Origin of the sequence: Cohaesibacter celericrescens (genome assembly GCF_002866925.1) — a bacterium.
Lineage (GTDB): Bacteria > Pseudomonadota > Alphaproteobacteria > Rhizobiales > Cohaesibacteraceae > Cohaesibacter > Cohaesibacter celericrescens.
In genome coordinates this window covers 1-57,671 of record NZ_PKUQ01000055.1, presented here as the reverse complement: position 1 = coordinate 57,671, position 57,671 = coordinate 1, and the positions used below count along the sequence as shown (strand labels likewise).

53 protein-coding genes and 3 pseudogenes (1 of these 56 running past the window's edge) are annotated in these 57,671 nt (G+C 50.2%); 37 read left to right on the top strand and 19 right to left on the bottom strand.

The window, feature by feature from the left end:
- The 4 genes from recQ to C0081_RS21275 form a co-directional block, all read left to right on the top strand.
- Nucleotides 1-1,516, top strand: partial view of a DNA helicase RecQ gene (gene recQ / locus C0081_RS21290; protein ID WP_245418018.1) — the 3' portion only. 437 nt of this gene lie to the left of the window's left edge; the window shows 1,516 of its 1,953 coding nt (coding positions 438-1,953); its start codon lies off the left edge, out of view; it ends in the stop codon at nt 1,514-1,516.
- A 130-nt stretch (nt 1,517-1,646) separates the two neighbouring features.
- Complete coding sequence (gene msrA / locus C0081_RS21285; protein ID WP_101535755.1) at nt 1,647-2,288, top strand: peptide-methionine (S)-S-oxide reductase MsrA; 642 nt, start codon at nt 1,647-1,649, stop codon at nt 2,286-2,288.
- A 138-nt stretch (nt 2,289-2,426) separates the two neighbouring features.
- Nucleotides 2,427-2,768: an arsenate reductase gene (locus tag C0081_RS21280; protein WP_101535754.1), complete on the top strand. Its 342-nt coding sequence runs from the start codon at nt 2,427-2,429 to the stop codon at nt 2,766-2,768.
- A gap of 49 nt (nt 2,769-2,817) precedes the next feature.
- Nucleotides 2,818-3,906, top strand: a complete 1,089-nt coding sequence (locus C0081_RS21275) for a DUF1176 domain-containing protein (RefSeq protein ID WP_101535753.1) — start codon at nt 2,818-2,820, stop codon at nt 3,904-3,906.
- Between the two features lie 109 nt (nt 3,907-4,015).
- Here C0081_RS21275 and edd read toward each other — a convergent pair whose 3' ends face one another.
- On the bottom strand, nt 4,016-5,860 hold the full coding sequence (gene edd, locus C0081_RS21270) for a phosphogluconate dehydratase (RefSeq protein WP_101535752.1): 1,845 nt from the start codon (nt 5,858-5,860) through the stop codon (nt 4,016-4,018).
- Between the two features lie 582 nt (nt 5,861-6,442).
- On the opposite strand from edd, the gene C0081_RS21265 reads away from it, so the two are divergent.
- The 4 genes from C0081_RS21265 to C0081_RS21250 all read left to right on the top strand — a co-directional run bounded on the left by C0081_RS21265 (nt 6,443) and on the right by C0081_RS21250 (nt 11,563).
- Nucleotides 6,443-7,576 carry a DUF1972 domain-containing protein gene (locus C0081_RS21265; RefSeq protein WP_101536042.1) on the top strand — a complete coding sequence of 378 codons (1,134 nt, stop codon included), beginning with the start codon at nt 6,443-6,445 and terminating at the stop codon, nt 7,574-7,576.
- Nucleotides 7,577-7,722: 146 nt separating this feature from the next.
- The gene (locus tag C0081_RS21260; RefSeq protein ID WP_180966999.1) at nt 7,723-8,859 is read left to right on the top strand and encodes a glycosyltransferase family 4 protein; all 1,137 of its coding nucleotides are present in this window, start codon (nt 7,723-7,725) and stop codon (nt 8,857-8,859) included.
- Nucleotides 8,860-8,922: 63 nt separating this feature from the next.
- Nucleotides 8,923-10,224 (top strand): hypothetical protein, encoded by a 1,302-nt coding sequence (locus C0081_RS21255; RefSeq protein WP_101535750.1) that lies wholly within the window; start codon nt 8,923-8,925, stop codon nt 10,222-10,224.
- A gap of 55 nt (nt 10,225-10,279) precedes the next feature.
- Entirely contained in the window at nt 10,280-11,563 is a 1,284-nt protein-coding gene (locus C0081_RS21250) for an MATE family efflux transporter (RefSeq protein WP_101535749.1), read from the top strand.
- Nucleotides 11,564-11,630: 67 nt separating this feature from the next.
- Here C0081_RS21250 and C0081_RS21245 read toward each other — a convergent pair whose 3' ends face one another.
- The 7 genes from C0081_RS21245 to C0081_RS21215 all read right to left on the bottom strand — a co-directional run bounded on the left by C0081_RS21245 (nt 11,631) and on the right by C0081_RS21215 (nt 18,217).
- Nucleotides 11,631-12,380 carry an ABC transporter ATP-binding protein gene (locus C0081_RS21245; RefSeq protein ID WP_101535748.1) on the bottom strand — a complete coding sequence of 250 codons (750 nt, stop codon included), beginning with the start codon at nt 12,378-12,380 and terminating at the stop codon, nt 11,631-11,633.
- Nucleotides 12,374-13,144, bottom strand: coding sequence for an ATP-binding cassette domain-containing protein (locus tag C0081_RS21240; protein ID WP_101535747.1), 771 nt, complete (start codon nt 13,142-13,144; stop codon nt 12,374-12,376). Before C0081_RS21240 ends, C0081_RS21245 begins: the two co-directional genes overlap by 7 nt.
- Nucleotides 13,138-14,001, bottom strand: coding sequence for an ABC transporter permease (locus C0081_RS21235; protein WP_101535746.1), 864 nt, complete (start codon nt 13,999-14,001; stop codon nt 13,138-13,140). Before C0081_RS21235 ends, C0081_RS21240 begins: the two co-directional genes overlap by 7 nt.
- Nucleotides 13,991-14,932, bottom strand: a complete 942-nt coding sequence (locus C0081_RS21230; protein ID WP_101535745.1) for an ABC transporter permease — start codon at nt 14,930-14,932, stop codon at nt 13,991-13,993. The genes C0081_RS21235 and C0081_RS21230 overlap by 11 nt, the downstream gene beginning before the upstream one ends.
- 54 nt (nt 14,933-14,986) lie before the next feature.
- Nucleotides 14,987-16,528, bottom strand: coding sequence for an ABC transporter substrate-binding protein (locus C0081_RS21225; protein ID WP_101535744.1), 1,542 nt, complete (start codon nt 16,526-16,528; stop codon nt 14,987-14,989).
- A gap of 39 nt (nt 16,529-16,567) precedes the next feature.
- Nucleotides 16,568-17,062: a DUF2946 family protein gene (locus C0081_RS23120; RefSeq protein WP_146006511.1), complete on the bottom strand. Its 495-nt coding sequence runs from the start codon at nt 17,060-17,062 to the stop codon at nt 16,568-16,570.
- An 81-nt stretch (nt 17,063-17,143) separates the two neighbouring features.
- Nucleotides 17,144-18,217, bottom strand: coding sequence for a LacI family DNA-binding transcriptional regulator (locus tag C0081_RS21215; protein WP_101535742.1), 1,074 nt, complete (start codon nt 18,215-18,217; stop codon nt 17,144-17,146).
- Nucleotides 18,218-18,392: 175 nt separating this feature from the next.
- On the opposite strand from C0081_RS21215, the gene C0081_RS21210 reads away from it, so the two are divergent.
- From C0081_RS21210 to mgrA, 8 genes are all read left to right on the top strand, one after another.
- Nucleotides 18,393-19,406 carry an ABC transporter permease gene (locus C0081_RS21210; RefSeq protein ID WP_101535741.1) on the top strand — a complete coding sequence of 338 codons (1,014 nt, stop codon included), beginning with the start codon at nt 18,393-18,395 and terminating at the stop codon, nt 19,404-19,406.
- A gap of 46 nt (nt 19,407-19,452) precedes the next feature.
- Nucleotides 19,453-20,463, top strand: coding sequence for a substrate-binding domain-containing protein (locus C0081_RS21205; protein WP_101535740.1), 1,011 nt, complete (start codon nt 19,453-19,455; stop codon nt 20,461-20,463).
- Between the two features lie 123 nt (nt 20,464-20,586).
- Nucleotides 20,587-22,134 carry a sugar ABC transporter ATP-binding protein gene (locus tag C0081_RS21200; protein ID WP_101535739.1) on the top strand — a complete coding sequence of 516 codons (1,548 nt, stop codon included), beginning with the start codon at nt 20,587-20,589 and terminating at the stop codon, nt 22,132-22,134.
- A gap of 2 nt (nt 22,135-22,136) precedes the next feature.
- Nucleotides 22,137-23,162: an ABC transporter permease gene (locus C0081_RS21195; protein WP_101536041.1), complete on the top strand. Its 1,026-nt coding sequence runs from the start codon at nt 22,137-22,139 to the stop codon at nt 23,160-23,162.
- Nucleotides 23,163-23,190: 28 nt separating this feature from the next.
- Nucleotides 23,191-24,192, top strand: coding sequence for a dihydroxyacetone kinase subunit DhaK (locus tag C0081_RS21190; RefSeq protein ID WP_101535738.1), 1,002 nt, complete (start codon nt 23,191-23,193; stop codon nt 24,190-24,192).
- A 10-nt stretch (nt 24,193-24,202) separates the two neighbouring features.
- On the top strand, nt 24,203-24,853 hold the full coding sequence (locus C0081_RS21185; protein WP_101535737.1) for a dihydroxyacetone kinase subunit L: 651 nt from the start codon (nt 24,203-24,205) through the stop codon (nt 24,851-24,853).
- A 178-nt stretch (nt 24,854-25,031) separates the two neighbouring features.
- Entirely contained in the window at nt 25,032-25,970 is a 939-nt protein-coding gene (locus C0081_RS21180; RefSeq protein ID WP_101535736.1) for a LysR family transcriptional regulator, read from the top strand.
- A gap of 192 nt (nt 25,971-26,162) precedes the next feature.
- Nucleotides 26,163-27,194 carry an L-glyceraldehyde 3-phosphate reductase gene (gene mgrA / locus C0081_RS21175; RefSeq protein WP_101535735.1) on the top strand — a complete coding sequence of 344 codons (1,032 nt, stop codon included), beginning with the start codon at nt 26,163-26,165 and terminating at the stop codon, nt 27,192-27,194.
- Between the two features lie 145 nt (nt 27,195-27,339).
- On the opposite strand, the pseudogene C0081_RS21170 reads toward mgrA, so the two are convergent.
- From C0081_RS21170 to C0081_RS21150, 4 genes and pseudogenes are all read right to left on the bottom strand, one after another.
- Nucleotides 27,340-27,576 (bottom strand): annotated as a pseudogene (locus C0081_RS21170) (PfkB family carbohydrate kinase); the annotation flags it as partial.
- Nucleotides 27,536-29,028 (bottom strand): annotated as a pseudogene (locus C0081_RS23920) (DDE-type integrase/transposase/recombinase). The pseudogenes C0081_RS23920 and C0081_RS21170, both read right to left, overlap by 41 nt.
- 1,018 nt (nt 29,029-30,046) lie before the next feature.
- Nucleotides 30,047-31,129, bottom strand: a complete 1,083-nt coding sequence (locus C0081_RS21155) for a P1 family peptidase (RefSeq protein WP_180966997.1) — start codon at nt 31,127-31,129, stop codon at nt 30,047-30,049.
- A 767-nt stretch (nt 31,130-31,896) separates the two neighbouring features.
- On the bottom strand, nt 31,897-34,353 hold the full coding sequence (locus C0081_RS21150) for a heavy metal translocating P-type ATPase (RefSeq protein ID WP_101535731.1): 2,457 nt from the start codon (nt 34,351-34,353) through the stop codon (nt 31,897-31,899).
- Nucleotides 34,354-34,507: 154 nt separating this feature from the next.
- On the opposite strand from C0081_RS21150, the gene C0081_RS23315 reads away from it, so the two are divergent.
- The 14 genes from C0081_RS23315 (at nt 34,508) to C0081_RS21085 (ending at nt 43,145) form a co-directional block, all read left to right on the top strand.
- Nucleotides 34,508-34,684 (top strand): hypothetical protein, encoded by a 177-nt coding sequence (locus C0081_RS23315; protein WP_180966996.1) that lies wholly within the window; start codon nt 34,508-34,510, stop codon nt 34,682-34,684.
- A complete protein-coding gene (gene cueR / locus C0081_RS21145; RefSeq protein ID WP_101535730.1) occupies nt 34,681-35,076 on the top strand; it encodes a Cu(I)-responsive transcriptional regulator in 396 nt (131 codons plus the stop codon). The genes C0081_RS23315 and cueR overlap by 4 nt, the downstream gene beginning before the upstream one ends.
- Complete coding sequence (locus tag C0081_RS21140; protein ID WP_101535729.1) at nt 35,073-35,489, top strand: c-type cytochrome; 417 nt, start codon at nt 35,073-35,075, stop codon at nt 35,487-35,489. Before cueR ends, C0081_RS21140 begins: the two co-directional genes overlap by 4 nt.
- A gap of 2 nt (nt 35,490-35,491) precedes the next feature.
- Complete coding sequence (locus C0081_RS21135; RefSeq protein WP_101535728.1) at nt 35,492-35,851, top strand: hypothetical protein; 360 nt, start codon at nt 35,492-35,494, stop codon at nt 35,849-35,851.
- Nucleotides 35,852-35,894: 43 nt separating this feature from the next.
- Nucleotides 35,895-36,497, top strand: coding sequence for a c-type cytochrome (locus tag C0081_RS21130; protein ID WP_101535727.1), 603 nt, complete (start codon nt 35,895-35,897; stop codon nt 36,495-36,497).
- Between the two features lie 2 nt (nt 36,498-36,499).
- Complete coding sequence (locus C0081_RS21125; protein ID WP_101535726.1) at nt 36,500-37,390, top strand: cytochrome c; 891 nt, start codon at nt 36,500-36,502, stop codon at nt 37,388-37,390.
- Nucleotide 37,391: 1 nt separating this feature from the next.
- On the top strand, nt 37,392-38,795 hold the full coding sequence (locus C0081_RS21120) for a multicopper oxidase family protein (protein WP_101535725.1): 1,404 nt from the start codon (nt 37,392-37,394) through the stop codon (nt 38,793-38,795).
- Nucleotides 38,796-38,803: 8 nt separating this feature from the next.
- Nucleotides 38,804-39,175: a hypothetical protein gene (locus tag C0081_RS21115; RefSeq protein WP_101535724.1), complete on the top strand. Its 372-nt coding sequence runs from the start codon at nt 38,804-38,806 to the stop codon at nt 39,173-39,175.
- A 183-nt stretch (nt 39,176-39,358) separates the two neighbouring features.
- A complete protein-coding gene (locus C0081_RS21110) occupies nt 39,359-39,643 on the top strand; it encodes a hypothetical protein (RefSeq protein WP_101535723.1) in 285 nt (94 codons plus the stop codon).
- Nucleotides 39,594-40,118, top strand: a complete 525-nt coding sequence (locus tag C0081_RS23755; RefSeq protein ID WP_342587679.1) for a c-type cytochrome — start codon at nt 39,594-39,596, stop codon at nt 40,116-40,118. The genes C0081_RS21110 and C0081_RS23755 overlap by 50 nt, the downstream gene beginning before the upstream one ends.
- The gene (locus C0081_RS21100) at nt 40,115-41,593 is read left to right on the top strand and encodes a multicopper oxidase domain-containing protein (RefSeq protein ID WP_101535721.1); all 1,479 of its coding nucleotides are present in this window, start codon (nt 40,115-40,117) and stop codon (nt 41,591-41,593) included. The genes C0081_RS23755 and C0081_RS21100 overlap by 4 nt, the downstream gene beginning before the upstream one ends.
- Nucleotides 41,594-41,626: 33 nt before the next feature.
- On the top strand, nt 41,627-42,013 hold the full coding sequence (locus C0081_RS21095) for a DUF302 domain-containing protein (protein ID WP_101535720.1): 387 nt from the start codon (nt 41,627-41,629) through the stop codon (nt 42,011-42,013).
- Nucleotides 42,010-42,714, top strand: a complete 705-nt coding sequence (locus tag C0081_RS21090; protein ID WP_101535719.1) for a TVP38/TMEM64 family protein — start codon at nt 42,010-42,012, stop codon at nt 42,712-42,714. The genes C0081_RS21095 and C0081_RS21090 overlap by 4 nt, the downstream gene beginning before the upstream one ends.
- Nucleotides 42,711-43,145: a c-type cytochrome gene (locus C0081_RS21085; protein WP_101535718.1), complete on the top strand. Its 435-nt coding sequence runs from the start codon at nt 42,711-42,713 to the stop codon at nt 43,143-43,145. Before C0081_RS21090 ends, C0081_RS21085 begins: the two co-directional genes overlap by 4 nt.
- Before the next feature lie 55 nt (nt 43,146-43,200).
- Here the strand turns inward: C0081_RS21085 and C0081_RS21080 are convergent, their stop codons facing one another.
- Nucleotides 43,201-43,728, bottom strand: a complete 528-nt coding sequence (locus tag C0081_RS21080; protein WP_180966995.1) for a Crp/Fnr family transcriptional regulator — start codon at nt 43,726-43,728, stop codon at nt 43,201-43,203.
- A gap of 116 nt (nt 43,729-43,844) precedes the next feature.
- On the opposite strand from C0081_RS21080, the gene C0081_RS21075 reads away from it, so the two are divergent.
- On the top strand, nt 43,845-44,369 hold the full coding sequence (locus C0081_RS21075) for a hypothetical protein (protein ID WP_101535716.1): 525 nt from the start codon (nt 43,845-43,847) through the stop codon (nt 44,367-44,369).
- A gap of 419 nt (nt 44,370-44,788) precedes the next feature.
- The gene (locus C0081_RS21070) at nt 44,789-45,055 is read left to right on the top strand and encodes a hypothetical protein (protein WP_180966753.1); all 267 of its coding nucleotides are present in this window, start codon (nt 44,789-44,791) and stop codon (nt 45,053-45,055) included.
- A 371-nt stretch (nt 45,056-45,426) separates the two neighbouring features.
- On the opposite strand, the gene C0081_RS21065 is transcribed toward C0081_RS21070, so the two are convergent.
- From C0081_RS21065 to C0081_RS21045, 5 genes are read right to left on the bottom strand one after another with little or no spacing between them, the layout of a single operon-like run.
- On the bottom strand, nt 45,427-46,506 hold the full coding sequence (locus tag C0081_RS21065; protein ID WP_101535715.1) for an ABC transporter ATP-binding protein: 1,080 nt from the start codon (nt 46,504-46,506) through the stop codon (nt 45,427-45,429).
- Nucleotides 46,507-46,509: 3 nt separating this feature from the next.
- Nucleotides 46,510-48,030 carry a DUF5060 domain-containing protein gene (locus C0081_RS21060; protein ID WP_425349513.1) on the bottom strand — a complete coding sequence of 507 codons (1,521 nt, stop codon included), beginning with the start codon at nt 48,028-48,030 and terminating at the stop codon, nt 46,510-46,512.
- 8 nt (nt 48,031-48,038) lie between these two features.
- Entirely contained in the window at nt 48,039-48,899 is an 861-nt protein-coding gene (locus C0081_RS21055) for a carbohydrate ABC transporter permease (protein ID WP_101535713.1), read from the bottom strand.
- A 1-nt stretch (nt 48,900) separates the two neighbouring features.
- Entirely contained in the window at nt 48,901-49,794 is an 894-nt protein-coding gene (locus C0081_RS21050) for a carbohydrate ABC transporter permease (RefSeq protein WP_101535712.1), read from the bottom strand.
- A 56-nt stretch (nt 49,795-49,850) separates the two neighbouring features.
- A complete protein-coding gene (locus C0081_RS21045) occupies nt 49,851-51,083 on the bottom strand; it encodes an ABC transporter substrate-binding protein (RefSeq protein WP_101535711.1) in 1,233 nt (410 codons plus the stop codon).
- Nucleotides 51,084-51,217: 134 nt separating this feature from the next.
- Between C0081_RS21045 and C0081_RS21040 the strand changes: the two genes are divergently transcribed.
- Complete coding sequence (locus C0081_RS21040; protein WP_101535710.1) at nt 51,218-52,450, top strand: ROK family protein; 1,233 nt, start codon at nt 51,218-51,220, stop codon at nt 52,448-52,450.
- A 300-nt stretch (nt 52,451-52,750) separates the two neighbouring features.
- Here the strand turns inward: C0081_RS21040 and C0081_RS23610 are convergent.
- Nucleotides 52,751-52,900: pseudogene (locus tag C0081_RS23610) on the bottom strand (IS3 family transposase); the annotation flags it as partial.
- 723 nt (nt 52,901-53,623) lie between these two features.
- On the opposite strand from C0081_RS23610, the gene C0081_RS21035 reads away from it, so the two are divergent.
- From C0081_RS21035 to C0081_RS23430, 4 genes are all read left to right on the top strand, one after another.
- The gene (locus tag C0081_RS21035) at nt 53,624-56,254 is read left to right on the top strand and encodes a MobA/MobL family protein (protein ID WP_180966994.1); all 2,631 of its coding nucleotides are present in this window, start codon (nt 53,624-53,626) and stop codon (nt 56,252-56,254) included.
- Nucleotides 56,255-56,448: 194 nt separating this feature from the next.
- The gene (locus C0081_RS23750) at nt 56,449-56,574 is read left to right on the top strand and encodes a hypothetical protein (protein WP_280952902.1); all 126 of its coding nucleotides are present in this window, start codon (nt 56,449-56,451) and stop codon (nt 56,572-56,574) included.
- Between the two features lie 162 nt (nt 56,575-56,736).
- Nucleotides 56,737-57,201 (top strand): hypothetical protein, encoded by a 465-nt coding sequence (locus C0081_RS21030; RefSeq protein ID WP_101535708.1) that lies wholly within the window; start codon nt 56,737-56,739, stop codon nt 57,199-57,201.
- Between the two features lie 286 nt (nt 57,202-57,487).
- The coding region (locus C0081_RS23430) for a hypothetical protein (protein ID WP_210200584.1) at nt 57,488-57,671 on the top strand (184 nt) is incomplete at its 3' end.

Sequence of the window (57,671 nt, the reverse complement as noted above, 5' to 3'; positions counted from 1 at the left end):
GGCTGCGGGCGAGATCTCTTTGCTTTATATCGCGCCGGAACGGCTAATGACCGAACGGATGTTGTCAGCCCTTGCCAAACTGCCGGTCAATCTGATCGCCATTGATGAGGCCCATTGTATCTCGCGTTGGGGTCCAAGTTTTCGGCCTGACTATGAAGGCCTGACACGGCTGTCGGATTTTTTCCCAAAGGCTCCCATTGCAGCGCTGACGGCCACCGCCGATGAGGCGACGCGCGAGGACATCGCAGAAAAGCTCTTCCCTCGTTCCGCTGACGGGGTTCGGCAAGGCAAAGTGATTGTTTCCGGCTTTGACCGGCCCAACATTCGCCTGACGGTTACTCAGCGCAATGATTGGAAAAAACAACTGCTTGATTTTGTCGAAGCCCGACGAGATCAAGCTGGCATTGTCTATTGTCTGTCGCGTAAAAAAACCGAAGAAATCGCCGAATTTCTTAAAGAGCATAATATCCGCGCCCTGCCTTATCATGCGGGACTGGACAGTGGCGTGCGCGCCGCCCATCAGGCGCTTTTTATGCGCGAGGCCGGTGTCGTGATGGTCGCGACCATTGCCTTTGGCATGGGTATCGATAAACCCGACGTGCGCTTTGTCTTTCACTCGAATTTGCCCGCCAACATGGAAGCTTATGCGCAGGAAATCGGCCGCGCAGGACGCGATGGGGCCCCTGCAGAAGCGATGATGCTTTACGGCCTTGACGATATCCGTATGCGGCGCAGTTTCATTGATAATGAAGGCGGCGATGAGGATCATTCCGCCCGCGAACACAAACGCCTTGATGCCCTGCTTGCCTATTGCGAAGCGCCCACCTGCCGCCGCCAGTCTCTGCTGGTCTATTTTGGTGAAGAGATAGAGCCCTGCGACAACTGCGATATTTGCATTGACCCACCCACCTTGAAAGACGGCACTGTCGAAGCTTTGAGACTGGTAGAGGTGGTGGAATCCACGGGCGAGATGTTTGGCACGGTTCAATTGATTGATATTCTACGCGGGTTAACCCATGAGAAGATCAAAAAATATGGCCATGATAAATTGCCGTGCCATGGCACCGGCAAGGGCACACCAAAAGAGGACTGGCGCGCCATCTTGCGCCAAATGGTCGCCGCCAATTTCCTGCGGCTCGATATTCAAGGCCACGGTGCGCTCAAACTCACCAGCAAAGCGGTTGAATTGAAAACAGGTGCGCTGCGTTTTGCCTTCCGACCTGATGTCATGGGACCATCCGAACTCTATCGCCCCAAAAAAGCCAAGAGCAATTTGCCTGATCTTGACCCAGCAGACCAAGATTTGTTTGAAGCCTTACGGGCCGCACGGTCAGAATTGGCCCGCGAGCATAAAGTGCCCGCCTATGTGATCTTCAATGACAAGACCTTACACGACATGGCAATCCAAAAGCCAACCACCCGCCCCGACTTCCTGCATATCCACGGCGTTGGCAGCTCCAAGCAAAAGAAATTTGCCGATCATTTCATTGATGTGGTTGAAGCATGGATGGGGTGAGCACGGCTTTTGTGACCTAGGCGCCTTCACATCCCATCAAACCCGCGTGAGATGGGCAATTTGGGCAGGACATCGCCACAATAAGACGTCACAAATAGGGCAATAATAATTCTGATCGGGAGTTGCCCCTATGACTGACACCAATAAGCCCAAAGCCTTAAAACGCTTTCTGACCGCACTCGTTCTTGGCTCTGCCTTGATCGCCAGTAATGGTGCGCCGAGCTTTGCCGAAGACAATCTCAAGACTGCTATTTTTGCTGGTGGCTGCTTTTGGTGCGTCGAAAGCGATTTTGACCACGTAAAGGGCGTGGTCGAGACTGTCTCTGGTTATTCAGGCGGCAGCACAACCGAAAATGTCACCTATCGCAACCATGCGGATCATCGCGAGGTGGTCAAGATCACCTATGACGCCACCAAAGTCAGCTATGATATGTTGCTGGATATTTTCTGGCGTTCGGTCGACCCCACCGACGACAGTGGGCAGTTCTGCGATCGTGGCCACACCTACACAACAGCGATCTACACATTGGATGAAGAGCAGGCCAAATTGGCCCAAGCATCAAAGGCAAAATTGGAAACGGACAAAACACTATCCCAGCCAATCAAGACCGAGATTGCGGCGGCCGGACCTTTCTTTGACGCCGAAGATTATCATCAGGATTATTACAAAGTGAATCCTGTCCGCTATAAATATTACCGTTATTCCTGCGGTCGCGATGCAGATATTGAAAAACTATGGGGCGATCAGGCGCATCTGGGAATTATGAAATAGGGCCTCATTCGAAGCGGCCTTGTTTCTCTCGATATGCTCGCCTCAGGTTCCTCGGGCGTATCTTTTAAAATTGTTGGTGCGGGGATGAGTGGGTTAGATTTGTAAAACATCCTGATTCCCCAATCCAAGGACCGATCGATGAAACTCTACGGCATCAAGACCTGCGACACCTGCCGCAAAGCGCTGAAAGCATTTGAAGCGGCAGGCAAACCCATTTCCTTTGTTGATCTGCGTGTGGATGGCTTTAATGATGCCAACCTCGACCGCTGGCTGGATGCTGTCGGCTGGGAGGCTCTGCTCAATCGTCGTTCCACATCTTGGCGGGCCCTCTCAGACGAAGACAAGGCCGAGCCAAACGCCATCAAAGCACGCGCCCTGATGCTGGCCCACCCCACCTTGATCAAACGACCGGTTTTTGAAAGTGACACAGAAATTGTGGTAGGCTTTGGCAAAGCGCAGCAGTCTCAGCTACTGGGCTAGACCATAACAGGCTGCCCGTCCCGACAGATCCCTTTTTTAGGAGTGCCGCATGCGACGCCCTCTTTTGACTGCCACGCTCTCTTTTTGCCCGTCCCTACTTTCAGCCTTACTTTTTCTTTTCTCCTTGAGTTTGCCGCTCCACGCCTCCGCCTATAAGGAAGTCAAAGACGTCAATGTCTGGTGCGACACCTCCATGCGCTGCACCCTCTCCCTGTCACCCAAGACCTTTGATGGCGTGACCAGCCTGTCCCTGCTTCGGGCCAATAAGCTGAACAATGCGCTGTCATTGAAATTCACAAGTCAGGTTGCGATTGAAGATGGGACGCGCTTCTTTTTATCCATTGACGGCAAGGACAGCCTGTCATTGATCGCCGATGCCACATCCATCCAAGACAACGGGCGCGATTATGTCGAAACCAACCCGGATGTGATTGATTGGGTTGTGACTGGCATGAAATCGGGCGCTACGATCAGCGTAAAACAATCAGGCGGCGGTCAATCTGTCACCAGCATTTTCTCCCTCTCGGGCAGCGTCGCTGGTATGATTTTTATGGATGAATATCAGGACTTGTTGAACACCCCTTACGCACTGCAGGTGAAGGGTAGTAAAGCAGCCAGCCAAAGGCTCGCGATCAGCGCGGTGGACAACAGAGAGCAAGTGCCTGCTGTGATTTGGGATAAATGGTTCCGCGATGAAAATGCCGTCTGCCACTTTTACAATAATAGTGAGCGACTGGGATTTGGTGACGGTTTCCGTTTTTCCCTTCGCGCTGGAGATCTGTATGGTCTGCCCTGCGGCTCCCCCGGAGCCTACAATCAGATTTATATCTTTTTCCATGTGCCCCTGGATGAAAGCCAATCCATACAAATGGTTCCTTTCATTCTGGATGGTAATGATACCGCTGAAGACAATGGACCGGACATCTGGAATATTGATTTTAATGCCAGCACCTACCGCCTGAACAGTTTTTTCAAGGGTCGGGGTCTGGGTGACTGTGGTACTCTGTCAAGATGGGATTTGCACGAAGAAGGCCAGAACGTATTTTTTGAAGCGGTAGAAATCCGTGAGAAGGGCGAATGCGACGGAGACTATGCCGGAGGCCCGAACAACTGGCCGATAAGCTGGCCTGTTCGCTAACCAATCCGCAAGTCAAGCCATTGCTCTATAGTATAAATCAAACCGCGCAAGATCGCTGTTAGCAGGCAGGGGAATTTTCCCCTGCCTGTCAAAGTGTCTTTGAGATGCCTCAGAAAATACTTGCACCAAATTCCGCAGAACCAACTGTCGCGCGGAAGGCATGGAACAACTCGCGGCCCATGCCCGTATAATTGCTGGACAAATCGGCGGTTACAGGGTCTCGGTTGAGCACTGTTGGATCAAGGATTTCCAGCTTGCCATTCTCAGCATCCACTCGCACGCGATCACCATCTCGCAGTTTGGCTATCGGGCCTCCATCCAGAGCTTCAGGACTGACGTGAATGGCAGCAGGCACTTTGCCAGACGCACCAGACATACGGCCGTCCGTTACCAAAGCCACTTTCAAACCGCGCTCTTGAAGGATGCTCAGCAGTGGTGTCAGATTGTGCAGTTCAGGCATTCCGTTGGCTTTTGGTCCCTGAAACCGCACCACAACCACAGTGTCGGTCGTGAATTCATTATTCTGGAACGCGGCCTTGACGATTGATTGATCATGGAAAATACGAACTGGAGCCTCAATCACAAGCCGTTCGGGAGCGACAGAGGAGACCTTCATCACGGAGGCTCCTAAATTGCCAGCAAGGCGTTTCAGGCCGCCTTTGGCTTGAAATGGATTGTCAATTTCGCGGATAATCCTGTCATCCAAAGACTCCGGCGCTCCGTCCACCCATTCGGCCGTACCATCGTCTTTCAGACGCGGTTCGCGGGTGTAGAGCTCCATACTATCGCCCGCAACATTTTTGCTGTCTGCATGCAGAAGGCCGCCAGAAAGCAATTGACCGATCACCGCCCCTAAGCCACCAGCGGCATGAAAATGGTTCACATCCGCCAACCCATTGGGATAGACCCGCGCCAGCAGCGGTGTTACTTCTGAGATTGCCTCAAAATCATCCCACAACAACTGAATACCAGCGGCCTTTGCCATTGCGATCATATGAATCAGCAAATTGGTCGACCCACCGGTCGCATTGAGCCCAACCATGCCGTTAACAAAGGCTTTTTCATCCAAAACGTCACTGACGGGCCGATAGGCTTCGCCCCGAGCCGTGATTTCAAGTGCCCGCTTGACTGCAGCCACCGTGACAGCTTCTCTCAATGGCGTGTCCGGATTGATAAAGCTGGTGCCCGGCAATTGCAGCCCCATGAACTCCATGAGCATCTGGTTGGAATTGGCGGTGCCATAAAAGGTGCAGGTGCCCGCGCTATGATAGGCCGCCATTTCAGATTTGAGCAGCTCTTTGCGACCAACCAGACCCTTTGCGAAGTCTTGACGAACTTTGGCTTTTTCCGCATTTGTCTGGCCTGAAGGCATGGGACCAGCGGGCAAAAAGATGGCCGGCAAATGACCAAACGTGGCCGCAGCAATGACCATGCCCGGAACAATCTTGTCGCAGATACCGAGAAAAACGGAACTGTCAAAAACATTATGAGACAAGGCAATGCCGCTGGACATGGCAATCAGGTCGCGCGAGAATAACGACAAATCCATGCCGTCCTGCCCCTGAGTGACCCCATCGCACATTGCAGGCACACCGCCGGCCACCTGAGCGGTCGCTCCGCATTCCCGAGCTGCCCGACGGATTATTTCTGGATAATGCTCATAGGGCTGGTGAGCCGACAGCATATCATTATAGGCGGACACGATTCCTAGATTGGGTGCATCATTTTTGGCAAGTCGATCTTTGTCGTCCGTATTTGAAGCCGCAAAGGCATGGGCAAGGTTGCCACAAGTCAAATGGGCACGCCCAGGACCTGTTTTTCTTGCAGCTTCGGTTTTCACCAGATAGGCGGCGCGGCTATCGCGACTGCGCTCTATGATCTGGTCGGTTACACGCTTCAGCGTTTCATGAAGAGGTTTGGTCAATCCAGTCTCCCATGCGTCCAAGGACAACATATAATTTCGAGCAAGTTTATAGCAAAGCCCATTCGATAGGGCTTATCGGGTGGCGCAATCGGGTCCTATTTCAAGCAGATGTGATTTCGCTACCATGCAGTCTGAACATAACTTCATACAACTTTAGTTGCAAGGCAAGAATAAATGTGCCTCACCTAAGGGATCTGCCTCGCTCCGTCATCCAAGACTGCTATGACTAGACGCGCAACCATGGGTTTGCTTGGGACAACTGGGCGTAAAAATTAAAATTTGGGTCTGAGGCAACAATGAGGATCGACCTGAATCTACAATCGGGTATAATGCTCAGATTGTATTTTATAGTTTTGATGGGATCAATTTTGTTCTCAGCCTTATATTCAACGATTGCGAAGAAGAAGCTTTATGGCATCATCTCCGGAAAACCAAGCCTCACCGCGGTCATTGTTTGACTGACACACACAAGCATTTAGAGCAGTATAGATCCAAGCACAGCATAAAAACGAACGGATAAAACAGGTCGATCAAGACTTGTGATTTTTACAAATCTCTTGGAAACACATTTCAATACAAATCTATTTTTCAAATAACGGAATGAATAATTCGATGACCCATTCAACCAAAGAGCTCACTGTAAATATTCTTGGAACACGGGGTATTCCTGAAGGCCATAGTGGCTTTGAAACATTTGTTTTGCATCTTGCGCCCTTTTTGCGCGACAAAGGCTGGAAGGTGAATGTCTATTGCCAACTTGAACCCGATGAGGACGGCCATTTGGAGCCGGACTTTGAGGATGATTGGAATGGTATTCGGCGCATACATCTTGGCTCAACCAAGACATCCTCTGCAGGCAGCATCATTTTTGACTGGCGCACCGTGAAGCATGTCTTGAACGAGCCCGGGGTTGATCTTGTGCTAGGCTATAACACCGCTGTGTTTAATTTGGTCCAGCGGCTGCGTGGGCGCTCGGTCTTGATGAATATGGATGGCGTGGAATGGAAGCGGGCGAAATGGTCCCTTCCCGTCAAAATCTGGTTTTATTTCAACGAGTTTATCGGCGCCAACTTTTCAAGCGTTCCCATTGCCGATCATCCGGAGATTGCTAAGCATCTGCATCGACACGGATGTTTCCGCTCAACGATCATCCCTTACGGCTCCTATCGGATAGATGAAACACCAGCCGAGCCCCTTGCGTCGTTAGGCATTGAGCCCAACAACTTTTTTGTCTCTATTGCACGCATCGAACCGGAGAATTCCATTCTGGATTTGGTCAAAGCCTTTTGCTCCAAGCCACGTAAGGTAAAACTGGTTGTCTTGGGTCGAATGATTGAGGGTCGTCCCTTTACCAATGAGCTAAGAGCTGCCGCTAATGAAAATGTGATTTTTCCAGGCCCTATTTTTGATCAAAAGATCGTATCGGCATTGCGTAAGTATGCATTGGGATATTTGCATGGCCATCAGGTGGGCGGGACCAATCCATCGCTAGTGGAATCTCTTGGGGCAGGCAGCGCAATTGTTGCTCATGACAACCGTTTCAACCGCTGGGTTGCCGGGCCGGATCAGTTTTACTTCTCATCCATTGAGGAGTTGTCAGATATTTATGATCGCCTGTCGGACGATCCATCCATAGCCGACAACGCCCGCGAAAAAGCGCAGGAGCGCCATGCTGAGGCGTTTGAATGGGACCATGTTCTTTCGCAATATGAGGAAATACTGCGAAAAGAAGCAATGAAGAATTGATACTATAACTATCGGAATGTCAGAAATGCTTTTGTGGTCGTAAAAACCTTAAAACGACAATGACTTTTTATTTTATATTTTTATAAAGCGAGAAGTAACCAGCTGGTCTCTTTTCGTTGATATCTACCATTATGGAGCCTTTCAAATTGTCAAACGGTAATCCAACTCGCATTTTAGCCATACATCAAGGTGCCGAGCTCTACGGTTCAGACCGCAGTTTTGCCCAATGCGTTCAGGGTATAAGAAAGGCTTTTCCTGATGCACAATTGGATGTAAAATTGGGTCACAACGGCCCATTGGAAGAGTTTTTACGCCCACATTCCGATAAAATCATCATTGATGACCTCTGGATTGCTCGAAAATCTCGTCTATTTCGCTTGGTTTTACTTGGTGGTCCACATTTGCTCTGGAATGTCATCCGCCATGCGAGAGATATTTGGAACTATGATCTCATCTATATTAATACCATCGTTGTGCTAGATTATGTCATATTGTCACTTGTTATGCCAAAATCTAGCGTCATCCATGTACGAGAAATCCCCGACGATTCAGCATTTGGCAAGCTGATGAAATTCATCGTTCGCTCAAGTAAGTCTTTGTTGATTTGCAATTCCCGAGCGACGCTCGAAGCTTACCAGCCAGTGAAAGCGGGGCATGGTCTCGTGATCCATAACGGCGTCAATGTCGAACGCGCGACAATGAAAAAAAGAGAGAAACAGGATAGCTTCAACATTGTTGTTCTGGGGCGCATCAGTTCTTGGAAAGGGCAGGATTTGTTGCTCCATGCCATTGCTCAAATGCCCGAAAAACTAAAGCAAAGAGTGAAGCTGAAAATAATTGGCAGCGCCTTTGAGGGCAACGAGCACCTTGAACGAGAATTGCACGATTTTGTTGCCGCTAACGCTCTTGAGACAATTGTTGAGTTCGTTCCTTTTACCCAGAATGTGTCCGCATTTTATGGCTGGGCCGATCTGGTAGTCAATCCATCGCGAAAGGCTGAACCTTTCGGACGCGTCATCGTTGAAGCGATGGCAAATGCTTTGCCCGTGGTCGCCGCTGCACATGGTGGCCCATTGGAGATTGTCGAGAACGATAAAACAGGCCTTTTGTTTACTCCCAACGATGCGTCATCGCTTGCTGACAGCCTCGCAAGACTTGCGCAAGATGCCGATTTATGCACCGAGTTTCGAGAGAATGGCTACAAAAAATATATCGAAGACTTTACAGAAGAAAAAATGCAAACCAAACTCGTAGACGCAATAAAGACATGGATAAAACACTGATTACAAACAGCATTCCATGATACTAGCATTCTTGAATTACTTATATAGATGGCCTAAATTTGCATGGACAATATCAGCATAGATAAATTTGGCAGTGCTTCGGGGAAGCTGGAGAGCGATCAACTTCAAGTCGCAAAATTGTCTATCTGGTTGATTTTGGCGACTTATCATAAACTGGAATTCACGATCATCATTTGTTTCGTTGTGATTTTTTTTAGAATCATAAAGTCAGGCAAAATTGATACGCGTGGCTTCAAGATGACATGGCCAATCCTTCTGCTCTGCGTTTTGGGGCTATTTGGGGCAATCTTTTCTGATGACTTTGAATTCAGAAATTATATAAGAGATTTTTTCTATACCATTAAGGTACCGTTCTTAGTGGTTGCGACAGCCATTTTTATTGATCGCAAAACATCTACCCAAACCATCCTCAGTGCGATTTTAATCGCGGGATTTGTGGTCAGTCTTTCCTATATTGCCAGATACCAATTGTGGGTGGATGCAGACACTCCTCGCCGTCTTATTCAAATTCAAGTCGGCAGAGGCTATTTGCTTGCTGTATACGCAATTCCTTTAGCATTATTTGCGGCGAGATATGACAGCGGCGTTCTGAATCATAAACTTTTTCGCCTTCTGGTTGCTGTCATAACAGCTTATGGAATATATTTATCGACATCCCGCTCACTTCCGCTGTTTCTTTTGTTTTTCGGCGGAATCTGGTTGTTGTACGAATTAAAGATTTCATTCCAACCAATATTCATCATCTACATCGTGTTTATAGCCTTATTTAGCCTGCCACCCGTTCGAGACATGACTTCTGAGTGGCTAGCGGCTTCAGATTATAAGTTTGTTCTCACGAACGGTAATGAAATATTTGCCAAAAACTTTGACTCCTTGCAATCCATTCGAGAAGGGTTCAGATCCTACGAAGCCTCAAAAGCTTGGAGTGAGTTTCAAGAGTTCAGCACTATCTCTCAATTGTTTGGCAAAGGGTTCGGTCACCTTACAGATTTGGGTGTCCAGATTTCATTGGGGGTTACTGCCACAGAGCAAGAAGGCTTGATGGCCGTTCCAACGACCCATATTTCTGCAATGGCTGCGCTATTAAAGTTTGGATGGTTCGGGTTTTTATTATATTTTTCAAGTGTTATCCCTTTTCTCTATTCAAAAAAAGTAGATAAAGGTGACAGAATCCTGCTCATTTTAAATAATTTTTCCTGCGTCATTATCGTATATGTGATTTTTTTGTTTCAGGGTCTTTTTTCTAAATTGGAAATTCTCAACACAGCGGTCGTTATTGCTTCGATGACAACTTTGCATCTGCAAACCCAGTATCGACTAAAGCAAAAAAATAAAAGCGTTTGAATTCTATCTATTTTCAAGGCGCGCCTTATCGCGCTAAACAGGCGGAAACACTCAAATGAATTTGAGTATCAACCTAGCAATTCTTAAGCCGGTAGCAACAATGCTGATTGGATCCAGTGCCGCAATGGTATTGTCCGCTCTTTCGGTTTTGGTTGCCACCCACTTTTTTTCACCCGCTGTGTATGGAACATTCCAAGCCACAGATTCCTTTGCATTGATATTTGCTTTTGGTGGAACCTTTGCGCTTGATAAAGCTTTTTACGTCAGCCGATCTAAAAGTGAAGACAGAATTATCGCCGCTATGGCTGTAAGCGCCATATTTTTTACAACGCTCGTCGCGATTGTCCTTTATGTGTTTATGGTGTCCTATGGTTTGATCGAAGCCATCGTCTCATTACCGATTGCAATTCTCTATTTGGCAATCGTTATCATGTCCCGCGGCTTGTTTTTCCTTTCACGAAGCTACCAAATCAGAGAATTGAATTATAAAATTGTAGCCATGAGCGACATCGTGCAAAGCGCAATTTTGTTCATCGGGCGCAGCCTGTCTTCTTTATACTGGCCGACCCTTTTAGGCCTACTCATTAGCGGCATTGCGGGTACGCTAGGAGGAACCTTCAAAATTTCCCAAACGGTTCGACGACTAGCCATACAAGGCCTGAGCGAAATTTCCCGACCAAGGTTTTCTTATGTTGCCTGGAAAAATCGCCGCTATTTTTTAGTTGAAAGTTGGGGGGGCTTTTTGCGTTCGATGGCTCAGAAAGGAACTGTCGTTCTGGTAACGGCAACCTTTGGCCCAAGCAAAGCGGCACTAACCTCTGTTGCGTTACTGCTTCTTTTGCAGCCGATGCAGGTCGTCATCAATCCAGCGGTAGATGTCGCACGGTCAAAACTTGCGACGCTTATTCGAAATTCTGATAAATCAAATGACTTAATCATCGCCAATTTGACACCATTGGCCGTTATTCTTATTGCACCTTTTATTCTTGCTTTTGGGATAATGGTATTGCTGTTTCTTGCACCTACCCTGATCGGAGAGAAGTGGCAAGAAGTCAACTCAGTGATTATCTATATGGCACCGGTCGTTTATGCACTACTTGTTGCCCGCGCACTGCAGTCTGTTTTCTCACAATTGTCCTTGCAAGGCCTTGCCCTGTCTGTCGACCTTCTCAGCACCCTTGTCTTGTTTGTCACCATTTATCTATCTTGGAGCTTAGGCTTTGACCTTACAACTTCATTTTTGGCGGCTGGGGTAGCATTGGTTTTGACAATGTATTTTCTTTTTGCAATTCTTCTCTTGTGGACAGGGAAATATAATAGAGTTCGCCACAGCGTTTAATGCTCATCGCGGGCTCGGCTGAGCATTTACATAAATTGCGCGACGCTTGGCAGCATCAAATGAGATTCTACAGGTTAGCATCCCCCCCCCCCCCCTGCAATTGCTCAACATAAGCGCGAGACAGGGCGTGACTGGCGCCCTTGAGAAAATCATCTTTGGGCAGTTCTTCGGCGATACGTCCTTGATCAAGGACGGCAATTCGTTTGCACAGGCGCAACAATGGCGCCAGATCATGGCTGATGATCAAAATGGTGAGCGGCCTGGTCGCATGAATTCGCTCCAAGAGCTGCATGGTTGACAGCTGGGTAACCAGATCCAGTGAAGAGAAAGGCTCATCAAGGATGAGGACATCCGGCTGTGCGGCAACGGCCCTTGCCATGGCAACACGTTGGCATTGTCCTCCGGACAGCATGTGGGGTCTCCTAGTGGACAGCTCTTTTGTTATTCCAAAACCATCCAATAGCTTCCCAGCGTGCTCGTTTCGATCTTGTTTGTCACCAATTCGAAACCCGTTCAGTGTTTCCAACACTGTTGCGTGAGCCGACAGAAACGGGCTGAGTGCCTGAACCGGATCCTGCCACAAATATTGCACCCTTCGCCGGGTTTCTACCTGACCAAATACAATCTTTTGCCCTTGCAGTAGAACCTCGCCGCTTTGCGCCGTTTCAAGACCGACCATGCAGCGTCCCAGCGTTGATTTACCGCTACCCGAGCGCCCGATAAGACCAACAATTTCGCCAGCTTCCAGTTTCAAATCAATACCCCTGAGAACAGGTTGGTCGTGAAAACTCTTGTGCAAGTTGCTAATCGTCAGCATTTTAATCCAAGATCCCTTGCCGCCATGGCCAATTCCCGCACTTTGGGTGATTCCGATACACCTATGTCTGCAACAGAGAGTGCATCCGAGATCTGGCCACAAGACAATACCAACGTGTGGTCCACGACATGGCTGACGGCCCGCAAATCATGGCTTATGAACAAAAGCGAAGCTCCTGTTTCTTTTGCCATAATGGTTAGGGCCTGAAGCACATCCCGTTCGGTGAGAACATCCAGACCAGTTGTTGGCTCGTCTGCGATCAGGATGTTGGGACGAAGGATCAGCGCCATGGCAATCAAAACACGCTGTTTCATGCCTCCACTGAGTTGATAGGGGTAATTGTCTTGTACCCAAACGGGCAATTGGACCACGTCCAAAGCGTTCGGCAAGCAGGACTTGCTATCTCGGCCAGCACGTTTTGCAGCTTCCTTTAATTGCACACCGACCTTCACAGCGGGAGACAGAGCCGTTGCCGGAGATTGAAAAATCTGAAAGATGGATGAACCTCGCAAAGACCGCCAAGCCTTTGGATCAAAGGCCAAGATATTCTGACCATCTAACAGGATTTTTCCGCTCAGCACGCGCAGCGGAGGACGCAACAGACCACAAAGGGTCGCTGCGATCATGGATTTTCCGCTACCACTGGCACCAATCAGCCCCAATTTTTCTCCTTTGCCAAGGCTAAAGCTGATTTGATCCAGCAGAAGGGTTCCGTTTGGCGCAATGACACTGAGATTCTGAACGTCGAGTAAGGCTGCTACCATCTGTAAGGCTCCCTTTTGTCCAACAAATCCCGCAGGCCTTCGCCAATCAAATTGAAAGCCAAAACGGCCAAGGTTACAGCTACTCCGGGAGCCACAAACATATGCGGTGCTTGTGCAAAGAACGATCGCGCGTCATTAAGCATCGCTCCCCACTCTGCCATTGGCGGTTGCGCTCCGATGCCAAGAAAGCTTAAACCCGACAAGGCCAGCAACACCGACGCAGTTTCGAGAGAAACAATCACAGCAAGCGGCGGCAAGATCTGTGGCAGGATATGATAGAATACGACCCGCATTCGCGATGCACCGCCAAGTCGGGCGGCTTTTACAAAATCTTTCTCCTTGGCTGAGAGAACAAGTGCACGAACAAGGCGGGCCATGGAAGGCCACCAAGCAACAGCCACGCCGATGATCGCCGCCTCCAGAGATGCGCCCATAAAACCGATGATGGCCAATGTCAGGATCAGTGTTGGGAAGGCCATGATGATATCGGCAAGCCGCATCATCAACGCGTCTATTCGTCCCTCCAGCAATCCCGCGCACAGCCCCCACGGCAACGCGATGGCAAAAATTCCAAACATGGTGAGCAAGGATGCACCCAAAGACACGGGAATTGCTGCAACAATGCGGGCCAACACATCACGTCCCAAATGATCTGTGCCTAGGAGATGCACATGAGAAGGCGCAGACAAGCGCGCCAATAAGTCCATTTTGTCAGGCCCCGGCAGGAATAGATATGGGCTGGCAAACCAGAGCAAAACATACAAAGCAAGCAGGCCTGTCCCTGCTACCAGACCGACAGAGCCAAGACCTAAAGATCCCAACGGTGTCGGCTTTGTCATCGGAATGCTATCGGCCATGACGCAGTTTCCGTTTCAATTGCGGATCAGCCAGCGTTACAACGAAGTCTGCGATAAAGCTGGTTATAAAAAAAATGAGCCCCCCAAGAATGAGGTATGCCTGGATCACCGGATAATCCCGCTGGCCGATTGCTTGCAGAATTAATTGTCCTAACCCGGGCCAGCCGAAAATGCTTTCGACGATCACTGCACCACCTAAAAGCGCTCCAAATGTACTGGCCCATGCGGTTGCGAGGGGGCCTATGATTTGTGGGGTAATATGCCGGACCAATATCGTGGAAGGTGGCACCCCCTTGGCAATGGCAAGTCGCACATAGTCCTGACACATCTCGGATCGTATTCTCTCGCGCACGACGCGCCCCAAAGTGGCTCCTGCTCCAAGGCTCAATGTGAGGGCAGGCAAAATCAGATCATGCCAACGGCCATCTCCGACCAAGCGCGCCCACCCCAAATTGAGAACAAACACATAAATCAGCACCAGCGCGAGCCAAAAAGATGGCACAGAAACCAGCAATATAGTTAAGGCACGCAGAAGCCCTGCGGCGACAGTCGCTGTGCTCACAGCGGCAATACCAAAGAAGAGAGACAGCCCAATCGCTCCTGCAAGTGATGTGAGGGACAAAAGCAATGTGGCAGGCAAATGCAGGCCAATTTCGGTCATAACCGGCCGCCCGCTTGCAATGGAATCGCCAAAATCAAATTGCAGTGCTCTTAGAAGCCAAAGAAAATACCGCTCGAAAAACGGTTTATCCAAGCCATATTGAGCCTTCAAAGCTGCAAGATCCTCAGGCGTAGGAACAACCCCGAAGGTTCGCAACTCCTGAGTGATTGGGTCCCCCGGAGCCAAGGCAACAATGGCAAAGGCCACAAATGACATACCCAACAGGGTGGGTAGCGCCGAGGCCAAACGCATTAAAACAAAACGCAACATAGCTGAATCCAAAAATGGCAGCGTCCAACAGCGGGCACTGCCAGAAGTAAGGCGTTACTTTGGGGGAGAGATAGTTGTGTGGCCATAGTCTATCCAGTCCGCATATTCGGACATGGGTACTTTGATTCCAGGGCGTGACAAAGTGAAGTTGGGCACCAACAAAATTGGAATCGAGGAAACATGATCATCCACGATTGAACGATAGGCTTCACGCACAAGGTCTATAACCTCATCACGGTTGCTGGCGACACGTGATGCCTTTGCTAATTTATCAACATTGCCGCCGGGTGCTGTCACTTTATAGCCCCAAGGGCTCATTGTCGTGAAGACATTATAGAGCAGATAGGTCGGATCAGTGTTGTTATTGGAGGCAAACTCCAGATAGAGGTCTGCGGCACCGGGGCCAAAATATGTGTCGTTATAGACACCACTATCTTCGACTTCGATTAGTTCGATATCAACACCGATGCTCGCAAACATTTGTTCAAGCATCTCTGGCATGGGTTTGACAGTTGAAACATTGGGGTAAGCAGCAACAAGGCGCAATTTCAGTTTGCGACCGTCCTTTTCGCGTATGCCATCGTCGCCCATGATCCAGCCAGCTTCTTGCAGTAGCGCCTTGGAGCGGGTGAGATCATAGGAAAAACCAACCGCGTGATTATCCCCTAGGCCAAACATCCAACCAGGCAGGATGGTCTTGGCAGGTAGACCTCGCCCACCATAAAGCACCTGCGCTAGCGTGTTACGATCAATCGCATAGGCCAGCGCCTGTCGCACTTTAAGATCTCTACCAATATCAAATGGCGCCTTCCCAAGCATGTTGAACGCAAGCGCCACATAGCGTATTGGCCGACTCTCATGCAATACAACCGAGCCATCTTGTGGCATAGACAACATCATTTGTGGCGTAACCTCGCCAATAACGTCCACTTCACCATTCTGCAACGCCAACAAGCGGGCATTGTCATCGCCGATGAAGCGGAACGTCAGTTTGTCAATTGTAGGTGCCTCGCCCCAATAATCAGGGTTACGCACAACTGTAATCAGCTTTTTAGGCTCGTATTTATCCAGCAGGTAAGGACCTGTGCCAATTGGATTTTCCGTATGGGTTTTCGACGGTAAGAACATCGAAGCTCCCCGGTGGGTCATATTCTCAATGACCAACGACGATTCTACCTCTGAACGAAAGGAGATCTGATACTCGCCAAGTTTCTTGAAACTCTCTTGATCGAGCTGTAAAAAATCAGATTTGTTCTGATCGTAAAGCTTAAAGGATGCAATTGCGGTATCTGCGTTGAACGGGGTTCTGTCAGACCAATTCACACCCTCCTGCAAGGTTACAGTATAGAGACCATCCTTGTAGGCCCACTCTTTGAACAGCAGCGGACCGGGGTTGAAATTGGCATCAGGCTTCACTGCCGTTTCAGCAATCTGCGCTGCCGGACGTCGGGTGGTAAATGTAAATTTATCAGCCTTGACGCTGTAACGGTCAGCCTTGACAGCGATGGTCAATGCGGTTTCTGCATGCACAGACGAGATGGATACAACACCAAAGAGAGCAGACGCCAGCAGCGCCGCCATAACGGATTTAGACATAGAAATTCCTCGGATTTGATTTTTCAGATGGGTGAAATATCAAGCCCGAATGGGTGGCGCTCTTGGTCCCAAGATGCCGGGGTGGATATCGATGAAGGCAAGATGCTTTCTCCGCATCAGGACGGCTTGGTCCGATACATGCAAAGCAAAATTCATCTGGATGCTGTTGGCAGCAAGTGCCTGAACATGCTTCAGACAAAAATCACAACTGCGCTGGCGATTTTTGTCGTTTGTGTCGTCAGCATCAACTGGTACTTCAATTGTCGTGGCACCATCAGCATGGCAGATCACAAAGGTGATCGTGCCATTCTGTTTCACCAACATCGCCCCAGGGGTATGGGTTGCCCCTAAGAAGACCAGCCAGAACGCTAAAAAGAGGCCAAGTGCGCGCAATAGAATTTCCAGACTAGAACAGCCGCAACGTTCGGCTCCATTCTGCGCAGCATACGTAGTAGGTACGATGGGGTCAAGCAACAGAAAACAGGACCGTTGACCCGTCCGAGCAACGCTGGGTTTGAGCTTGCCACCTCGCAAGCTTATTCATGCTGACGCACGAGCAAAATGCTATATCACGGCGCCTTGCCCGGACATCACTGTGCGCTGCTTATGAAAAAACTAGCTTCGTTTATTGACCTTGGGCAGCTCTTTAACACTATCTCGCAACACCAATTCACCCGAGACCAAAACTTTAACGGGCGGTTGCGGTTCATCAATGGCTATCAGATCGTCGAGAATGCGAACCGCCATGGCCCCTATTCTCTTTTTAGAAAAGTTTAGTGATGTTAGCGGTGGGTCGAAGGCTGCGGCCATGTGAAGATTATCAATTCCGATGACTGAAACATCATTTGGAACCGACAATCCACGCTCTCGCAGGGCACGGATGAAGCCAAACGCAATAACATCGTTCGCACAGAGGTAGGCTTCGGCAATATCGCTACTGTCGGCCAACTGTTTGACAGAATCCGAATAAGCACCGTCGATTGTCGAGGCAACAGACAATAAATACGCAGGATCAACCGGTAGCCCCAGAGCCTTCATACTGCGCCGGAATGCGTCTTGACGAAGCTTGAAGTTCATCACTGAACTGTAACTGCCGACCAGACCTATCCGAGAAAAATTCTGGTTTTTTAAATATTCCAGCGCGCTACAGACAAGCTGGTTGTTGTCCATATCGATAAAATTCCCCTTCATAAAAGGGCGGTGTGTATCGATAATCACATTAGGCAGACCGCAATCCAAAATCGTCTGGAGATCTTCGTCCGACAATTCTGTACCCAGCGCGATGATTCCTCTCAAATCAGCCCCGATCAGCCCTTCAACGATGCTACCGATGCTTTCATTTTCATGTGTGACGACCTGTAAGGAATAATCTCGGCGCGTTGCTTCGCTCGACATCCCGTCAATATAGTCGGAAATGAAGATGTTGTGATCCAGGTTCACAGTTTGACCGTGGCGCGCAATCTTGAGAAAACGAACGGTATTTTGCGCGTCCGGGCTAAGAGCCTCGCTCTTTGCGCGCGGATCCCTTGGAACATAGTTTAGCTGTTCCATCGCCTGCAAGACACGGTTGCGGGTTGCCTCCGAAATATCTCCCTTGCGGTTTAGGACAAGAGAGGCTGTCGAGGCTGAAACACCCGCCAACTCCGCGACATGTCGGAGCGTCGCCGTTTTTTTTATATCAAGTTCCATCCGCTGGCGAACCCACTCCTGTTTCCTGCATTACGCTGATACACCAAGAACGAGTGCCTATACAAGCCTATGTGAACTAGGTGCGATCATTCGTAAAAAGCTGTTGAACGTTACTAAACACTATGCTATCAGTTTACTAAATTCAACGTAATAATCACTAAATACGAGGAAGAGCATGCGCAAGCCAGATGGTAACTTGGTTCTTCTAGTCATGCTAATCGTGATCCTTCTTATCACCGGGGGAATCATGTCTGGCGGCACTTATCTGTCGCTTTTCAATATTCAATCAATGGGCAGCCAAGTCCCAGAAATCGGATTTCTTGCCATTGGCGTTATGTTGGCAATGTGTGCAGGGGATGGCGGTATTGATCTCTCCGGGATAGCCATGGCCAATATGGCGGGTGTGGCTTCGGGGCTTTTTGCCATGTCGATCTTTCCGGTCGCAGAGGCGCCAATCCTGTTCACAGTCACATTCGCTGTTGGCTGTATGGTGGTTGGTTTGATTGGCGGGGCGCTAAATGGTCTCATTATCTCACGACTGGGTATCACCCCGATCCTATGCACTCTTGGAACACAAATGCTCTTCACGGGTATTACAGTTGTTCTGTCCAGTGGGCGTGCTGTGCGCATCGGGTCACCCGAGCCATTGTATGAAATCGGCAATGGGTATTTTTACGACATTCCAATTAGCTTCCTGATGTTCATTGCGGTTGCTTTGGTCCTTGGTGTGGTGCTGCGTTACACGCCCTATGGGGTGAAGTTGATGATGACTGGGGCCAATCCCAAAGCAGCGGAGTTTAGTGGATTTTCGAGGTTTCGCATTGTCACAGTGACCTATGCTCTCTCAGGTCTTTTGGCAGGACTGGCCGGTCTCATCATCGCAGCCCGCAATGTCAACGTGAAATGGGATTACGGAACAACTTACTTGCTGATTGCTATTCTGGTTGCCGTTATGGCTGGGGTTAAACCCGATGGCGGGCACGGCCGTGTGATCAATGTCGTTCTATCGGCAATTATTCTTCAATTGCTGTCTAGCTTGCTCAACTTTATTGGGCTTTCCAACTTCGTGCGCGATTTGGCTTGGGGTGCACTTTTGCTGTGCTTCTTGTTCGTCAACCGTTTGGCGCTCGTTGACTATTTCAACACACTGCTTTCTTCGAGACGGGACCCTCACGCTTCGAAGACCTGATTACACATCAGAGGGAAATATTTCATATCGTCTGGGAGGATAACCAATGAACCAGTATCTTAAAAAGTCGGGCCTATTTGCAGCAGCTATTGTGACTGCAATGGGTATGGTCTCACACGCGGCCATTGCACAAGAAGGCAAGTCGATCACGACTGTCGTCAAAATCAGTGGCATTCCCTGGTTTGACCGTATGCATACCGGCGTAAAGAAATTTGCCGAAGCCAATCCTGACATGGACATCAAACAGGTTGGACCCGCAACAGCCGACTCCGCCCAGCAGCTTCAGATCATTCAGGATTTGATTGCCAAAGGCACCGATGCACTTGCTATCGTTCCTATGGATCCGGCCATTATCGAAGGCCTGCTTAAACGCGCCATGGATCGCGGTACAATTGTTGTTACCCATGAGGCCGACAACCAGAAAAACACCATGGTTGACGTTGAAGCCTTTGATAACTCCGCTTATGGCGCAGCAATGAATGTGCGGTTGGCTGAGTGCATGGGCGGCAAAGGCAAATGGACGACGTTTGTAGGCTCACTCGGCAGCCGCACTCACATGCAGTGGGTTGGAGCTGGCGAAGAAAATGCCAAGAAACATCCGGAAATGGTTCTGGTTGATCCAAACAACGAGTCCTTTGATGATGCCAATGGCACCTATGAAAAAGCCAAAGAAATCTTGCGTAAACATCCTGATTTGAAAGGCTTCCAGACATCCGCAGGTAACGACGTTCTTGGCGTTGGCCGGGCTATTGAAGAAGCTGGTTTGGCTGGCAAAATCTGTCTGGTTGGTACCGGTCTTCCTAATCCTTCCGCAGCCTATCTTGATAGCGGCGCAATCACCGCAATTGGTTTCTGGGATCCACAGAAAGCCGGTATGGCCATGAACTCGGTTGCCAAGACGCTTCTGGCTGGTGGCAAAATCGTTGATGGCATGGATCTTGGCGTAGAAGGTTATGAAAAAGTGACCGTCACCAAGGGTGCTGGCGACGGCCTTCTCGTAGTCGGCAACGGCATGGTTCTGGCCGACAAAGACACCTACAAAGAATATTTGTTCTAGAGGTCTGCCTAAAACCCGACCGGCCCCTTAAGTATGAGGCCGGTCGGGACCATTCCAACTCAGAAATCGCGATGGGTGACGTGGCCTGCTGGCCGCAAACCACTGTGACGGAAAATCTAAAGCATGTCCCAATTACCCTCTCTCTCTACGCATTTGTTGGAGCTTCGTGGCATTCACAAGCGCTTCGGTGGTGTGCATGCATTGCGTGGTGTCGATATGGTGATCGACCCCGGCGAGGCTTACCATCTGTTGGGTGAAAACGGCTGCGGCAAGAGCACCGTAATCAAAATCATCTCAGGTGTGCACGCGCCTAGTGAAGGCGAAATCATTCTCGACGGCAAATCCTATGGGCAATTGTCACCGATCCAGGCATTGGAGGCAGGCGTTGAAACGGTTTATCAAGATCTGTCATTGTTGCCGAACCTGACCGTTGAAGAAAATGTTGCGCTGGGCCAACAATTGGTTTCAGGCAAGGGCAGCTTATTGCGCCCGCTCGACAAAAAACTCCTTAAAGAGACTGCGCGCGAAGCAATTCTCAATGTCGGGCTGGTGCCTGACAAAGCGTTGATGAGCTCCCCCACCGCAGACTTGCCACTCGCTGTCCGGCAGCGCGTGGCGATTGCCCGTGCGATTGCATGCAAGGCGCGACTGGTCATCATGGATGAACCGACCACATCGCTGACACGCAAGGAAGTCGATGCACTGATTGAATTGGTGGCAAAACTCAGGGCACAAGATGTTGCCGTGTTGTTCGTCACCCACAAACTCGAAGAGAGCTATCGCATCGGTGGGCAGGTTATTGTTTTCCGTGACGGCCAATGCGTCGCTCAAGGCAACATCGCCGATTATTCCCGCGCTGATCTGTCCCACCTTATGACCGGTCGTGAGATCGAGTCCCAACGCTATCGTACAGGCACTCCGCAGACCAAAGAGATGCTTCGCCTGAGCAATGCAGGATCAGGTGACGCATTTTACGACATCAGTTTTTCGCTGAAAATGGGCGAAATTCTCGGCATCACAGGCCTGTCTGATTCTGGCCGCAATGAGCTGGCCTTGGCAATGACGGGCCACCTTGAGTTGACCCATGGGCAGATCGAAATCGAGGATCAGGCGACGCAGATTGCGTCTCCCGCCAGTGCGATCAAGCAAGGCATTGGTTATGTACCCGAAGACCGCTTGTCCGAAGGGCTGTTTATCGACAAGTCGATTTATGAAAACGAAGTCACGTTGATCTTTGATGATCTCCTCAATCGCTTCGGCATGATTGATGCAAAAAAGGGACGTGAAGCTGCCCGCAATATATCGGAACACATGACACTCAATACCAGCGATATCGACCTGCCTGTCGGGGCTTTGTCGGGCGGCAACCAGCAGCGTGTGCTGATAGGGCGCTGGCTCAGTATCGAGCCCAAGATACTAGTGTTACACGGCCCGACAGTCGGCGTGGATGTCGGCTCCAAAGACTCGATCTATCGTGCCGTGCAAGCGATGGCAGAACGCGGCATCAGTCTGATCATTGTATCCGATGATTTGCCAGAATTGTTGCAGAATTGCGACCGCATTCTTGTCATGAACCGAGGTCGGGTCGTCGACGAGCTTGATGCAGCCACGACCAATGAGGAACGGATCTATAATTCGATGTTAGCCAGTTACCAAGAGGTTGCGGAATGACCATGGTTCAAGAATTGCCTAATCCCGCGGCGCCCCTACCCGAGCGCAAACCCCGCAGCATAGGAGCGCTGTTCCGGCGCCGTCCAGAGTTGGTCAGCCTGTCGATCCTGATCGCCATTTGTGTGATTATCGCGACGGCCAACCCTACCTTTTTGCAAGCGTCCTCGCTGGTTGATATGGCGCGGGCAAGTGTGGTTACCGGCCTATTTGCTCTGGGGGTCTTTGCTATTTTGGCTGTGGGGGGCATCGATGTCTCCTTCACAGCGATTGCTGCCTTGACGATGTATTCCCTGACGCTGTTCGTCATCAATATTTACCCCACAGCTCCGGTAGCATTGATTATTTGTATCGCGATTGTCGGTGGGGCAATTCTGGGTGCGCTCAATGGTCGGCTGGTGCATACCCTTCAGGTGCCTTCCCTGATTGTCACAATCGGCACGCAATATCTGTTTCGTGGCGTTTTGCTGGCCTTTGTTGGAACAGTCTGGTTGATGGAGCTGCCACCGCAGATGGTGGATTTCGGCAAAGCGTCTCTATTGCACTTTGACAGCGCCAATGGTGCGACTGTGTCTCTGCCACTCTATTTTCTGTTTTTCCCCGCAGCAGCGGTGCTCACCTGGGTCATGTTCAACAAGACCATGATGGGACGGGCTATTTTTGCAACCGGCGGCAATGCCGACATTGCGGCGCGTTTGGGGTATAATCAACGTCTCGTCCACACCTTCGTCTTTGCTTTCACCGGTGCTTTGGCCGGTTTGGCAGGGATTATCCATGTGTGCGCCAACCGCATGGCCAACCCCTTTGATCTTGTTGGCACCGAGATCGAAGTCATTGCAGCGGTGGTGCTGGGTGGGGCCCGCATCACGGGCGGCACAGGCTCGGTGTTTGGTACGGTCACGGGTGTGTTGTTGATTACGGTCGTCAATAACAGCCTCGTCTTGGTTGGCATTCCAAGCACCTGGCAGCGCGTTGTGGGTGGCTTGTTTATCCTCCTCGCAGCAGCCTTCTTCGTTAAACGTCAGAAGTGACATTAGTCAAAACTCGAAAGTCAAACCGATGAAAAAATTCCTGAATAATCCCGAAGACTTTGTTGATGAGATGCTGGAGGGTATCTACCGCGCCCATCCCGAAGTCACTTATGCCAATGACGACAAGCGCTGCTATGTCACCGCCAATCCGGTTCCCGGGAAAGTCGGCATTGTAACCGGCGGCGGTTCTGGACATTTGCCAACCTTCCTTGGTTTTGTTGGCAAGAATATGCTGGATGGCTGTGGTGTTGGCGGCGTGTTCCAGTCTCCAAGTTCCGATCAGCTTTTGGAAGTCACCAAATATGTTGATCAAGGTGCAGGCGTGCTGCATCTGTATGGCAATTACACCGGCGATATCATGAATTTTGACATGGCCAGCGAATTGGCTGAACTGGATGATATCGAAACCGCTGCTGTTGTCGGTAACGATGATGTTGCTTCCTCCGTGGTGGGGGAAGAACATAAGCGCCGCGGTGTGGCAGGGATCTTTTTCCTCTATAAAGCCGCAGGTGCCGCTGCTGCTGCAATGAAACCACTGGCAGAGGTCAAGCGCATCGCCGAGAAGGCCAAAGAGCGGACACGCACCATGGGCGTCGCCCTGTCGGCCTGTATCGTTCCTGAAATTGGCAAAGCCAGTTTCCAGATCGGCGAAGATGAAATGGAAATCGGCATGGGAATCCATGGCGAACCGGGCATTTCACGCAAGAAGCTGGCCCCAGCCGACGCTGTGGTTGATGAAATGATGGATCGCATCTTTGCAGAACAAAATTATGCAAAGGGAGACGAAGTCGCTGTGCTGATGAATGGTTTGGGCGGCACACCTCTTGAAGAGCTCTACATTCTTTATCGCCGGCTTGGACAGTTGATGGATGAAAAAGGTGTCAAAATCCGCCATGTCTGGCTTGGCGAATTCGCCACCTCTATGGAGATGGCAGGCTTCTCGATTTCGGTCCTTCATTTGGATGATGAGCTGGAACCGCTGATCGCTGCTGAGACAAACACTCCTTTCTTCAAGCATTTCTCTAACTGAGGACCAAAAGATGAAATCTCTTGAGCCACAATTGGTCTCAGGCCTTTTTCCCCGCTTGGCCACACGGTTTCAGGCCGAACGGGATGCACTGATCGAATTGGACGGCAAGGTTGGTGACAGTGATCTGGGGCTTACCATGTCAAAGGCTTTTATTGCTGCGCGTGACGCCGTTGCTGCCCTTGCGGAGCCAGATTTGCCAACGCAAATGAAAGCTGCAGGAGCGGCGATTGCTAAAGCGGCCCCTTCCACCATGGGCACGCTGATGGCAACTGGCTTTTTGCATGGTTCCAAGGCTTTGGCGGATGCAAAAAATTTGGACGCAGCTGCGCTCGCTGCCTTCTGGGACGCTTATGCCAAAGGTGTTGCACACCGCGGCAAAGCAGCGCTCGGGGACAAAACTGTACTGGATGTGTTAGACCCGATTGCCCGCTGCTTTGAAGCACAGGCTGCGGACGGCGCTGATCTTGAAATGGCGACCAAGGCAAGCGCAAAAGTTGCAGCCGATGCGCTTGAGGCCACTAAGGATCTCGTAGCACAACATGGCAAAGCTGCCGCGTTTCAGGAAAAGTCCCGTGGCGTACAGGATGCTGGCGGTACGGTTGCTTTTATTCTGGTCGAGGAGTTAAACCTCTTCATGCAGGATATGGCCTCAGCAGGGTGATCGCCCTTTAATCCAATCCAGATTTTGGGTTATTTCAAATTGAACAACGGGGCGCCCTCCCTTTGTGGGGTGCCCCGTTGCTGTCTGTAACGGCCCGATACGGATTTTTGGTTTTTGTCCTCAAATCCGCTAACATATGGATATTCCACACGACTGAGTGAAACCATGAGGCTCTGCATTGCGCACATTCGACAGATCGTTGCTCGCAGATTTGAATGTTTTTGTCACCATCGTTCGGCGGCAAAGCATGAGCCAAGCCGCTATTGAGCTTGGCGTTTCCACATCGGCGATCAGCCACCGCTTGCGAAAGCTTGAAGCCACGCTTGGCGTCAGGCTGCTCAACAGAACAAGCCGATCGCTTATCCCCACACAAGCAGGCTCTGCGCTGGCAGCCCACCTTGAGATCGGTTTGCAGTCCATTGATGACGCGCTGAATGCTTTGGCGCTGCACAGAGATACACCAAACGGTCGATTGCGTTTGAACGCGCTCAGAGACGCGGCAAAACTGATCATTGGGCCAATTCTTCCCTCCTATATCGAGCAATTCCCGGACATGCAGCTGGACTTAGCCATTGACGATCATTTGGTTGACATTGTCGCCCAAGGCTTTGATGCGGGCATTCGCTATGGGGACCGGGTGCCTCAAGACATGATCGGCGTAGCACTTTCTAAACCGCTGCAATGGGTCGTGGTCGCCGCGCCCATGTTGACCAAACGCTTTGGACTCCCCGGCACCCCGCAAGACTTACTGAAAATGCCTTGCATCGAAATGCGCACTGGCGACAATCGCCGCTATCCTTGGGAGTTGGGAAACGGAGCCGATCTCGTCCAGATTGATGTACGAGGGCCTATTTGTGCTAATGAAACCGAACAGGCAATCGATGCGGCGCTTAGCGGCATTGGGTTTGCCTATTGTCTAGAGCATCGTGTGCGCCAAGAGGTCAAGCAAGGCAAACTTGAAATTGTTCTCGCAGACTGGGCTTCTGAAGGCCCCCCCTTCACTATTTACTATCCCAGCCGCAGGCAGGTGCCGTCTGGTTTGCACGAACTGATTGATCTTATTCGAGAAGATCAAGGCCTAACACGGCTGGCAACAAGCAGCTTGTCTTCCGCTTAACCCAAGAGACAAGCGCTCTACCCGCTCATTGTTGATTTTTCCTCAACGCAACATTGAGCCAATACTGACACTATTTCCATTGTTCCGATGGCCAAGAAACCTATCATGCAAACAGCATATGGTTTGAGGCGGCAGGGCAACCACGACAAGCCTGACGCGTGGCTCAAATCGAGAATTTAAAGGGTGCAAGACATGTCATACACAGCAGCAGCTGAACGTTACAACACCAATATGAACTATCGCCGGAGCGGTCGCAGCGGCATTGATTTGCCAGCGATTTCACTGGGCCTGTGGCAAAACTTCGGCGGCGTCGATGTTTTTGAAACCGGACGGGCAATCCTGCACCGTGCTTTTGATCTGGGCGTTACCCATTTTGATCTGGCAAACAATTATGGCCCTCCATTTGGCTCGGCTGAGGAAAATTTTGGGCTGGTGATGGCTCGGGATTTTGCTCCCTATCGCGATGAGATGATCATCTCGACCAAAGCCGGATGGGACATGTGGCCAGGCCCTTACGGTGGTATTGGTGGCAGCAGGAAATATCTTATCGCGAGCCTTGATCAATCACTGAAACGCATGGGTCTGGACTATGTCGATATTTTCTATTCGCATCGTGTCGACGCAACAACTCCATTGGAAGAAACGATGGGTGCATTGGCGCATTTGCACCGTCAGGGCAAGGCACTTTATATCGGCATCTCGAGTTATTCGCCGGAGTTGACCCGCAAAGCTGCGGCTATTCTGCGCGAAGAAAGGGTGCCGCTGTTTATCCATCAGCCCAATTATTCGATGTTCAATCGCTGGATTGAAGGAGATCTGCTCAACACGTTGGAAGAGCTTGGAACTGGCTGCATTGCCTTTTCGCCGCTGGCGCAAGGCCTACTGACATCAAAATACTTAAATGGCATTCCCCAAGACACCCGCGCCACCAAGGGACGCATGTTCGACGGCTCGTTCCTAACCGAGGATTTGCTGGGCCGCATCAAATCCCTCAATATGATTGCTGAACGGCGCGGGCAATCGCTTGCGCAAATGGCAATTGCTTGGACACTGCGCGATAAACGGGTGTCATCCTCTTTGATCGGCGCACGCACCGTTGCCCAGCTAGAAAACTCCTTGGGGGCTCTCGATAACTTGGCCTTCTCTTCCGAGGAACTGGCAGAAATTGATCTATATGCCACAAATAGCGATACCGATTATTGGAAAGATTCGACGTCACTCTAAGGTATAAAACAGGTGCAGCCAAAGAGTTGCTGCCACAAGGTGATGGATGAGGCTATGAACAATGTCTCGTCCATCCATTCGCAAAGACAAATTCAATGTCATGATCGACTAAGATCATACTTTGTCATCGGCTTTCTTGACGACATCAAGAGGCAATCGATTCAAGCTTCGTCCCCGAAACATGAAGATAGGCCGCTCGCGTGGCTCGCTCGCAGGCGGCACCCAGTGAAACTCCGCTTGCCAATGCCGTAGAGAGCGCTCCGGTAAACACATCCCCTGCCCCATGGCTCTGGGGGGGGGCGACCGGAATTGTTGGAACATGATGGTCAGTGCCACCAATATCACAAAATGCCAAGCCATCCCCACCTACGGTGACCAATGTCGCCGTTCCGGTATCTGCGACAGTCTTTGCGGTTAAGCAAGCGCCTTGTTTCGAGTGTTTCCCGTTTGATGATCTCTAGTTACCTCAAATTGGTTTTGTCCCTGCCCAAATAGACATCCGCTGGTGTGACGTTGTTTAGGCTCTCACCCCTCTCGGCGACGCTTCGCTTGCCTGCCGGTCAACGGATGCCGGTGATGGTTATAGTGGTCTATGAAGGTCCGAATCTGTAGTTCAAGATCGCCGGGCAAGAAGTAATTTTCCAGCAGAATTCGGTTCTTCAGGGTTTGATGCCATCGTTCAATTTTGCCCTGTGTTTGCGGGTGGTATGGAGCCCCGCGAGAATGCTTCATGCCTTTGTCTTGCAACCAATCAGCCAGACCTGACGAGACATAGCTGGAACCATTGTCACTAAGCAAACGGGGCTTGTGAACGACATGAACCTGATCGCAACCAGAAGCTTGCAATGCCAAATCTAAGATATCCGTGACATCCTCTGTCTTCATGTTGGTGCACAGCTTCCAGGAGATGATGTATCGGCTATAGTCATCCAAGATGGTACTGAGACAGAACCAGCCCCAACCAATGACTTTGAGATATGTAAAATCAGTTTGCCACAGCTGATTGATTGCGGCAGCTGTGACCACAATATAGGCTGGGCTAGTTATCATGTCGTGGGCCTTGAGAATGCGACAAACCGAAACTTCCGAGACAAAATACTGCTCCGTATCGGTAAACATCACGGCCAATTTCCGAGGCGACGGCTCGGACCCGTCCAGTGTAAGAGTGACAACTTTCTCCCGAATGTCATCAGGGATCCGGTTCCAAACTTTGGCTGGTTTGGGTGATTGATCTGCCAGAGCAGCCTCGCCACGCCGTAAATACCGATCATACCAACAATAGAGGGAGGTGCGGGGAATACCAAGTTTATCCAGCGTCAGCCGAGCCGATTGGTGTGAGCTCTCAACCAGATCAATGATCTCAAGCTACTCAGATGGGGAATATCTCAATTATTACCTGGCAGGCGGTTTTATCTCCGTAAGCGTCTGGTCTTCCCCAGTTCCTATCGCGCATTTTTGAGCAGGCGTAACTCCAGAGTCTGCTCGGCGAGCTTTGCCCGGCAGACAATTTGCGAAGTAAACGTCGAGAGGGGACTTCCTTCAACCTATGGGGTTCTCGACGCAAATCCTTGACTTCATATGTGGTCGCAGCACGCGCCGCATCACCAGAAAGACGCTTCTTGCCTGCTTCCATGAAGTCCTTGGACCACTTGTCATAAATGCCTTGGGATATGCCTTCTTTGCGGCAAAGCTCAGCAACGCTGTCTTCCCCGCGCAAGCCATCAAGAACTATCCGGATTTTCTCTTCGACTGAATACTGTTTACGGGTTGAACGCTTGACGTCTTTCACAATCTTCTCAGACGTGCTGCGCCCTTTGCCTGATGTTTGTCTCATGCCCACTCCTATGGGGTTACGATGAGACAAAAACTCTCTCTTAGCAAATTAGCCTATTTGAACCCACACGCGCTGATGGGGAACAGTCCAACTATCGAACGCCTTCAAAGAAAACCTGGGAGGTTAGCTCATGCTATAAGGAGCTTAGGACAAGCCATTTATGGGGACAAGCAAAGTGCGCAGGGAGATAAGAACAGGAATCACCCTAATGCATGCGCTAGAAACCGCGACGAAAATACGTAGAAAACGGCATAAAATATTTGCTGAAAATCAGAACTAAGTCATTGAAAAATAAGTGGAGCGGGTGAAGGGAATCGAACCCTCGTCGTAAGCTTGGGAAGCTGAGACAACATATTGATTTATTTGATGTTGGTTTCACTCGCTCCACTGAAAGTTGCTATTCAGAGCGAACCATACCGCCTTGTAACCCATTTTCTGAAGCAATAGTTTAGCGATTTGAACTGCCCGAAAAATCGGAGCTTAGAATTTCCAAGTGAGTCACACTATGAAGTAGGAGATGATGGGCGTAACTAAAATCGAACTAGTGCCCTCTTCGATGTCAAAAGACTGCCCACTTATCAAAACCGCAGGAAATCGAAGAGCGGGAAGTTCGTTTTGAACCAGCGGGAACTTCGTAAAATAGCAGCCTTCCATTGATCCTCACAAATTCAGACCAATTCAAGAAAAACCCAATATCGAATTCGGAAAGTAGCTTCCATCACATAAAAATCGTCTGCCCTCAGAAGGCAGGTAGCGTGAGCTCGAATCTCACCAGACTCACCAACAGCCCATTAAAAAAATATTGATTTAATAAGGTAATCTATTTTCCTCACCAGGGCTTCTACTCGCCCGAATCCGGCCCTCATCAGGTTAAAGCGACCCATTACTCGACGATGGGCGGTTGCTGCAATGCCGTCGCCAAAAGCGCCACTCAGGCAGCCCGCAGCATTTTCGCATCGTAGATGACGGGAGAGCGGACGGAGCGGACGTTTACTCGAATGAAAAACAAACGCCTTTTCTAGCTTCGGTTCTTTTGGGCGGAAACAGCTTTTCGGATCAAATCATGTGGCAAGGCATGGACAGTTCGCCTCATAAAACCGGTCGTTGTTTCGGCAGCGCAAAGGGCGTTTAGAATGGCTTCTTCGGTCGCCTCAACTGTGGCGTGGAACAGAGAGTTCATCTCGCGGGCTGGCACTGCTTTCAAATCATGGTGCGGCGTCTGCGACAGAACATCGAGCATGTTACCCGTCGAAAAAGAAATAGCAAAATCTCCGCTTCCGTTGTTGGCCATGGCTCCCGTCCGAGCGAGTCCAAGGGTGGCGCGGCGGCTCAAAGCCTCGCATTGCTGCGGCAACAGGGGGGCATCGGTTGCGACAACTATGATGATTGATCCGTCTTCGTTTGGCAGGACTTGCGTTCTTTCGGGCATCGGAACAATATCATGGGGTATTTGGCGGCCCAGATGCATACCATCCACCATCAGGTTGCGGCGATTGCCGAAGTTTGATTGTACCAGAACACCTAGAGTGTATTGCTCCCCTGCTACCCCAACCTTGCGCGATGATGTTCCGATCCCAGCCTTTAAATCATAGGTAGACATGCCGGTTCCGCCGCCGACACATCCCTCTGTGACAGGGCCGGATGTGGCATTGGCAATAACTTCAGCCGCATGTATTGGCTGAATAGCGCCAGACATAGGATCACTTAGCCATCCATCCCATGTTTCGGCAACAAGGTGATGTGTGTAGCCGTGCGCAGCCGTGTCGGGGCATATCGAATTCAGCCCCTGCAACAGTGCTGAGACGCCGAAATAAGACGTTAAAAGAAGCGGCCCGTTCATTAACCCGCTTTCTTGCAACCAATCTCGGCCAACGACTTGGCCATACCCGTTCAGAACGTAGGAGCTACCAAAACGCGCCTTCAGCCACAGGTCTTGGGACTCACAATGCAAGATCGAAGTCGCACCAGTGCAGATATCGCCGTCGCGAATTGTCACGTGGCCAACCTTGACGCCCGGCACGTCCGTGATGGCATTCAGACGGCCCGTGGGAAGGAACCCCGGCTCAACTCCCAGATCACGTATCCTGATCGGCAATGTCATAATGGCAAAAACCTCCATATTAGGCGGATGAAGTAACAACATTGCCGAACCGCAATGAGCATTCGCGTCCAATTACGATTTAGATGGGGATGGTCTAAAATACAAAGTCAACTAAGGGCTGCGGTTTCAACTGATCAAAGCAGTCATTGAAGAATATAGTTTTATACCTAAATGTGTCCAGTATTTTGCACACATCAAAGTGCTACAAAAGGCAAAAAGGCGGTCATTCGTCAGATATCAGCAAATTAGCAAAATGGGCTCTAGCGGCCTAGTACACCGCAACAATGCTGGTTCATCAGCGCAAAATTCAATTAGAATAGACGGCCCATAGCCGTTGTTCGCCAGATCCGAAGTATCGCAACGCAACTTCGACAAAGCAGCCATTCGCAAATGATACAGCATTTTAGTCTCTTGGATAGCAGTACCGCCGACAAAACTGCCGGTCGCTGCGCATTTTTCCAATGGCAACTACTAGCGTTACATAGCTCATTCTCGATTTACCAACTGTCGTTGAGCCAGAATATTATACTCCGTTAATCGGAGAGAATTGCGCCATCAAAAGAATTTCACCTGAGATATTTGATCAGAGCGGCGATGAGTAAAATGGCAATGATCAGCGCAAGCCACATTCCGATTCCGCCCATGCCAAATCCCATTCCATATCCATTCATCATTGTATTGCTCCTTTACCGACTTGTTCCTTTGCTGAGGAAAGAACCGGCCCTTATCAAGCGCCGGTTCAGAATTTATTGTAACGTTGTTTGGCCTCAATTCAGCACAGGCTTGATCCAACGCAGTCGCAGCGCATTGCTGAGTACAAAAATACTAGAGAGCGCCATGGCGCCCGCTGCTAGCATGGGCGATAACAAGGTACCATTGACTGGGTAGAGGACACCGGCTGCGATGGGAATGAGCACTATATTGTAACCAAAAGCCCAAAACAGATTCTGCCGGATATTGCGCATAGTCTTCTTGCTGATATCAAGCGCGTTCACAACCCCTTTGAGGTCTCCCGACATCAGAACAACATCGGCGCTCTCAATGGCGACATCAGTTCCTGTGCCAATAGCTATACCGACATCGGCGGTGGCTAAGGCAGGGGCGTCGTTGATGCCGTCACCTACAAAGGCCAACGCGGTGTTACCGCTTTGCAGGTTCTTGATTGCTGCCACTTTGCCCTCTGGTAAGACTTCTGCCACGACATGATCGATACCAAGTTCGTCAGCGATCGCCCGCGCCGTTGCCGCATTGTCGCCAGTGATCATGGCTACCTTGAGGCCTAGGTTATGTAGCGCTTTGATCGCTTCAGGGGTGTGCTCCTTGATGGGATCTGCGACCGCTACAAGAGCTGCCAATTTTTTGTCAATCGCGACATAAAGCGGCGTCTTACCCTGTTTGCCGAACGCATTCGCTTGAGGCATAAAACCGGATACATCGATGTTATGCTTAGTCATCAACCTATCTGCACCAACAAGAACGTCCTTGTCTTCGACTCGACCTTCAATACCAAATCCGGCAATTGCATTAAAGCTCTCGACCTTGTTAAGAGACAGGTTTTCTTTCTCAGATGCCCTAACAATTGCCTCGGCTACAAGATGCTCAGATTGGGTCTCTAGAGCTGCTACCAAGGCCAACACTGCGTTGCGCTCAAATCCATCACGCAGGTGCAGGTCGGTCAATTCAGGTTTGCCCTTGGTAAGCGTGCCGGTTTTGTCCAGTGCTATTACGCTCGCTTGCTGCAGGGATTGAAGGGCATCCCCTTTCCTGAACAACACGCCAAGCTCAGCAGCACGGCCCGTCCCCACCATAATCGAGGTTGGAGTGGCCAAACCCATTGCGCAGGGGCAAGCAATGATCAGAACGGCGACACCGGCAACCAAAGCAAAGCTCAAGGCAGGATCCGGTCCCAAAACAAGCCAAACCGCAACTGTAACCAAAGCTAGCGCCAATACAGCGGGTACAAACCAGCTGGTTATTTTGTCGACCAGCCCCTGAATGGGCAGTTTGGCCCCCTGTGCGTCCTGCACCATCTTGATGATTTGGGCGAGAACAGTATCAGAACCGGTATTAGTGGCGCGGATAATTAGGGCTCCCATACCGTTCACAGTTCCTCCGGTTACACTGGATTCTGCTTTTTTCGAAACAGGGATCGGTTCACCAGTAATCATACTTTCATCAACGAAGGAGGTCCCTTCAGTCACAGTACCATCCACCGGCAGTTTTTCTCCCGGCCGCACTACTATCAGCATGCCGCTTTCTAACGCATCCACGTCAACATCCTGAAGACCGCCCGTAGTCTGGACACGCGCCGTGCGGGGCTGTAAGCCAACTAGTTTTTTGATGGCATCACCTGTACGCCCTTTGGCGCGCGCTTCCATATATCGACCAAGCAGAATGAGCACGACAATCACCGCCGCAGCCTCGAAATAGACCATCCGCGATCCCTCAGGCAACAACTGAGGGGCAAATGTGACGACGACAGAATAGCCATAGGCCGCTGTGGTTCCCAAAGCGACCAGAGAATTCATGTCTGGCGTTCCCTTAAACAACGCCGGATATCCTTTGCGGTAGAAAATCAGACCAGGTCCCAAGAGCACCAGAGTGGTCAGAACAAACTGGCTGATATGGCTGACCTCTGTGCTGATAGAGGAAGCAAAAAACTCTCTAGCTCCGGGGATGAAATGTGAGGTCATTTCAAGAATGAAAACCGGTGCGGCCAGCACAGCAGCAACTACAAAGAACCAAAAAAGCTTTTTAGCTTCCTTCTCACGCTTCGCATTCATGTCAGTTGGGTGATCCGACGAATCCGCGTTGGCTGGGTAACCCAATTTGGTGATGGTCGCAGCTATTTTTTCCGGGCTATTTTTGCCTTCCCAGTAGGTGACCGACGCGGACTGAGCGGCAAGATTCACCGAAGCGGACAGGATGCCGGGGCTTTCCAGGAGAGATTTTTCAATTTTTGCAACGCAAGAGGCGCACGACATATCGGATATGGATATGCGGGTTTCTTGGGTGACTGCCGGGTAACCTACCTTCTTAAAAACGTCGACCAATGTTTGCTCTTTGACCGGGGCCTCAAAGGTAAGAGTGGCAGTTTGGCCAGCAAGATTGATGGATGCATCAATAACCCCTTGTACCTTTTTCGCTGCTTTCTCGACACGCCCAGCGCACGATGCACAAGACATGCCTTGCAATTGATATGTTTCGCTGAATGATTGAGCCATTTTGTTTCCGTGTTTGTTGTTTCGTTGTTGTTGAAGATAGGGTTTCCAGCAACTGGAAGGTCAATGGGTAACTCTAAAAAAAATATCTGTAGGAGTTTCGCTTGACCTTCCAGTAGGGGGAGGCTGTAGCCTTTGTGAAACGAGGGGAGCGGCAATGAGTGACCAACAAGCACAAACAGAATGGCAATTTCTTACGATGCAACAACAGCGCGCCGATTCTCAGTCTCTGCCTCAATTGCTCGAAAAAGCCAGAGGTCTTGGTTTTTCAGATGTCGAGATCACAAAATTGAAAGTGATGTATGGTTCACATTTTGAGAAAGGGAACCCATGAATATCGGACTTGCCTCAAAAGCCAGCCACCTGCCAGCCAAGACGATCCGTTACTACGAAGAGATAGAGTTGATTACTCCGGCTAGGTTGGAAAATGGATATCGCGAATATTCGGACAAGGACATTCACCGGTTGACCTTTTTGCAACGCTCACGCGGGCTTGGGTTTAGCATTGAAGAATGCCGTCTGTTGCTGTCGCTTTACGACGATAAAGATCGAGCGAGCGCCGATGTGAAATCAATCGCAATTAGCAAAATATCCGAGATTGATCAGAAAATTTTGGAGCTCAAAGCTCTCAAAAGCACACTTTCTGAACTGACTGTGCATTGTCATGGCAATGACAAACCCGACTGCCCAATTCTGGATGGTCTATCAAAGGAAAAGCTTGCATGAAATCAAGACATATTCTTGTCGTATTGGGAACGATAGCATTGTTCACTGGATTAACCGCCGGTGTGCAGGCTTCCAACCATGCTGAACGGGAAGGCAAGCCGATGGTCCAAGTGACGGTACCAAAACTGACGATGCCTGAGCAAACAGGGAAGTTCCTGTTTGATGAGAGCTGTGCGTCTTGTCATGGTACCAACGCGGCAGGCCAAGATGGAGTAGCTCCACCGCTCGTCCATATCATTTACGAGCCCAATCACCATGCTGATGTGTCTTTTCAGATGGCCGCACAACGCGGTGTGAGAGCGCACCATTGGCCGTTTGGTGACATGCCACCGGTTGAAGGTGTTACCTCAGCTGAAGTCAAACGCATCACGCAGTATGTGCGCGCCGTTCAGCGCGCCAACGGTATCCAATAATCATGATGGACCTCGCCTCCCAAATCAGAAAGCTTGGATTTGTGCTGATCTACTTCAGCATGATCTCTCTTGCTTATGCTGGAGGCAGTTTTACTCATGGCCATGAATTAATAGACAATGGCGATAGCCATCAAGCCGAGCATAGTCATATAGATCAGCAGGATGTCGATCAGGCTCATGATCACGATCCTGATATGTCTATCGACAACACATCCCTTCATTGCGGAGCCATGATACTGACTTTGCTAACGGCGCCGGCAGCATTGCCCGCACTGGCTGAGGCAGACAAATTGCCATCTTTGATGTCTGATCTGATCGCCATTGTTGTCTCGTTGGAACCGCCTCCGCCTCGCTTCGCCTGATTGAATTTACGATCATAAAATTTCAATCAAGAGGCACTTCATAATGAAAAAGCTATTTGTTACCGCCGCCGTTGCACTTTCTGCCTCGGCGAGCATCGTCCTACCCGTCTCAGTTCTGGCCCATGGTGGGGCCACTGGCGAGATCAAAGAACGCATGGATGCCATGAGTTCGATGGGGAAAGCGGTCAAGGTTCTAAAGGACATGATGCAGGGCAAGACCGACTATGACGCAGATGCTGTTCGTAAGCAGGCCGCGATCATCAAAAGCCATGCTGGAGACGCATTGACCGAGGGCTTTCCAGAAGGGTCTTTGAAAATGCCATCCGAAGCAAAGGCTGAAATTTGGACTGATTGGGAAAAGTTCAGCCAACTCGCAAGCCAGCTTGAGACTTTCGCGACCGGCCTTGAGTCTGCTGCTGACAATGGCCTTATGATGGGCAAAAGCGCTGGCGCGGGCATGGGTGCCATGATGGGCAAGGGAGCTGGCTCTATGATGGGGAAACAGGCCCCAATGATGGGTACCGCCAACGCCGCGGATCATATCACGCCCGAACGCCTCGCTCAAATGCCTGCCGAGGGTGTCTTCACTATGATGGTGCAGGTTTGTTCTGCCTGTCACACCGATTATAGAGCCGAGAAGAAATAGGCATGAAGAAGCCTATCCTTTTTATGGTTGCGGCCCTGGCATTGCCTGGGGCTGCTTTCACCGCTCTTGAGCAATGGCCAATTGGCAATGAACCACAGCTGGAGGCGCTTGAAGGTGTGCCCGATCGTGGGGCTTATCTCGCCCGTATGGCCGGATGCATCGCATGCCACACCAATGTGGCTGGTGGCGGCAAACCTCTTGCTGGCGGTTTGGCATTGAAGACTGATTTTGGAACTTTTTATTCCCCTAATCTTACCTCAGACAAAGAGCAAGGCATTGGGGCGTGGAACATTGATGATTTTGTCCAAGCGGTTAGGCAAGGGGTTTCTCCAGAAGGAAAACCCTACTATCCTGCGTTTCCCTACCCCTTTTATGCCAAGCTGAGTGATCAGGATATTGCTGATCTTTGGGCAGCCTTTCAGACGGTGCCTCCGGTTGATGAACCATCAATCCTGCAAGATTTGGGATTTCCTTTCAACATTCGCGCCAGCTTAAAAATATGGCGGGGTTTGTTTCTGGATTCTACCGGCTTCAAGCCGACCGGTGGCAAAAGTGAGATGTGGCAGAGAGGGCAATATATCGTGGAAGGCCCTGCGCATTGCGCGGCATGCCATACACCACGCAATATATTGGGTGCCAGACAAGCCGAGCTTAATCTGCATGGAGCGGACAAGTTACCCGATGGCGGCAAGTCTCCGGACATCACATCAAAGGCTCTAAAGAAACGTGGCTGGGACAAAGACGGCCTAGCCTATGCGTTGCGTACCGGGCTGACACCTGACGGTGATGTGTTTGGCGGCTCAATGGGAGAAGTCGTGAGAGATGGTACCGCATTCTTAACCCAAGAAGACCGCGAAGCCATGGCCATATTTTTGCTTGATCTGGATGAATGATATGAAACTGACCCGACGAAATTTTATCAAACAAGGTATTGGCGCTGCAGCTCTGAGTCTTGTGCCCGCGCCCTATTCCTTTGCTATGGCTCAGGACGGTTTCCTTGAAATTCGAGCCATAAAATCGGAACAGAAAATCTATCCCGGTGACGCACCAGAATCGACCCTCTGGACCTACAATGGCCAAGCGCCAGGACCGGAAATTCGGGTTAAGCAGGGAGAGAGGGTCAAGGTTCGTTTCATCAACGAGCTTGAAGAGCCCTCTTCCATTCATTGGCATGGCATCCGCATCGACAATGCAATGGACGGCGTCTCCGGCCTGACACAGGAAGCGGTCAAACCGGGAGAGCGTTTCGAGTATGAATTTGTGGTCCCAGATGCCGGCACCTATTGGTATCATGCGCACAATAAAAGCTGGAATCAGGTGGCGCGTGGCCTCTATGGTCCTTTGATTGTTGAAGAGCCTTATCCGACCTTCGATGCCGAACACGATCTGACATTGGTGATTGACGATTGGCGCGTCGATCGTAATGGCCAACTGGATGAACAGTCGTTTGGTGCGATGATGGACTGGAGCCACGGTGGCCGCCTTGGGAACTGGTTGACCGTCAATGGCGGTAGTATGCCAGAAATTGTTCTCAAAGCTGGTGAAGCCTACCGCCTGCGGCTGATCAATGTGTGCAATTCTCGCGTTTTGGAAATGGATCTGAACCGGCTTGGCGCAAAGGTCCTTGCTTTTGACGGGCAACCGCTTGGGCAACCCGAGGTGATTGACTATTCGCCCTATTCCTTTGGTCCGGCGCAACGGGTGGATCTTTTGGTCATCCCACAGGAGGGCAAAGGTTTTGCGCTTGAGGAGTTATCCGGCGACACCCCGTTTCCCTATGCCCACTTCAAGGTGACAGGAACAGGTGGCAATAAAACCAGTATACCTAGCCTCAAACCCAATGCGATACCAGCACCGGATTTGGAAAAAGCCAGCCAGCATAGACTTCATATGACGGGTGGTGCGATGGGGCGCATTGGGAAAGTCTTCTACAAAGGCAAAGAGCTGCAGGGTGAAGACTTTCGCAGAACCAAACAGTTTTGGGCCTTCAACTCCGTCGCCAATCTGTCCGAGAGTCCTTTTTTCTCAGCCGAAATTGGTGAGACTGTCATCATTGAATTCATCAATGATACAGCCTTTCCTCACGCGATGCATGTGCATGGGCACCATTTTCAGATTTTGGAGCGAGAAGACAGTGAAATTGACGAAGGCAGGCCTTGGAAAGACACTTTTCTGATTGGCCCCACGCAAACAACCAGGATAGCCTTTGTTGCAGACAACCCTGGTAAATGGTTGCTACACTGTCATATGCTGGAGCATGCCGCCGCAGGCATGACCACCTGGTTCAAAGTGACTTGAGAAGACGAATGATGATCATGCACCGAACAATTCAGCGCTTTGTCGCTGCGATCATGCTGCTTTCTTTTGCAGCAATGTTCGGTGCTGGCTATCTTCCTGTCGCCATGCAAGACCATCAGGGGCATGTGCAGACGGCCAATATGGTCATGCAAGCATCGAGCTCCGAAATTGTGTTGGCCAAAGACGCTCCGCATGATTGTTGCGACAAAGATACGACAGGGTTTGGAACCAAAGAGCTTCGCTGTTCGGTGGACTGCTCTTTTTGTCTGCCATTTATCGCGTCAGCATTTGCTTCTTCGGGCAAAGGATTTGATGAAATCGTGCTCTATGCCATTGAGCCAATTGTTCCAACCGGCTTTCTGCGCCCTCCGATAGCCTGACCCCAATCTGATTGCCACTCATCGGCTCGTCTACAGCGAGCTGACATGTCTTTTGCGCGAGAAATCTCGCTCGAAATACCTCTGCTGTATTGGCACTCAAGGACCTATTTCTCTTTTCAAAACTTGCATCAATTTGTTCGAGCTGGCTGCTGAAAAGCCCAAGCTTGGCAACAGGTATATAAAATGACCGATAAATCCCTTGAACTAACCATTCCTTCGGTGTTGGGGCGTCTTATTCCAAAAACAGGCCATGGATGGATTATGACGGCATGCTGCGCGCTGATGTTCACCGCTGCGGGGTTCGCATTACTAGGTGCTGAAAGCCAGTCTTTATCCAGCATTGTATGGGGTATGGCTCCCATTGGCGGATGTTTGGCCATGCATTCCGTCATGCACAAATTTATGGGCAAATCCTGCCATGAAGATCACAAGGACACCTCTTCCAAGTCGGGAGGTGGACATGAATAGGAGCCTCCTTGTTCTTACAATTTCCGTTGGCGTTTTGGCTTTTCTTTCGGGTGCTTTGTACTTCACCCAGATAAAGGCGGAGGGTGCTCTGCTTAGACCGGGCGATAGCAAGGTCGTGGCATTGGGGCAATCGCTTTATCAGGACAATTGTGCGTCTTGCCATGGAAGCAATTTGGAAGGTCAACCCGATTGGCAAAGCCAAAATGAGCAAGGCAGATTGCCTGCACCTCCTCATGATGAAAATGGTCACACCTGGCATCACACAGATGATCTGCTTTTTGGTTTAACCAAGTTTGGAATCGTCAAAATAGCCAAACTCAAAAACTATGAAACCGACATGCCTGCTTACGAAGGCATCTTGACGGATGATGAAATCATCGCGGTGCTTTCTTTCATAAAAAGTAAATGGCCCAAAGAAATCAGAGACATGCACGACCAGCGCAACCGGATTACTGCGGAAAGGGAGAAACAATGAACAGACGTCAGTTTTTAACAGCAACCGCTGTTGCAGGGGGCGGTCTTTCAGGACTGTATACATTTGGGAATGGCAGTGATTTGAGCGCAGCAACGCTTGCGAACAAACCCAGACTTAAAATGCCTTCGCTACTAGATACGCGTCAAACCAAAACTGCTGAGCTTGTGGCGCAAAAGGGCTCTTCTACATTTATAGGAAATGCTGCGAACCAAACATTTGGTTTCAATCAACCCTATCTGGGGCCTACACTCGTCCTCGAAAATGGGGACTTCAACCCCGTTGTGAAAAATCAGCTTTCGCGCCCCATAAGCGTCCATTGGCATGGGCTTTTGGTGCGGGGAGAGCATGATGGTGGTCCGCATATCCCTGTCATAGAGGGCCAAGAGTGGCGCCCTGAAATGCTTGTTAATCAGGCGCCCGCGACACTTTGGTATCACACCCATATTCATCAACAAACCGCACATGATGTTCACAAGGGATTGGCTGGAATCATTCATCTCACGGATGGACGTGATGATGACAGGAGCTTGCCAAACACCTATGGCGTTGATGACGTAACCCTGGTTCTACAGGATCGCCGTTTCGACGATCGCGGGTTTGTTTCCTACGAGCTTTCTATGCCCGATCTTATGCATGGATTCACTGGCGAAACGATGCTGATCAATGGTCAATATGGGGCCGTTTGCAGCACGCCAAAGGGCATTGCAAGGCTACGTTTAGTCTACGGATCAAATGCAAAAATTTACTCGTTGTTTTTTGAAGATCAGCGTGATTTCCAACTCATTGCGACTGATGCAGGTTTTCTTGATCAGCCTCAGTCCTTGACAAAACTACCTCTCGCTCCGGGAGAACGTGCCGAGATTTTGGTCGACTTTTCTTCGGGACAACCTGCCATGCTGATGAGTGACGGAGATCCAAACCAGGGCCCCGGCGGCATGATGGGCCGGATGCGAGGAATGGTGGATCTCTTTGTCGATCGCAGCATCAGCATACTGCCCTTTGCGGTGGACGAACAACTTCCAACCCGCATTACGTCCTTTCCAGATCAGCTAGAAGGACCCGGCATCTCACTGCGCGAGCAGGACGTCATTCAAACCCGCTCACTATCGTTGGATATGGGCATGATGGGCGGTGGTGGAGGTGGAGGTGGATTTGCCATTAATGGTGAGAGCTTTGACATGCGGCGTATCAACCTTGAGGTGGCTCTTGGCACCACCGAAAAATGGCGGGTGCAAACCACGATGCTTTCCCATCCGTTTCATATCCATGGGGCCATTTTTAAAGTCTTGTCAGAAGAGGGAAACGCCCCCCTCAAACACAACACTGGTTTCAAAGATACCGTTCTGGTGCGCGATCAAACCGAACTGCTTGTCCGGTTTGACCATCCAGCAAGTCAGCAAAACCCATTCATGTATCACTGCCACATCCTTGAACATGAAGACGCAGGAATGATGGGTCAATTCACCGTCTCCTGAGCCAATCAAAACGCAAATCAAGAGGAGTTACAAATGAGCTACACATTCGATAAATTTCTGCCCGATGTCACACCTGAAGAAGCCGAAGTGCGTGTTCGAGACGCTCTGGCGTCTAGAGGATTTGGAGTGCTGACCGAGATTGACGTCAAGGCGACGCTGAAGAAAAAACTGGATGTGGATGTTGATCCATATAAAATTTTGGGAGCGTGTAAACCCGAACTCGCCCACCAAGCGATGACCGTCGAGCCCAAGATTGGCGTCATGCTGCCATGCAACGTCATTTTACGTCAAGTGGATGGCGGAATTGAAGTCAGTGCCGTAGAGCCGCTTGCCTCGATGGGCGCTGTTGACAATCCTCAACTGATGGAAATCGCGTCGCAAGTGCAAGACCTTCTATCCAGCGTGATTGCTGATTTATGAGATTGCCCGTATCTCTTCCTCCGCGTGCGAGCAAGCTTCTGGTCTTATTCCTCGCGGTTATTGCGGCGATCTTCGTTGTGATTGATCCGTGGGGGTGGAACCTCACCGGACTGTTTGAGCAAGAAAGCCTTTTTGTTTTTGTTGATTCATTTGGGCCGTGGGGGCCGGTCATAATCATACTGCTCATGACGGTGGCCGTTGTGTTTAGCCCTCTGCCATCAGCGCCAATCGCCATAGTCGCAGGAGCAGCCTACGGCCACTATGCGGGCACTCTCATCGTCGTCGCAGGGGCAACAGTTGGCGCCGTCATCGCCTTTGCGTCCTCTCGATGGTTGGCACAAAGCATCGTCAAACGTTGGCTGGGGAGATTCTCTACAAAAAGAATGCTGGGTAGTCAGAACATGATGATGCTTACGGTATTTGTGACTCGCATGATCCCGTTTCTATCATTTGATGCCGTAAGTTATGCGGCTGGCCTAACCGCCCTGTCTCTGCCGAGATTTACAATTGCAACCCTGTTCGGTCTCATTCCAATGAGTTTTCTACTTACCCATGCTGGCGAACAGTGGATCTCCTCCGACGGGTTTGGGTTCTTGAATTGGGCTCTCATCGGCGGCCTGGCCGTCGTACCCCCAATCCTGACCTACCTCTGGACCCGAAATTCAATTCTGAAAACCACAGTTTCCAAGGAAATTCAATGAAGAAGAAAAGCTGGACACCCTATATATTGGTCGCAGTTTTAGCTGCAGGCGGTTTCGTCCTCTACAGCAAGAACAATCAGAATTCAGGAGAATCGAACACAAAAACCGTCGAAATCACGGTGCCAAAGCTGTCAGCGGTCGGCGCCGAGGGGCGCGATTTGTTTAACACCAATTGTTCCGCTTGCCACGGCGAAGATGGCAAAGGATCAGAGGTTGGACCGCCTCTTATTCATAATATCTATAATCCAGGTCACCATGCTGATATCAGTTTCTATTTAGCGGTCGCGAATGGCGTCCGGCAACATCATTGGCCATATGGAAACATGCCACCACTCACTGATGTACCGAAGGAACAGGTGAAAAGTATAATTCAGTATGTGAGGGAGACCCAACAGGCAAACGGAATAAATTACAAAAAACACAACATGTGAACCGGAAAGCTCTCTGTTTTCGACAAGTTGCAAAGGCGATCCACCCACTATTGACTCAGTGGGTGGAAGCAATCTTGTAAGTACCCCGTTGTGTCTTGATGAGCTTGTTCTTTTTAACGAGCTTAGCAAGCGAGCGATATACAACTTCATGTGTCAAACCGATGGACGCTGAAAAATCCATAATTGTTCCCTTCAGAAAACCAGAATTCAGCGCCATCCATACGCGTTGCTCAGATGATTTGATCGCCATGACTTCCAACTGCAAGCGATAAGATTGCACCTGTTTTGCCAAAATCATGCAAAAGGATGATGAGAAATCAGAATTGTTTGCCAGTGCGTCAAGTACATGCTGCTTGCTGATCCTTACAACACTGCAATCGTCGACACATACGGCATCACAGTGATAGCGCTCTGAAAAAATCGACGGCTCGGCAAAAAACGATCCAGCCTCGGCGTGATGGACCACCACCTTTTCCCCGGCTTCCGTGAAGCGATACAGCAGGATCTTGCCTGCATCCAACCAGTACATCGCATCTGCAACGTTTCCTTGCCGGAAAACAGTTTGCCCTTTTACATGAAACATGTCCCGAAAGGCCTCAGGTGGAAGAAATTTTAGTATGCAATTTTCCATATGATTATAATCATAAAGAAAGGTGCAAAGCCTGTCTATCTTCGTCATATCAAAAGGAGATACAGAACATGAGACTCTTCACACTGCTAAGCTTTCTGATATTAAGTCCCACTGTTGCGTTTGCCCAGCACGTTCACTCAAACAATGTAGCTGCAACCGAAACCGGACATGCTGCCTTTGCCGCAGTTTCCGAAATCGTACAGCTCCTAGAAAATGATCCTCAGACCGATTGGTCGGAGGTCTCCATCCAAGCACTGCGAGAGCATCTCGTCGACATGGACAGAGTTACGATGTTGTCCAAAACAACAACCACCCAATCCAGCGGATCGCTGGCATTTGATGTTTCGGGTGAAGGAGATACAGTTGCCTCCATTCAGCGCATGACCGCAGCTCATGCCCCTATGCTGGCAGCAGAAACAGGTTGGAATATTACGGCAAATTCAACCCAAAATGGCGCCACTCTACAAATCCGAACAGCGAATAAGGATGAACTCCAGAAGGCAAGAGCCTTGGGATTTTATGGAGTCATGACAATAGGAGCCCATCATCAGGCCCATCATATGTTGATCGCGACCGGCCAGAATCCACACTAGGTTCTGAATTTGTACGTTCAACAGTGTTCCCCATGAGTGGTTAGTCCAACTGATGGTCCAGCAATCAAAGCATGGCCGGCCAATGAAGCTATAGGAAATGTCAATGCGGAGCTAGCAAACAGCAACTCAGTGGTTCACTTTCGTCTGGGTTACTTCGATTGATCTTAAAACAATGTCGCACCTCTGGGCTTGTTTCATTTGATGTCATATTCAGAAGAGAATCTGTATTCTGAACCTGCGCCATAGGACCGTCAAATTGAAAATGGGCTCCAGCGGCCTAGTGCAATGCAAACTTCAATCACGTCAAGCTGCATGCATGACCGACAAGATCGGCCCAATCCAGACCTTGAGTTGACTTCCAATACCGCCATGCAGCATAACAGTTACAGACATTCGCAGCATACAAAAGAGATATGTTTATGGAACGAGAGCCAAACCTGATTGTATCAAGTGCTTCGCAACTAATCGTCGAAGATGGCATTCGTTTCAAGATAGACATCTATAAACTTGAAGGTGGAGACGGCTGGTCACTTGAAGTCGTGACTACCGATGGGACGTCGATAGTTTGGGACGATCTATTTGATGACGATTACGCCGCGTTTGAAGAGGCCGTGACAACCATTCGCAAAGAAGGTGCCGCTGCTTTCGTTAATGGCGGCGAGAATGTGATTCCTTTCAAAAGGTAATCAATGCGAAGACGGCCCATTGCGGGCATTCGTCAGCAATCCAATGCCGCGACGCAACTTCTTCGACGCTGACGTTAGGACAAGATGCAGTATTTTTACTTCTTGGAACACAGGTAGGCAGACCTTCCTGGCATTTTCCCTGCTACTCAATCTTTTTCGCATGTTGCGCCGTACTGTGGCAAGGAAGCATAGCTCTAGTGGTACAGGCAAAAAAACGCTTGTTGAATTTACACCATATTTTCTAAGCATCAAGACGCTCCACAGCACTTGGAACGGTCATCTATCTAGCTATGGTCAGCATTAGGGCAGCATTCAAATTTGCAACAAGCCAGCCCCACTTACAAAACGTATCCCTTTTATTCAAAACACTTTCATTTTATCCGTTCACCACTGTCACAATCGAACAAATGCAGATGATCGGGATCAAAATGTAGATACCGAATTTCTCCGGGCTGCAGCGGCCTGCGAGAGCGCTCGGCAACCATGATCGTCTCACCAGACCCAACCAGACGCAAAGCGACATAGGTCTCAGAGCCAGTCGGCTCCACATTGACCACCTCAGCGGCGACCCCTTGAGCAGCCTTTCCTCCATCAGGCATCCCACTATCAGACAGGCTAATATGCTCAGGCCTTATTCCCAAAATGGCCTTCCCGTGGGCTGCACTGGCAATGTCAACCATACCACCGCCCGCAATCTCTACCCCACCATTTTGGAAGCTGACTTCAACAAAATTCATAGCCGGACTGCCAATAAAACCGGCCACAAAGCGGTTGGCAGGACGATCATACAAATCAAGCGGTGATCCTATTTGCTCCACCCGCCCTGCATTAAGCACCACGATCTTGTCCGCCATCGTCATGGCCTCGATCTGATCATGGGTTACATACAGGATAGTCGCTCCCAGCCGTTGATGCAGGGCCTTAATCTCTGCCCGCATATGCACCCTTAATTTGGCATCAAGATTGGACAAGGGTTCATCAAACAGAAAGACCTTCGGGTCGCGCACAATCGCCCGCCCCATGGCAACACGCTGCCGCTGACCGCCAGACAATTGCCCGGGCTTGCGATCCAGATAAGAATGGAGATCAAGGATGGTTGCGGCATCGCCCACTGCGTTGGTAATCTCAGCCTTCGACTTGCCCGCCAGCTCCAGCGCGAAGCCCATATTCTGGGCCACCGTCATTTGCGGATAAAGTGCATAATTCTGGAACACCATGGCAATGTTCCGATCCTTGGGATGCATATTGTTCACTACCTTGCCTTCGATGGCAATGGTTCCCGCCGAGATCGTCTCTAGTCCTGCCACCATGCGCAGCAAAGTGGATTTGCCGCAGCCGGACGGACCGACCAACACAACAAATTCTCCGTCGGAAATATCGACATGCACATCATGCATGACTTCGACAGACCCAAAAGACTTGCAAACGTCCCTGATAGATACCTGCGCCATATCTCAACCCTTCCTGCGAACACGAATGACCAGACCCTCGCGAGCGGGCAACCGCACACCAAAAGCGGCATCGGGTTTGCCACCATGGACAACATTGGCATGCCGCACCGGCCTCATGATCACGGGCGGGATCACCTCGGCGGGTTCCAATGTCATCGCCCATGGATCAATCACCGAGACCTCATAATCGCTATTGTCTTTGGGAAAACCCGTGGTCCACTGATTGGGTTGATGTTCACCCAGATAGATGAAGCTCGTGCCGGTCTCGATATCGCGTGCGCCGGACACACGATGCCATGGCCATTGCGATTCCGGCCCCAGCGGTTCCAGACCACCCTTGACATCCTGTGCCATAATCTCACGCATAAATTTGATCCGTTGCCAGCTTTCACCGTGCAGCTTACCTCCTTTGGCCCACCAGAGCAGCTCCTCGGGATCATCATAGGTTTCTCCGTGCCCCGCATAACCGCCACGCAGGACGGTGATCCAAAAACGATGCACCAATTCACGGGCAGAAATATTGCCCCACGACAAAAAGATATCGCCTTCATATTCCAGCTCGTCATTCACCACCGGCTTGCCATAAGCGTTGCGCCATTCCTGCGTGCGCTTCACATCCGGATGCTGAATGCAGACGTGGGTGACCCAGACTTTGCGATGGTCGAAATTCATCGATGCGTCGCCATTATGGATCGAGCGTAAATGTCCAGCCTGATCATGCTCTTCAAGAATATGAAAAAACTCATCCCACAGCGAGACCGGTTTAACATCAAGCAGGAAGTCATATTCATTGGCAAGGGACCACCAGACATTGCGATAGGCACCAAGTCGGGCCGCCAAATAAGCCACATAGCGTCGATCGGCCTCGGCACCCATGGTGCAATAGCCCCAGCGGTCATAGGGGTGGAATAGAATGAGATCAGCCTCAATGCCCAACTCGCCCAATTGCTCAATCTGTTGTTCCAAATGCTGGAAGTATTTGAAATTGGGCCGGTCGAAGTTTACCCCCCCCTCCCCGTCCGGCTCGAAGACCGGCATGAGAGGTTCATTTTGATTGTAGGGATATTCCTTGGGAAACACCGCCATGCGCAGCTTGTTGAAGCCGGTTTTAGCCAGTGTTTTCAGGGTCTCGTCTTGTTTCGCACGCGGTTGATGCTGCCAGACATAACAAGTCGTGCCAAAAGGCGCATAGGCTGTGCCATCGTCATAGGCAAAATGGAACCGGTTGCGAACCCTCACCGGACCATGCACCCCCTTACGTGGCGCTGTTGCCACCAGCTGGCCAGATTGTCCGTCCAGCATTTTATCATTGGCAGTGGTGACATAACTCCATTCGCCTTCAATCGGAGGCATGAAACGAATGCGGTATTGACCATCACCGTCATAAAAACCTGGCACGAAAATCTCGCGGTTGCCCTGCCGGAAGATTGCCGAAAGTTCCACATTGAGATAAGGATTGCCATTGTCGGACCCGGTCAAACACAATTCGAAACGATCATAAACGGGTGTATTTGCAGTTTGCAGCGTCATATTTATTCCTTCACCGCGCCAGCGGTAAGGCCTGACACGAAGTAACGTTGAAAGATGAGATAGACAATGGCGGCAGGCAGAACGGTCATCACGATGGCGGCATTGAGCTGGCCATAGTCTGATTGGAACTGGCTCTGGAACGACATCAGCCCCAGCGGTAATGTCCATCGATCTGGGTCCTGCAAAATGACCAGCGCCATGGCAAATTCATTCCATGTCGCCACAAAATCAAGGATTAGCAGGGCGGACAGCACCGGCAGAGAGATAGGCAGAAAAATCCGCCTGAAGGTGACAAAATGGGATGCGCCGTCAATAAAGGCAGCCTCGGACAGCTCGCGCGGCACCGCTTTAAAAAATCCATACAGAATGAACACCTGATAGGGCACACCAAAGGCAAGATAGGGTAGAAAAATCCCAAGATAGCTGTTGATCAGCCCGAAGCTGTTCACCTGTTTGAAAATCGGAGCCAGCATGACCTGAAACGGGATCATTGTGCCAAAAATGACCAGCACCAGCAAAAAGCGCGCCGCCCGCATTTTCACCCGGGCCAAAGCATAGGCAGCCATGGCCGAAAGCAGCAGACCGAGAGGCACCTTGATAAAGGTGATGAAGACCGAATTAAGCACCGTCGTGGAGAAATTCCCCCGCGCCCACGCTTTGGAATAATTGGACCATTCAGGATCCACAGGAACGGCAAACGGGCTGCCACCCATCACGGTCGCATTAGATTTCAACGAGGTAAAAACAATAAAAACGAAAGGTGCGAGCCAGATAATGCAGATCAGGATGAGACCAATCCAGAGCACGACCAACAACGGGTCTGTGCGGGCCGAACCGACAGGACGAAAGAAATTCTCAAACATATCAGTCCTCCGTTTTCCTTAATTGCCAGACCAGATAGGGAATGACGATAATAAGAGTGAGCACCAATAGAATGACTGAGATTGCACTGCCCCGCCCGAACGATCCCAGCTGCATGGCTTGCGTGTAAGCCCACATCGCCAGCATCTGGGTTGACTGGGCAGGTCCCCCGCCCGTCATGCCGTAAACAATATCAAATGCCTTGAGGGAGTTGATGGTCGATAGCACCAGCACAATTGCAATGGTGGGCTTGAGAGCCGGTAATGTGACATGGCGAAAAGTCTTGTAACGACCGGCCCCATCAATCCGCACCGCCTCGATCAGGGTCTGGGAGACATTCTGCAATCCTGCCAGAAACAGCACCATAGAGAAGCCGGCGGTTTGCCAGAAATAGGCGATAAAAATGGACCACAACGCCACATCCCTGTCTCCCAACCAATCCTGAATCAATCCGGTCAAACCAGCAGAGGTCAACATTGTATTGAACAGACCGAAAAAGGGGTCATACATCCAGCGCCAGATGGTCGCCACGGCAATGGGCGCTATGATGACCGGCAAATAGATAGCCACACGCAACGGGCTGCGCGCGGGTAAATTCTGATTGAGCGCGAGCGCAAGGCCAAAGGCAAATATATTGGGAATTGTCACCGCAAAAACGGTCCAGAACACGGTATTTGTCACCGCCTGCCAAAAGACTGGATCCTTGGTCATCACATCATGATAGTTTTTCCAACCAACCCAGATTTTGTCATCGACCAATCCGTTCCACTGGGAAAAGGACAGCGTGAAGACATCGATCATCGGATAGAAGGCAAACAACAAATAGATAGCAACAGCAGGAGCGAGTAGCAGATACCCTTCGCTGCTTGGCTTGAATGACAAGGTTAGTCGAGCCATATCGATTTCCCGGAAAAAAATGGCAGCGAGGCTTGGCCCGCTGCCTTGGCAGATGATTATCCGCGGTTGTCAATGAAGGTCTGCATGGCTTTTGCAGCCTCAGGAGCATCCAAATGCCCTGATGCCACTTCATTGATGAGACGGAAATACTCCGTCGTCACATCAAGCGGAAAGGCCTGGTCGCCATTGACGAAAGTCTCGCCATATGCACCAAAAATACTGCTCCACTTTTTGTCGATCACATTCTGGTTCGCATATGTCACATGCTGGTTGACCGAGCTTGAGCTGAAGCTGCTGTAATATTTCTGCTGGACTTCGTCCGAGCTGAAATAATTCAAAAAAGCCGCGGCGGTATCAGGCACTTCTGATCTGCTGGAGACATAGAGATTTTCCGCAAATCCATACAGACGGTCATAGCCAGTTGGAAAAGCAAAAAGCCCGAAGTCATCCACCCGTCCAGCTTCCTCGATTTGATCGACCAGCCAATCACCTTCCAGCATCATCGCAGCCCTGTTCGCATTGAACAGATTGAAAGACTGCGACTGATCAATGCCCATGAAAGGCGACAAGATATAGTTTTGTGACCAGTCAGCCAGGTCTGCAAAGGACGCTGTAGCACAGGCTTCGCTCGCCCAATCGGCTTTCATGCCTTTGAGGGCATCATGTTTTTCCGGACCACATTGGGCTTCCAGAATGACATCCATTAAGCGCATCACATGCCAATTGACCGTACCGCCGAAGGTGATGGCCGGAATGCCGGCATCTTTAAGCTTTTTCGCTACGGCTTTGAGATCTTCATAGGTTGCAGGCAATGCTTCAATACCGGCCTTCTCGAACAAAGCTTTGTTGTAATACAGAGCTTCGCCATGGAACGTGAAAGGCACGCCGTGCCGTCCGCCTGCATATTGTTTGGTGAATCCCAGTGACGAACTGATGAAGCGATCATCCCAGCCATATTTTGCATAGGCATCATCCAGTGGTTTGGAGAGGCCTGCATTAACGAACTCTCCACCAAGACCAAGACCAGCCCACATGAAGAAGATATCGGGGCCTTTGTCGGATGCAGCGGAAACGCGCAAGGCAGCTTTGTGTTCATCGGTACCGCGCATCTCGTGTTTAACCGTGACATCGAGATGCTTGAGCTCAAATCCCTTGATGATTTCCTTCCACGCTGTGCGGGCGGTTTCCGCATCGTGGGTCAAAGTCCACAATTTCAACTCTTCTGACAGTGCGGGCACAGTCAAAATCGAGAGCGCAAGAACAGAGCTGCTCAGTCCTTTAAGTAGCATAATAATCCTCCATTAATATGTCCTCCATCACAAGGCTACGCCCAATATATCAATTCTGTCAATATTTATTCTAATTTTGGAATAAATAAATCTTGGCACTTGATCAAACAGCAAAATTCGACCATGTTCCGTGCATGGCAAATGTTTCTGGAACAATAGATATCGATGATCCTGGCGCGCTTCTGCGAGCCCTGCTGCTGCAACAGGAAGCGAATTCGGCCACCTCTCTGGTGGCTGGACATTTGGTATGCAATGGAGCCTCGACCAGCACAGAAATCGTGACGGCAACCCGCCTTTCACGCGCCAGCGTGTCTCTTGCTCTAATTGATTTGCGTTCGCATGGTATCGTGATTGAGACCAATGCTTCGGTTCAGGACGGAGCCAGCCGAGGACGTGGACGTCCACAGATGAAGCAGTCAATCGCAGCCAATATCGGCTTTGCCGCAGGGGTCTTGCTTGGCTTGCGGGAAATCCGCATCCTCTTCTCCGATGCCGCCCACAACAAGATAGCAGACGTCTCCTTGCCCATTGCTATCGACTACAGCCCACAAGACGCATTGACGCTACTGCATAAAAAACTGAAGGACCTAACAAAGGCTTCCGGTACCTTGATCGAAGAAATGCTCGGAATCGGTATTGCAGTAGCCGCCCCGGTTTCACCACAAGGACAAATCGCCGCCAGTTCCATCATGCCAAGCTGGGATGGGGTGGATCTATCCAAGGAATTTGCCAGCAGCTTCCCCTGCCCGGTTTATGCGGACAATGAATCCAACTGCGCGGCTCAAAGCAAAATGTTATGGGGCGCAGCGCGTGGCTTCAGGGACTTTGTTTATGTCACTTTTGACTATGGCATCGGCGGTGCAATTGTTTATGACGGTCGCGTCAGGCGCGGCATTGACGGTTATGCCGCCGAAATCGGCCATATTCCGGTAGAGCATCCCGGCGCGCTGTGTCGCTGTGGCAAATATGGCTGCCTAGAAACACTGGCATCCGTCGACACGGTGTTGCAAAAACTGAGCGACAAGAAGCATTACCCAATCAGCCTGGAAACCCTGCGCGAATTGGTGGAAAGCAGGGATAAGGGCGCGCTGGCCGTCGTGCGCGAAGCAGGCGAACGCTGCGGTCAGGCGCTGGCCATGATTTCGTCCATTCTGTCTCCCAGCCATTATTTCCTCGACGGCATTATGACCGGACTTGGATCGCCATTTCTTGATCCCTTGCGCACAACCTTTCTGTCCCACACCCGCGGCCACCCCCCCGAAATCATCGAAGCGACAGAATCCTTTGATGATACCGTACGTGGTGCCATCGGGTTGGTTTTTCGCCAACAAGGACTGTTGAAAACGGTGGGGTCCAAGGACGCCTAATCTGGATGCGATGGGAATGCGCCCTGGGTTGCACTCATTTTGCCTTTCCTTTTGGAGCCGTCGCAAAGTCTTGATTTAAACCGTTCGATTTAAGGCAATTTGCTGCAAAATTGCTCCAATTCATAACGTACCGCATCAGATTTCTCCACTGATTGTCAAGAAACCGTGGTATTTTTGCAAACCAATTATGGCATATGATTTCTCTTGCTCGCAGCAAAGCGGGTTCTGTCCGTCATCAAAGATATTGGAACCAAGGTGGCTTGAAAAGAAGAGAAGCTTTGCCTCAGCTGGCTGTTTATATTACGCCGCTGCTTTGCGGTGAAGCAAGCGGAGCGTTTCGAGTGTTTTCTGTTTGATACTTTCTCGCTGCCTCAGAATTTCTTTGTCCCAGCCAAAATAAACGTCGGCCAGCGTAACATCATTGAGACTCTCATGGTACCGATGATGATCGACCTCTCCTCTTCCAAACACTAAAGCCAGCTCTGTGAGATAGGCACTGTGAATGCCCGCTTTGCTGAAGATTGCTTAAGCCAGTGTTGCAGTGCGGCAAGTCGGCTACCCGCCCTCTATCGCCGTTGGCGCCAGATAGGTCTGAGCTGCATGTGAGGGTCCGCTGTGCCAAATATATGCAATAGCGGTGTTGCTCCGCCGCAAGTCCGGTTTCCGCCCTCTATCGCCGTTGGCGCCAGATCAGCCTGAGCTGCACGTGAGGGTCCGCTGTGCCAAATATATGCAATAGCGGTGTTGCAGCGCGGCAAGTCCTTATGACCGACCGAAGCGGAAGATCCAAACCCAAATGTTTATAGTGCTGGTCTAGGCACACGGTCCGGGGTAGCGAACAGACCGTAACAAGTGCCATTACAAACCTTGTTTGAAACCCATCATAATCTCATAGAGACCGAGCATCTCACGAACGCGTTTCAAAGTTCGGCTCAAACTTTTTGCCATCCTTTGTGCAGTTACCGTAGCGAGATTTTTGTTGAGGCCACAGTTCCCTTCACGATGCTCGTTAAACAATAAGCTCCCGGCTTTGGAGGGCGCACTTGGAAGCTTAACGGTCTGGACTTTGTCCAGCTGCGTTAAGCATCCTCCACCTGAACGGTGGGTAGCGCGCCTTCAGCAGGATTAGGCGGAACCGATCCACGAGCATTCCAAATGTATTGGAGACTGCTCGTGGCCATTTCCACCTACGCAATAACTGCGAATTTTGGGTCTGTTTCGACGGACCCAAAAGCGCGTTCTTGCGTTTGCGTTGATGACGGCATCGGCAAATTATTGGCCAATCTCCACTATATTTGCCGCAGACCAGCCATCAACAGCAAGCAAGGCGGTGCTTTGCTATTTCGAAACAACGCTGCCACCACCGTTGTTGCCGAAACCCCATGCGAACGCAGAAAGTTCTTTTCGATGTGCCGTGGTTTTTTGGAAAACCGCGCCAAAAAGCATACGAAAAAAACTGGCGTCCGACTTGGCGATAAGGCCGTCATCAGCCTGTCAATCGATGCAACTCCACAACAGCAAGGTGAAATGGCCATGCGCATCATCGAGCACTTTGCCGGTGATAGCGAGGCCATGGTCGTTGCTGCCATCCATACTGATAGGCCACACAATCCGCATCTGCACCTTTGGATGGTGGATGGGCTTGAGACGCCAAGCTCAGCAAGAGAAAGATCTGAAAAAAGAATGTCTGTTGATCAACCAGACCCGCATACCAAGAAAACCAGGCGGGCACGGCGACGGGATTATATCCGCCTTGGCGAACTTCACTCTCGCGAGAATGCCCGCCTGAAGGTTGCAGAGATTATCAACAAGATTGCCGATCACGATGGATTGCGGCACGCTGAAACGCGCTCCCTTAAAGAGCTAGGCCTTGCTCAAAAGCCACAAGTGCATGAAGGGCCGCAAGCGACACAAAAGGCACAGCGAAAGGATGGCGAGAACGCGCATATTGACAATTTGACACCCAAAACCAGACAAGCCGTCAGAGAAAACATACTGACTATTCTTGAAAACCATCATCTGTCTCACTCCATGAGTGAGCCCATTGATCCAGCTATTTATCCTGACCGACTTCGCCCCTACAGCGATGCCTTTGTTAAAGAAACCAATGATGGTCAACAAATGATCCAACTAGAAAGTGTAGCGTCAGAGAACAAATCGGACGACCCAGTATTTGATGAAGACTCTGAGGTAGATTTTGATAGTCTCTTCGGTTGGGAGCCCTTGTCCGATGTTGCCCCCAACCTTGGCACTCAGGTGTCGGAAAATCTATCACCAGTTAAGACAGCAGATACATGTGATAACGACGATAAACCTGTCATTCAATTCGGTTTTAATGAACACTCAATCATCGGTGCAGAGAACAGTGAAAAGGCAGCACCTCCTGATAAAATATCGACAGCACAAGCACAAAATAGCAACGCTACAAAAACTAACACCGAAATAATCCCAGAAACACCACCTGAAACACATTCAACGCAGATCTCAGTGAAGCCCGAAGCCGACAGGTCGTTCGTCGATTTTGAAAACGATAAGATCTCGGGTCAACAGGTGGTGGTTGATCCCATTGGGACAAAGCAAGCTCCTCCCTCAATTTTGTTTTCGCCCCGTTCTTCTATGGCTGACAGAACGTCGAGAATATTTAGCTCATCGATTTCTGCACTTCAGCATGGCATCACAAAATACGGGAATAAAAATACACTTGAGGATGTTGCAGACAGTATTGCGCACAATCTCTCAAATGCAGTCGACAGCCTACAGCCAATTGGAGACATCATAGGTCGATCAGCCAAGGTTCTGTTGCAAAAATCCACGGATGAGATTTTTGTCCCCCTGGAGAAGATGATAAAGGCCAAGATTGCAAATGAACGCCAGAAACGATTTAAAAAATCTCAATCATCAAATCCATTTGCCCCACCGGCGCCTTCAAACACGGCTGACGCAGATAATCGCGCTGATCGCAAAATCAAGCCTCAACCGGTCGATAACATGACAGAATTTCCACCCAGCACACCGGAATTGAGTGCTCAAGAAATGGCCGCCATAAATGTAATACTTGGACAAGGTGATCAAAGTAATGGAAGAATTTACAAGAAAGTAGCAGCAAAACAATGTGATCCTGATTGGGATGCACCATTGAATTTAGAAACTGATGATCCAATCCAAGAGAAGCCTTTATCATCCAGCCCGCCAACCGTTCACAAACGGATTGAAAACACGAATGACACGGCTCGAACTGCTGTGCCAAAGTCTGCAGAGCCATTGAAAGAAATTGCTCCCAAAGCAAAGACCGCGAATGAAGCTATTCCTTTGGTGAAGGCTCCGCAAAAGACTACCCAAGCCGCACATCATCAGAGCCAACCATATAGCCCCGATCAACGCACTCCCGTTTTGCGGTCCCAAAATGATGATGAAACGATCAAGAAACTTGTGCGACGCAAGAAGCTACGCCAATCCTCAAACCCTCTCCATAATGTCCAAGCAGATTATGAACGCATTATTGAATATAATCGTCAAATTTCCACACTCAAAAATGAACTTAGCGAGGCTTTCCCCGATCGAGATGGACCCCCAGAAAGCGAACGAATGAGAAATGTAATTCAGTTCTATGAGGCTCGAATTGAGAGCCGCCGGGAAACAATAAGTTTACTTAAAGCCAAGTTTCCTGAATTGGACAAATACAATGCTTCTGACCCACTGCCAACTTGGGAAAAGATCCAAAACGATGTCGATGCGCGCTTGCAACAAAAAAAGCGGTCCCAACGTATAAAGCAAAGATCCCGCGATGATGACCTATCGCGCTGAGTTTCTTTGAGCCCCTAAAGACAGGTGGATGGGTTGCTGGCTTTTGAGCCGCTCTTGGTGAGGCCAAAGCACTCACAACTCTAAAAGCCAAGGAGTTTATTGATGACAACTCTGGCCACCAAACACGAACGAACCAAAGAACACCCAGCACGCCTCAAAGCCATGACGTCAATGTCTCAGTTCAAGCGTCCTTGTTGAACGATAAAGAATTTGATCTGAGAGCCGGTGGTACACCCGTCATCGGACCGTTACCGGGTCCAGAGCGTGACCGGTTCAACGACATCCGCGCACCCTACCCGTCTCAAGTCTATTTTCTCTGACACTGCCCTCTGAAGGCATCAAGATCCAAAACAGGTAATGAGCATTAGGGAGACCAATCTGCTTTCATGTGGCGATCTGGGTGACGCCACATTCAACCAACTTGGTCTGACAGACAGACCGGAGGAATGGATAGGCGGAACAGCAAACAGACAGGACACTCCATGACCGATGCTTCAAATCCGCAATTCACCCTTGGTGATATCGTTCAGTTGAACGGGAACGGGGAAATTGAAATTCCCGAACAATATCGCGAACCATGCATATATCTGGTACTCAACACCTATAAAGTCGAGGATCTGGAATATGCAATCCTTGCACCCGGCTGGCTTTCTGCACCTGTCCTGCCATGTCCAAAGGGCTTTCTTGTCGCAGACGATGCAGTCATGAAAAGCCTGAAACAGGCACCCTGCCTGAAAATTGAATGCGGCGACATTATTATTGTCGGGACGGATCATATCGCGTTCCCTTGTGACGCAAATGGCAAACCCACCCACGTCGGCCTGAATGAATATCAGATAAAACAGCTCAACAACGTTGAACCTCTGCCAAACATGTTAGTCGATCTATCGCACGACGAAGAGCTCTATCAGTTGCTGAAGGCCACAAATACATCACGGCGGACCTGACAATCAGGTCAATCCGATCACCACAATTCTGGCGGTGGTAACCATATCACGCTGACGGTCCCGCTGAGGCCATTCAGGTTGCCTTCAAGGCCGTTGTTGCATTCCGGTTTCCCGCAACCCTTCCTCTTTGACAATCTTCCAACGCGCACCATGCGCAAGTCGAGCAATCAGGTTGCACGCGGCAGCTTTAATGTCGCCGCGTTCAATCCGATTTCCGTTTCAAATGAAGGAGAAGGCAGGCGTCAGACTGTTATCTCACCCAAATGAGTAAGGAGTATTTATACGCATGCTTGATATTGCCAATGATCTTATTTCCAAACCAACCAATGACTGGCGTGTAAATTTAAACTGGGGCGATGTCGTCAGCTTTTGCTTTCCAATGGCCAGCAAGGGGGGCAAACGGCCTCCTAGAGCGCAACCGTGTGCCATTCTTAATATGAGCGCCATAGCTGGCGAGCGCTTCACCACGC

Coding starts and splice junctions, on each gene's coding strand:
- msrA (WP_101535755.1), top strand. CDS start 1,647: ATGACTGACACCAATAAGCCCAAAGCCTTAAAACGCTTTCTGACCGCA.
- C0081_RS21280 (WP_101535754.1), top strand. CDS start 2,427: ATGAAACTCTACGGCATCAAGACCTGCGACACCTGCCGCAAAGCGCTG.
- C0081_RS21275 (WP_101535753.1), top strand. CDS start 2,818: ATGCGACGCCCTCTTTTGACTGCCACGCTCTCTTTTTGCCCGTCCCTA.
- edd (WP_101535752.1), bottom strand. CDS start 5,860: ATGTTGTCCTTGGACGCATGGGAGACTGGATTGACCAAACCTCTTCAT.
- C0081_RS21265 (WP_101536042.1), top strand. CDS start 6,443: ATGACCCATTCAACCAAAGAGCTCACTGTAAATATTCTTGGAACACGG.
- C0081_RS21255 (WP_101535750.1), top strand. CDS start 8,923: ATGGACAATATCAGCATAGATAAATTTGGCAGTGCTTCGGGGAAGCTG.
- C0081_RS21250 (WP_101535749.1), top strand. CDS start 10,280: ATGAATTTGAGTATCAACCTAGCAATTCTTAAGCCGGTAGCAACAATG.
- C0081_RS21245 (WP_101535748.1), bottom strand. CDS start 12,380: ATGCTGACGATTAGCAACTTGCACAAGAGTTTTCACGACCAACCTGTT.
- C0081_RS21240 (WP_101535747.1), bottom strand. CDS start 13,144: ATGGTAGCAGCCTTACTCGACGTTCAGAATCTCAGTGTCATTGCGCCA.
- C0081_RS21235 (WP_101535746.1), bottom strand. CDS start 14,001: ATGGCCGATAGCATTCCGATGACAAAGCCGACACCGTTGGGATCTTTA.
- C0081_RS21230 (WP_101535745.1), bottom strand. CDS start 14,932: ATGTTGCGTTTTGTTTTAATGCGTTTGGCCTCGGCGCTACCCACCCTG.
- C0081_RS21225 (WP_101535744.1), bottom strand. CDS start 16,528: ATGTCTAAATCCGTTATGGCGGCGCTGCTGGCGTCTGCTCTCTTTGGT.
- C0081_RS21215 (WP_101535742.1), bottom strand. CDS start 18,217: ATGGAACTTGATATAAAAAAAACGGCGACGCTCCGACATGTCGCGGAG.
- C0081_RS21210 (WP_101535741.1), top strand. CDS start 18,393: ATGCGCAAGCCAGATGGTAACTTGGTTCTTCTAGTCATGCTAATCGTG.
- C0081_RS21205 (WP_101535740.1), top strand. CDS start 19,453: ATGAACCAGTATCTTAAAAAGTCGGGCCTATTTGCAGCAGCTATTGTG.
- C0081_RS21200 (WP_101535739.1), top strand. CDS start 20,587: ATGTCCCAATTACCCTCTCTCTCTACGCATTTGTTGGAGCTTCGTGGC.
- C0081_RS21195 (WP_101536041.1), top strand. CDS start 22,137: ATGGTTCAAGAATTGCCTAATCCCGCGGCGCCCCTACCCGAGCGCAAA.
- C0081_RS21190 (WP_101535738.1), top strand. CDS start 23,191: ATGAAAAAATTCCTGAATAATCCCGAAGACTTTGTTGATGAGATGCTG.
- C0081_RS21185 (WP_101535737.1), top strand. CDS start 24,203: ATGAAATCTCTTGAGCCACAATTGGTCTCAGGCCTTTTTCCCCGCTTG.
- mgrA (WP_101535735.1), top strand. CDS start 26,163: ATGTCATACACAGCAGCAGCTGAACGTTACAACACCAATATGAACTAT.
- C0081_RS21155 (WP_180966997.1), bottom strand. CDS start 31,129: ATGACATTGCCGATCAGGATACGTGATCTGGGAGTTGAGCCGGGGTTC.
- C0081_RS21150 (WP_101535731.1), bottom strand. CDS start 34,353: ATGGCTCAATCATTCAGCGAAACATATCAATTGCAAGGCATGTCTTGT.
- C0081_RS23315 (WP_180966996.1), top strand. CDS start 34,508: ATGAGTGACCAACAAGCACAAACAGAATGGCAATTTCTTACGATGCAA.
- cueR (WP_101535730.1), top strand. CDS start 34,681: ATGAATATCGGACTTGCCTCAAAAGCCAGCCACCTGCCAGCCAAGACG.
- C0081_RS21140 (WP_101535729.1), top strand. CDS start 35,073: ATGAAATCAAGACATATTCTTGTCGTATTGGGAACGATAGCATTGTTC.
- C0081_RS21135 (WP_101535728.1), top strand. CDS start 35,492: ATGATGGACCTCGCCTCCCAAATCAGAAAGCTTGGATTTGTGCTGATC.
- C0081_RS21130 (WP_101535727.1), top strand. CDS start 35,895: ATGAAAAAGCTATTTGTTACCGCCGCCGTTGCACTTTCTGCCTCGGCG.
- C0081_RS21125 (WP_101535726.1), top strand. CDS start 36,500: ATGAAGAAGCCTATCCTTTTTATGGTTGCGGCCCTGGCATTGCCTGGG.
- C0081_RS21120 (WP_101535725.1), top strand. CDS start 37,392: ATGAAACTGACCCGACGAAATTTTATCAAACAAGGTATTGGCGCTGCA.
- C0081_RS21115 (WP_101535724.1), top strand. CDS start 38,804: ATGATGATCATGCACCGAACAATTCAGCGCTTTGTCGCTGCGATCATG.
- C0081_RS21110 (WP_101535723.1), top strand. CDS start 39,359: ATGACCGATAAATCCCTTGAACTAACCATTCCTTCGGTGTTGGGGCGT.
- C0081_RS23755 (WP_342587679.1), top strand. CDS start 39,594: ATGAAGATCACAAGGACACCTCTTCCAAGTCGGGAGGTGGACATGAAT.
- C0081_RS21100 (WP_101535721.1), top strand. CDS start 40,115: ATGAACAGACGTCAGTTTTTAACAGCAACCGCTGTTGCAGGGGGCGGT.
- C0081_RS21095 (WP_101535720.1), top strand. CDS start 41,627: ATGAGCTACACATTCGATAAATTTCTGCCCGATGTCACACCTGAAGAA.
- C0081_RS21090 (WP_101535719.1), top strand. CDS start 42,010: ATGAGATTGCCCGTATCTCTTCCTCCGCGTGCGAGCAAGCTTCTGGTC.
- C0081_RS21085 (WP_101535718.1), top strand. CDS start 42,711: ATGAAGAAGAAAAGCTGGACACCCTATATATTGGTCGCAGTTTTAGCT.
- C0081_RS21080 (WP_180966995.1), bottom strand. CDS start 43,728: ATGTTTCATGTAAAAGGGCAAACTGTTTTCCGGCAAGGAAACGTTGCA.
- C0081_RS21075 (WP_101535716.1), top strand. CDS start 43,845: ATGAGACTCTTCACACTGCTAAGCTTTCTGATATTAAGTCCCACTGTT.
- C0081_RS21070 (WP_180966753.1), top strand. CDS start 44,789: ATGGAACGAGAGCCAAACCTGATTGTATCAAGTGCTTCGCAACTAATC.
- C0081_RS21065 (WP_101535715.1), bottom strand. CDS start 46,506: ATGGCGCAGGTATCTATCAGGGACGTTTGCAAGTCTTTTGGGTCTGTC.
- C0081_RS21055 (WP_101535713.1), bottom strand. CDS start 48,899: ATGTTTGAGAATTTCTTTCGTCCTGTCGGTTCGGCCCGCACAGACCCG.
- C0081_RS21050 (WP_101535712.1), bottom strand. CDS start 49,794: ATGGCTCGACTAACCTTGTCATTCAAGCCAAGCAGCGAAGGGTATCTG.
- C0081_RS21045 (WP_101535711.1), bottom strand. CDS start 51,083: ATGCTACTTAAAGGACTGAGCAGCTCTGTTCTTGCGCTCTCGATTTTG.
- C0081_RS21040 (WP_101535710.1), top strand. CDS start 51,218: ATGGCAAATGTTTCTGGAACAATAGATATCGATGATCCTGGCGCGCTT.
- C0081_RS21030 (WP_101535708.1), top strand. CDS start 56,737: ATGACCGATGCTTCAAATCCGCAATTCACCCTTGGTGATATCGTTCAG.